Origin of the sequence: Rhodanobacter ginsengisoli, assembly GCF_042657065.1 — a bacterium.
Lineage (GTDB): Bacteria > Pseudomonadota > Gammaproteobacteria > Xanthomonadales > Rhodanobacteraceae > Rhodanobacter > Rhodanobacter ginsengisoli.
Map to the genome: position 1 here is coordinate 114638 of NZ_JBHSNF010000003.1, position 54210 is coordinate 168847.

Here is a 54210-nt window from a genome sequence, read left to right on the forward strand (position 1 = left end):
GATGCGCTGCATGCCTATCTGAAGCATGTCGAGGACGGGACACCATGACCCTTACGCAGATCGTGATCGTCGTGGCGGGGCTGTTCCTGGGTTATCGCCTGGTCAGTTACATGCTTTCGCCCGGCACGGGTGACGAGGGCAAGACGTCCGGTTCATCGGCCGATGCCCGCCCGGGCGCAGGCAGGACGCAGACGCGCGGGCGCGAATGGAACTGGAACGATGCAGTCGCACCCTCCGTACCTGGGACGAACCTCATGTGGTACCAGACACTGGGCGTCGCCGAGTCCGCCAGTCTCGCGGAGATCGACCACGCGTACCGCGTGCAGATCAGCCAGTATCATCCCGACAAGGTGGCCAGGCTCGGTGCGGATATCCGCCGGCTTGCCGAAGCACGCTCAAAGGAAATCAATGCGGCCTACGACATGGCGATTCGCCTTCGGCAGCGGTAGGCAACTTTCAGAACCGGTTGCCGATGACGGCAGCCGTCGCACCGGGAAAGCTCCCGTGATTTCGCCTTCGGTCGTTGGAATCCGCATGTCAAAGCCGAAACATCCATTGCCCGTTGCGTCGAAAGCCGCCGATCGGAAATGCCGCCGTTCCTGCGCATGCGTCGAGCCGGGTGCGGGCTGTCGAACGACATGGAATCGTCTTCGACGGCTCGCTGCTGTCATGGTTGCGGGCACTTCCGGGCTCGGACGCAGTACCTGTCCGGTGAGCAGCCCTCGTTGCCCGAGTCCTGGCATCGGCGACCGGCGGATGACCGCCGTGTCGGGCAGAGTGACGGGTCGCTGCAGGTCGCATCGTGACCGAACGCTGCCGCACAGCGGATCGCATCGCACATGACGCCGTGCCAGATGCATGACAAGAACGCCATGAATCGCCTTCCCGGCCTGGATCTGTTGCGCGCCATCGCCATCGTCTGGGTGATGCTGTTCCATTCGTTCATCGTCGGCGGACTGGGGCCCGATTTCAGCTGGCTCTCGCGCTTCGGCTGGGCGGGCGTGGATATCTTCTTCGTGCTGAGCGGCTTCCTGATCGGCAGTCAGGTGCTGCGGCCGTTGCAGCGCGGTGAAGCGATGGCGTTCGGCGCCTTCTACGCGCGGCGCGCCTGGCGCATCCTGCCCGCGTTCGCGGTGGTGCTGTTGCTGTACGTGTGTTTCCCGATGCTGCGGGAGGCACCGGGGCTGGCGCCGTGGTGGCAGTTCGTCACGTTCAGCTTGAACCTGCTGATCGACTACGGACACGACCAGGCTTTCTCGCATGCCTGGTCGCTGTGCGTCGAAGAGCATTTCTACCTGGTCTTTCCGCTGCTGGCCTGGTGGCTGGCACGGCGGCCCTCGACGCTGAAGTTCGTCGGCGTCTGCGCGGGCGTGCTGCTGTTCGGCATCGTGCTGCGCGGTGCGGTATGGCTGCACGATGCCGCGATCGATCCGCCGCGCAACTGGTTCATCGAGGACATCTATTACCCGAGCTGGATGCGCCTGGACGGACTGCTGATGGGCGTCATGCTGGCGGCATGGCGGATCTTTCGGCCACAGGCCTGGGCGCGGACGCAACGGCGTTCGAACACGCTGCTGCTTGCCGGTTTCGTGGTGTCGGCGCTCGCGTTCGGGCTGTTCCGCGATCGCACCGGCCTGCTGGCCAACGTGCTGGGCTGGCCGCTGCTGTCGTTCGGCTTCGGATTGCTGGTGTTTGCCGGTGCCGATAGCAGCAGCTTCCTCGGCCGCCGGCGGTTGCCGGGTGCGGGCTGGATGGCGGCGATCTCCTACAGTCTCTACCTCAGTCACAAGATCGCCCTGCACCTGGTGCAGACCACGCTTGGCACGTCGTTGCAGGGGCATGGCGCGCTGGCCTTCGCCGTGTATGCGGCGGCGGTGTTGTCGCTCGGCGCGGCCTTGCACTACCTCGTCGAGCGCCCGTGCCTGCGGCTGCGCGAACGCCGGGCGATGGCGAAAGCCGTGGCGGTCGCCGCTGCCGTAAATCTGCCGCACGGCAGCTCGCTGCCACAGACCGCGTGGGTGGATGGACCACTGCCCATGCAGAATTTCCAGGGTCCGTCAATCAGACAGGGGGAATCATCGTGAATACATCGAATCCATACGAGGCACCCAAGGCCGACGTGGCCATGCCGGTAGCGGACGAGCCGCAGACCGAGCTGGTGGCCAGTGCGCAGAAGTTGATCATCTACGCGATCCTGGCGTACTTCGCCGCCGCGGTCGTGCGTATGTTGCTGGGCCCGGTCGGTCTGCTGGTCGGCGTGACTGCGGTGCTGATGGGCCTGGTCGGCGCGTATCGGCTTTGCACGGGGCTGGGATACCCGATGGCGGTCCGGGTGCTGCTGATGGTGCTGATGTGCGTGCCGCTGGTGAGCCTGATCGTGCTGCTGGTGCTGAACGGCAAGGCCACACGTCGACTGCGCGACGCCGGCTACCGGGTCGGCTTGCTGGGAGCGTCACGCTGAGTCGACGGGTAGGCGTCGGCTCCGGATGTGCTGCGGACGACGGTGGCGCATGCTTCGTCAGAAGGCGGCAGGCGCCTTGCCCGCGCCGAGGATCTCGCCGCCGTTCGCGAGCTGGACCAGCGCCGCGGTCGACAGGCCGTCCAGCGTCGAGGGCGGAACAGTGAACGCACGCGGGCTGCCATCCCAGCGGCCCAGGTGGACCAGTTCGCGCACCACGTTGCGGTGCGGAAGGGTGCGCCCGCCATTCTCGCCGGCACCGATGGCGACCTGGATCGTGCGCGGGTCGTAGCGCACCAGCCAGACGTCGCAGGTGCCGGCAGGCTTGCCCGCGCCCACGATCAGCTGGCCGTGCTGCCAGGACAGCGTGGGTCCCTGCATGCCGGCGCGGGCGATCGCCTGATCGAGTTGCCCCCGGTCCACGCCGACCAGATCGGCATGGCCGTCCACATAGACCTGCGGGGTCCACACATCGCTGCGTCCGCGGTGCCTGGCGTAGGCCCATTGCCGGTCAGTGAACGCGGGGCTGGCGAACGTGTCCTTCCAGCCCAGGCTGTCCCAGTAGGTGACGCCCCAGGACAGCGCGAGGATGTCGGGCCGTCCCGCGATCGCGTTGAGATTGGCCTCGGCCGGCGGGCACGAGGAGCAGCCCTGGCTCTGGAACAGCTCGACCACGACCAGGCGTGTCGGCGTGGTGGTTCGTGCCTGGGCGTGGGCGATCCCGACGCCGGCCAGCAGCGACAGGGCGCCGAGCAGCAGTCGGGCGGGCAGGTGGGTCGGCATTCCGGTCATGGCGCACTCCGTCGACACGCCGGCAAGGAGGATGCACGGATCGGTGTCGTCATTCCCTTCCTTCGCCGCGGCGTGGGGAAAGTTACCTGGCGCCGATGCGCCGGCCAGGTCCCAAACGCCTGGGCCAGCCCGGCGACATTGCCGACGTGGTGGCATTCCTTGCCGGCGCGGACGGTGGCTGGATCAACGGCCAGGTGCTGCGCGCCAACGGCGGAATCATCTGATGAATCCCCGGTCGCGCCGCGTCCGCGGCGCGCCGAGGGGCGAGGGCTGATCGAGATCAGGGCGCAGGCGGGGCGAGGCCGGCATGATCGCGGTCCGCCGGGGCATGTCGCCCCGGCGCCGATCCTGCCTGGAGAATGCGCGATGCTGTTTCAAGTGAAGAACCTTGCCGAGGGCGCCACCGCCATCGCCGCGGCCCTGCGTGCGCTGGACGGGCAGGCCAGGGTCAACAGCGATCTGGCCGCGGGGCAGATCGATGTCACCGCGCAACTGACCTCCGAGCAGGTCATCGCGGCCCTGCGTGGAGCCGGTCATGAGGCGCAACGCGTGTCCGAGCCGCGCCAGATCCATGTCAGCGGCGGCAGCGACTGCTGCGGAAGCTGCAGCTGAGGCTTGCGTGGAGGTTGTGCAGCGGACCGGGCTGGCCATCGCCCGGTCGCGGCCGTCCCCGGGCCGGTGAAACGGGCGATGCGGTTTCCGTCACACGGTCCAGACATGCAGGACAGGCACCATCGCGGCATGGCTTGACCACCGTGGCGCCATAACCACCCCGAGGACCTGTGCATGTTGATGACCATCCTGATTATTGTCCTGATACTGGCGCTTGTCGGCGGCCTGCCGACCTGGCCGCACTCCCGTTCATGGGGTTACGGGCCCAGCGGCATCCTCGGGGTGATCGTGGTGATCGTGCTGGTGTTGTGGCTGCTCGGAAGGCTGTAAGGCCAGCGACGGCGTTAGCGTAGGCATCGCGTCGCCATCCGCTTTGCCCGTTCGTGACCGGTGCCCCGGTTTCCCGGTCGCATTCGACCCTGCCCGTGTCCACCGTGTGCGCGGACTGCTAGGGTATCGGCGATGAAGTCGATGACACCTGCCGGGGGTATTTCCTGCCATGCCCGCTGCCGCCACGCCTGCTGACGAAGCCCAGCGTCTGGCCAGGTTGCGGGCGCTGGCCGTGCTGGATACGGATGCCGAGCCGCTGTTCGATGCGTTGACCCGCGCGGCGGCTGCGCTGACGGGTCGGCCGATTGCGCTGATCAGCCTGATCGATGCGGATCGCCAGTGGTTCAAGTCCAATGTCGGCCTTGCCGGGGTCAGCGAGACCCCGCGCGACAGCGCGTTCTGCGCGCACACCATCCTTGGCGCCGAATTGATGGAGGTGGCAGACGCGCGGTGCGATCCACGCTTTGCCGACAATCCGCTGGTCACCGGCAAGCCGGATATCCGTTTCTATGCGGGCGCTCCGATCACGCTGAGCGACGGGCTGCGCATGGGTTCGCTGTGCGTGATCGACCGCGAACCGGGTGCGCTCGATGAGCGTCAGCGCCAGACCCTGAAGGTGCTGGCCAGCGCGGCCGCAGAGGCGCTGGAGCTGCGCCGGTACGCGCAGGAGAAGAGTGCAGCATTGGAGCACGAGGCCGAGGCGCTGCGGCAGGAGGTGGACTCGCGACGGCTGCTTGAGCAGGAGCTGCTCAGCAGGAGGGCGTTTCTCAAGCGCACTGGCCGGCTCGCCGGGGTCGGCGGCTGGGAGCTGGATCTGGCCACCCAACAGATCACCTGGTCCGACGAGACTTGCCGCATTCATGATCTTCCGGCGGGTTATCGGCCCAGTCTGGACGAGGCGCTCGATTTCTATGCACCGGAGGCCCGGCCGCTCATTCAGGCGGCGGTGGAGAAGGCGATCGCCGACGGCGAAGGCTGGGATCTGCAACTGCCGCTGATCACCGCGACCGGGCGAAATATCTGGGTGCGCGCGATCGGCACGGTCGAGTATGCCGAGGACGGTCAACCGCGTTGCCTGGCCGGGGCGTTCCAGGACGTTACCCTGCGCAAGCGGGCGGTCGCGGCGCTGGAGGCCAGCGACCGGCGCTTCCGCAAACTGTTCCAGTACAGCCTGGGCCTGATCTGCACGCACGATCACGAGGGCCTGTTGCTGTCGGTCAATCCGGCGGCTGCGAAATCCCTGGGCTATTCGATCGGCGAGATGATCGGTCGCCCGTTGACGGACTTCATGCGGCCCCAGCTGCATCCGGCCTTCCGCGACTACCTGTTGCGGGTCATTACCAACGACAGCGATGCCGGCACGCTGGAGCTGATCGCCAAGGACGGCAGCCTGCATATCTGGCAATACCACAACGTGCTCGATGACGAGGGCGAGGATCCTTACGTGCTGGGGCACGCACAGGATGTCACCGAGCTCCAGCAGCAGCAGATCAAGTTGCGCGAGTGGTCGATTCGCGACACGCTAACCGGCTGCTTCAACCGGCGCTATCTGGCCGAGCTGATCGCGACTCACCAGAAGGAGCGGCTGGGCTGCATCGTGATCGACCTCGATCACTTCAAGCAGATCAACGACACCTGGGGTCATCAACGTGGCGACGAGGTGCTGATCGGCATGGCGGCCTTCCTTACCCATCACGTGCGTGCGCAGGACGCCGTGGTCCGGCTCGGCGGCGACGAGTTCCTGGTGCTGTTGCGCGAGGCCGGGGACGGTCTCACCGAGACCATCGTGGGACGCATCGATGCGGATCGGGCGGCGGCCCCGATCGCCTTCACGCTGGGCTCGACGACGCTCGATGAGGGCGTGTCGCTGGAAACCGGTCTGGCCGAGGCCGATCGGCTGCTGTACCAGGCGCGGGCGGGGCGTCCACGACGGGCGCGTTAGTTTTTTCGCGGGCGTGGACGCGCGGATCAGCCGATCGGCGAGGAGCGTGGCTTGCGTGGGCCCGGCGCGGAATGCCGCCCCTGTGCGGCGTCGATCTGGTCGATCCAGCCCGCCCGCGAACCGGGAAACGCGTCGGCATACGGCACGTACGGCTTGATGTCGAGGATCGGCGTACCGTCCAGCAGATCGATCCCGCGCACGCGCAGGACCTGTTCACCGACCTCGACCAGCTCGACTGCCGACAGGCCGATCGCGTTCGGCCGGTGCGGCGAGCGGGTGGCCAGCACGCTGCGCTTGCCGCCGCCCCGCGGTGGCCGGACCTCGGCCTTCCAGCCCTCGCTGCGATGGAACACGAACACCAGCCAGATCCGCTGGAAGCCGGCGAGGTCGCGAAACGCGGCGGGAGGAAAGCCCGCCACGAACTCGATGCTGGCCTCGACCGCCGCCTGCGTTTCGGTGCCCGCCACGATCGTGGACTGGTGCGGTGCATCAATCCGTTGCGTGTACGGGGAGCGCACGATGGCGATGGACTGGCAGGAAAGCGTGTGGGAAAAATCGTGCATGACGGTCATGGCGGGGGAGTTTGCGGCATTATCCTCTCTGATTCTCCTCCCGCGGTTCCTTGAGCCGCTTCCCCTGTCGAGGACCCCATGAAATATCTTGTGATGATCTACTGCGACGACGCCTTGCTGGACGCGCTGCCGGCGGGTGAGTTCGACACCTTGATGCACGGCTGCTTCATGCATGCCGATGCCTTGCGCGCGCAAGGGCAGCTGCATGATTCGCAGCAACTGGAAGCACCATCCACCGCCCGCACGCTGCGCATGCGCAATGGCCAGGTCAGCGTGGTCGACGGCCCGTTTGCCGAGACCAAGGAATACCTGGGCGGGTTCAACCTGATCGAGGCCGAGAACATGGACGAGGCAGTGCGGATCGCCTCGGCGTTTCCGTGGTCGCGCACCGGCGCGATCGAGATCCGGCCGCTGCGCGAGCTGAGCGTCGTGCGGCAACGGGTGGGCGCATGAGCGACTACGACGAGGAGTTCGACGCCGAGCGCGAATTCGACGACGTCGAGGAGGACTCGGTCGAGGCGAAGGTCTGGCAGCTGCTGCTGCTGATCAATCCGGGCGACGAGGAGACCGCGCTGCAGCAGTTCGCCGATTACCGCGAGGCCAGTGCCGAACTCGAACCCGATGAGCTGGTGCCGATCGAGCTGATCGGCCGGGTGATCGACTGGCGCTCCGGCTTCATCGTCGACGAGCATGACCTGCGTTCGCTGATCCAGGCGATCGACGAGCTGGCCTCGCGCTTCAGCCTGTCGGTCGACTGGAACGGCGATCCGGACGACGACGAATTCTTCGATGACATGGACGCGGCGGAACTGTTCTCGATTGCCTACGACCGGCTGGCCGAATTCGGCTACACGCTGTGGGCGTGGGAGACCGATGGCGATGGCGTGGCTGGCTGGATGACGCTGACCCGCGACGTCGAGCCGCTGCGCGAACTGGCCTCCGCGCTGCACATCAACCTGCGCCTGGGCAGCCAGGTCAGCTGAGCGAACGACAATGGACAGGCGCCGGCAAAAAACATTTCGAGCGGACGAGAGACGAGGTCCCATGCTGCAACTGATCGGATTCGACGGCGACGACACGCTGTGGCACAGCGAGGGCTATTACCAGCACGCCAGTACCGAGTTTGCCGCGATCGTCGGCAGTTACGTCGACCTCGGCGACGTGCATGACAGCATGCTGGCGACCGAACGGCGCAACCTGAAACTGTTCGGTTACGGCGCCAAGGGGATGACGCTGTCGATGGTGGAGACCGCCATCGAGGTCACCGACGGGCGCATCCGCGCCACGGATATCCACCGACTGGTGGAACTGGGCAAGAGCCTGCTGCAGCATCCGGTGGAGTTGCTGCCCGGCATCCGCGCAGCGGTCGAGGCGGTGGCCGAACATCACCAGATCGTGCTGATCACCAAGGGTGATCTGTTCCATCAGGAGCAGAAGGTCGCCCGGTCGGGACTGGCCAGCCTGTTCCGGCGGATCGAGATCGTGTCGGAGAAGGACGCGGTCACCTATCGGCGCGTGCTGGACGAATTCGACCTGCAGCCGGCCCAGTTCGTGATGGTCGGCAACTCACTGCGCTCGGACATCGAACCGGTGGTGCGGCTCGGCGGCTGGGCCATCCACCTGCCCTACCACGTGACCTGGGCGCACGAGATGGAGCATGGCCTGGTCGGGGACGATCCGCACGTGGTCAAGATAGACGCGCCCAGGGACATTCCCGGTGCGCTGGCCCAGCTGCATGAGCGCGCATCGGCTTGAATCGCGCGTGCGCCGGGCCCATGGTGGTGTGTTGCCATCGAGCCCGGAGTCACCCGTCATGCATGCCCTGATCTTCCATCGCTTCGGTGCTCCCGAGGTATTGCACTGGGCCGAACGGCCCGACCCGGTGCCGGAGCCCGGCCAGGCGCTGGTGCGGATGCGCAGCGTCGGGCTGAATTTCGCCGACGTCTATCGGCGCAACGGCAACTATCACCTCAGCGGCACCGCGCCGTGGCTGCTCGGCTACGAGGGCGCCGGGGTGATCGAGCAGGCCGCGGCGGGCGACACCTCCTTCCCGGTCGGCATGCGTGTCGGCTTTGCCGACATGCCGTACGCGAACGCGGAGCTGGTCGCGGTGGATCTGGACAAGCTGATCCCGCTGCCGGACGACATCACGTTCGACACCGCGGCTGCCACCCTGCTGCAGGGCCTGACCGCGCAGTACCTGGTGACCGACAGTTATCCGGTGCAGCGTGGCGAGGTGGCCGTGGTGCATGCGGCGGCCGGCGGCGTCGGCCTCTTGCTGGTGCAGATGCTGAAGGCGCGGGGTGCGCGCGTATTGGGCATCGCCTCCAGCGAGGCCAAACGCGCGGCGGTGCGGGCGGTCGGCGCGGACGCCGTTGCCGGCTACGACGACTGGGTCGCCGAGGCGCGCACGCTCAGCGGTGGGCGTGGCGCCGACGTGGTGTACGACTCGGTCGGGCGCACGCTCGACGACAGCCTCGGGGTGGCCCGCATCGGCGGCACCGTGGTGTTCTACGGCATGGCGGCGGGCGATCCCGAGCCGGTCGATCCGCGGCGGCTGATGGATCGCTCGCTCACCCTCACCGGTGGCGACCTGTGGAATGTATTGACCAATGCCGCGATCCGCCGGGAACGGGCCGCTGCCCTGTTCGCCCAGATTCGCGCCGGCACCGTTCGGCCGACCATCGCCGCGCGCTACCCGCTCAGCGAGGGCGCGCAGGCACATGCCTGGCTGGAGAGTCGCGCGGCCATCGGCAAGGTCCTGCTGACGCTGTGAGATCCGTCGCCGGCGGGCGGCACTCAGGCTTCGCCGGCGGGCTCGTCGTCGAAGCCGGTGTAGCCCTCGGGAAAGATCGGGGTGCCGTCATCCTCCAGTCCGGACATCTCGGCCAGCGCCTTGGCGGCGGCGGCCTCGGCGATGTCCCGGGCGCGGAAGCTGCGGTTCTCGCAGATCGCGAAGTACATCGGAAAACCGTGGCCGCGCGGAGTGATCGCCAGGTACGCGGTGTAGCGCGAGCCTTCCAGGGTGGCGCCGGAGCGGGCCAGGTAATTGTCGAACTCGCGCTCGGCCATGGGATATATCCGCAACAGTGGACGCCCAGTGTATCGCTTCGCGAACTCCGGATCGCCGCGTCATGCGTCCAGCGGCACCACGTCGTGGAACACGCTGTAGTCGATGATGTTGACGCCGTTGCCATCGTCGTGGACGAGGTCGACGTAGCGGTGGTTCCAGCGCAGGTCGCCATGGCTCCAGCGCTGGCGCGCCAGCATGGACTGCGAGGTCGTCTCGTCGATGCCCTCGAGACTCAGCAGGAAAGCCGTCTGGGTCGCTTCCATTGTTTCCGGCGTCTCGCCGTGGAGCGGGCTGTCTTCATCGATGACATGCATCAGGTTCCACGTGAGCATGAAGATCGGATGACGATCGCGGACCAGCTTCAGGTCGTGGATCTTGATCAGCCGGAAGCCCTCCGACGACACTTCCAGGCGCAGCAGATGCAGCTGCGCCGAGGCCTCGGCTATCACGTTGTGGCGGGTATTGGCCACACGCACCATCAGGGTCTGCTGGCCGTTGATGGGACGCACGATCGGGTGGTCGGCGAAGATGATCTTGGCGCGCGGTCGCGAGAAGCGCGCGAAGATCAGCCCGGTGACCACGGCGATGCAGGCCATGCCGGTGAAGATCTCCACCGTGGCCACGACATGCGCATACATGGTGTGCGGATGCATGTCGCCGTAGCCGACCGTCGACAGCGTCTCCACGCTGAAGAAGAACGCGCCGAGGAAACCCTGCGGAGCCTGGTTGGCGATCGACTGCGTGCCGAGCAGGTAGAGCGCGGCAAAGAGCGCATTGAGCAACAGGAAGACCGCCGCGGCCAGGCCGAAGAATACCGGCCAGCGGATGGTCAGTGCGCGATGGTAGATGTCGTCCCAGACGCGGCGTGACAGGCCCAGGCTGACGAAGGGTCGTCCGCCGAGGCTGATCGTGCGGGGGCGATTCAGGAGCTGCAGTATCTGCCTGGGATTCATCGCGGGAGCTTGACCGGGAAAAGGGATGCCGTGCATGGCGGGCCCGCACGGTCTGCATGGATTGTAGCCCGCGCGATGCGGGTATCAGCGCCGCCGATCTGTGGCAAGCTGGGCCGCTCCTGCCCGGTACGCCACCATGCTCACGCCCGTCGACATCTCATGCCCTTACTGCGGTGAACCGCTCGAGATCCTGGTCGATGCCTCGGCCGGCGACCAGTACTACATCGAGGACTGCCAGGTCTGCTGCCGGCCGATCCAGCTGGGCATCCGCATCGATGCGGACGGTGAGCCGCAGGTGAGCGCAAGCTCCGAGAACGATGCCTGAGCACGGCCGTTCTGCGCGGGTGGCCGCGATGAGCGCCGGGCCGCCGCCGCGCATCGTGCTGGATACCAATGTGTGCCTGGATCTGTTCGTGTTCCGCGACCCGCTGTGTTCGCACCTGCTGACGGCGCTGGCGAGCGGCGCGGTGCAGGCGGTGACCCGTGACGACTGTCGCGACGAATGGCTGCGGGTGCTGCACTACCCGCAGCTGCCGATCGACGATCGCACGCGACCGGCGTTCGCGGCGGCCTTCGATGCGCTGATCGTGCATCTGCCGGCGACGGCGCTGGCCGTGCGCGAGGACGTGCAGTTGCCGCGCTGCGCCGATGCCGACGATCAGAAATTCATGGAGCTGGCACTGGCGGCAGGCGCCGGCTGGCTGCTCAGCAAGGACAAGGAGCTGCTTCGGCTGGACCGGCGCACGCGCGGCACGGGACTGTTCACGATCTGCCTGCCGCAAGCGTGGTCGATCGCCGCCGTCCGCGCTGGCTGAGCGGGACAACGCCAGTGTTCCGCCTCGGCGTGGCCGCTATTCGCCCGCCTCGACGATCGCGATGCCCTGCGCCAGCAAGCGGGCACGGGTAGCCACGTCCGTGTCCGGTGTCACCGGGCGGCACAGGTCCCACAGCACACTGGCGCGCAAGCCGAGCTCGCGCGCGTCCTGCGCCGTCCACAGCACGCAGACGTCGCGGGCGAGGCCGCAGACGAACACCTCGGTCACGCCGCGCTCGCGCAGCCAGCCGCCCAGTCCGGTCCGGGGCCGCGCGCCGTCCGGACCGTGGTTTTCGCGAAAACCGCTGTAGGAGTCGATCGCCGGATCGCTGCCCTTGCGGATCACCGCATCCAGCGCCGACCAGTCGATGGCCGGATGCAGCTCGGCCCCGGGCGTGCCCTGCACACAATGATCCGGCCAAAGCGTCTGCGGCTGGCCGTACAACGCGATCTGTTCGAACGGGGCCCGGCCCGGATGCGAGCTGGCGAACGAGATGTGTCCGCGCGGATGCCAGTCCCGGGTCGCGACGACGTGTCGAAAACGGCGCTGGCGCAACAGCTGGTCGATGCCCGTCACGATCGCGTCCCCCTGGTGACAGGCCAGTGCGCCGCCGGGCATGAAGTCCGGTTGCACGTCGACCAGGATCAGCGCGGCATCGGGGGAGAAAGGCTGGCTCATGGCAGAGGATGGATCGCGGGGATGATCGGCTGAAGTCTAGCGCGACCCGCCGGGGTACCGATGGCACATAATGCTGGCAGCGGTGATCACCGAAGCAGGGGCGGGCGATGCAATACGACCAGTCGTGGATGGGCAAGGGCATCGTCGGCGGGGTCGAGGCCGGCCTGGTCTCCGTCGTGGTGGCGTTGCTGCTGTTCCTGCTGTTCCACTGGCTGGGGCGACGCAACGGCTGGAGCTACGGCCCGCAGATCGGCTGGTCGTTCCTGCTGGCGACCGTGCTGACCGCTGGCGGCGACCTGTGGGACATGTTCTATTTCAACTACGCGCATCTGCAGTCGCTGCCCCTGCTGCGGGCCGAGCTGGCGCTGGTGCACGATCCGGAAAACCTGGGCGTGCGCGTGCTGTGCGAGTTGCTGGGGGTGGCGCTGGGAATCTATGTCGGCTGGATGCTGAGTCGCGGCCGCCGGAACCCCGGCGAAGGGCACCGGTAGCTGCAGTCGCGCAAACCCGGCCGATGACGTGCCACCGGCGGACGGGGTGGCGTCAATGCGCGCCCTGTGGCTTGCCGAGTCGGTGCGCGAACATCCATGGCCACAGCTCCGTGGTCGCGTAGGCCATCGGCCAGGCGCCGTGACCGACGCCCGGAAATTCGGTGTAGCGGACGTCGTCGCCGCGGGCCTGCAGGGCAGCATGCATGCGGTGCGATTCCTGCGGCGGCACCACGTCGTCGATGGCGCCGTTGAATATCCACACCGGCAGGCGGCCGATGTGCGCGGCGACCCAGGCATAAGGATCGCCGGCATCGGCGGGGATCCCTTCCACGAACAGCGAGTCGTCGTCGTTGGGATGACGGATACCGCCGCAGATGATCGCGGCCGCGGCAAACCTGCCGGGGTGGTCCAGCGCGATCTGCCAGGCGCCGTAGCCGCCCATCGACAGGCCGGTGAGGTACAGCCGCCGGCGGTCGCCGTGCCAGGCATCGATGCTGCGATCCAGCACCAGCAGCGCCATCTGCTCGATCTCGCCGTTCCACGCGGTGCCGTCCGGGGCCTGTGGTATCACCACCACGGCCGGGAAGTCCTTGCCGTGTTGCTCGAGCCACGGCGGCAGGCCCTGGCTGAGCTGGGCCTGGTTGTCGCTGCCGCGCTCGCCGCTGCCGTGCAGGAACAGCACCACCGGCCAACGGCGTCTGGCCGTCCAGCCGTCCGGCACGAAGACCTGGTAGCGATAGGTCACTCCGTGCAGTTCCAGCGAGCGTCGCACGAAGTGGTTGGACTCGCCGGCATGGCCGGCGAGGCTGATGGTCATCAGGGCGAGCAGGAATACGAGCTGGCGCATGTCGGCACGATCGGGGCGGGTCTTGCAGTTCATGATGCCCGCGCGCGGCCGGCAAGCTGCAGTGCAACACGCCGGCCTCCTATAGCAGGGGATCGAACAGCCGCGCCACGTGCATCGCCACCCGCCGCAGGTAGGGTGCGTCGCGGTATTCCGCTTCGGTGACGGCCAGCGACCGGGAAAAATCCTCGCCCAGCATGGTCTCCACCGCGCCGGCAAAGGCCGTGTCGACGACCAGGGCGGTGACCTCGAAATTCAGCCGGAACGAGCGGCTGTCCAGGTTCATGCTGCCGATCGCCGCGCTGTCGCGGTCGATCAGCAGGGCCTTCTGGTGCAGGAAGCCGGGCTGGTAGCGGAACACGCGGATGCCGGCGCGCACGGCATGATGGGCATGCAGGGTGGAGGCGAGAAACACGGTACGGTGATCCGGGCGCGCGGGAATCAGCACGCGCACGTCGACCCCGCGCAGCACGGCCAGTTGCAGGGCCGAGCGCACCGCGTTGTCGGGGACGAAATACGGCGTGCTCAGCCATACGCGCTCGCGTGCCGCGTGGATCGCGGCGGTGAAGAACAGCGAGCCGGTCTCCAGCGGGTCGGCCGGTCCGCTGGCGACCACCAGGGCACTGGCATCGCCGTCGGCTGGCGAGGGCAGCAAGGGTGGCAACTCGCCGGTGATCCAGCGCCAGTCGTCGGCAAACAACTGCTGCAGATCGGCCACTGCCGGGCCGCGCAATTCCAGTTGGGTATCGCGCCACGGTGCCAGCGGCGGTTTCAGGCCCAGGTATTCGTCGCCCACGTTGAGTCCGCCGATGAAGGCGCGCTTGCCGTCGACCACCACGATCTTGCGATGATTGCGGAAATTCAGCTGGAAGCGATTGCGCCAGCGATGGGTGGCGAACCGGTGGATGGCCACGCCGCCGGCGCGCAGCGTGTCGATGTAGTGCTGCGGCAGCGCATGGCTGCCGACACCGTCGAACAGCACGCAGACGCGTACCCCGGCGGCCGCGCGCTGCAGCAGCACCTGTTGCAGGCGGCGCCCCAGCACGTCGTCGTGGATGATGAAGAACTGCACCAGCAGGCAATGCTCGGCCGCCGCCATCGCCGCCAGCATGACCCGGAACGCCGCCTCGCCATCGATCAGCAGGCGCAGTCGGTGACCGCTGCGAAACGGCCGGCCCTGCAGTGCGCCGATCGCACTGAAGCGGGCGCAGGCCGGGGCGATCGGCGCCGCGCCCGGTGATACCTCCGGCTGGGCCCGGGGTGGAGCCACCGCGTGCCCGGGGTGATAGCCGAGAAAACGGCTGGAGCCCAGGTACAGGTACGGCAGCAAGGTCACGTAGGGCAGCAGCAGCAAGCCGAGCGCCCAGCCGATCGCCCCCTGTGGCGTGCGTGTATGGGTGACCGCATGCATGGCGGCGAACATGCCGAGCAGATGCAGCAGGGCGATGCCGGCGGTGAGCACGCTGGTGTTCATCGCGGCCGGAAGCTCAATCGCTCAGCATCCGATCAGCCAGCTGGCGAGCGTGGCGGCGAATCTCGGGTATCGCGGTGGACTCCCACAGGGTGCCGCGCAACAGGCTGCCGATCGCGAACAGGTGCGGCCAGTGCCCGCCGTCATGTTGCAGGCGACCGTCCGGGCTGGCCAGCACGCCCAGGCCGAGCGGGTCCGGCGCGATGTGCGCGTTGGTGAGCAGTTGGCGCACCAGTCGATGGCTGGTGCGTTGCACGTCGGTATCCAGCCCCACCGTCTGGATCACCAGATCCGCATTCAGCACCTCGCGGGTGCCCGCATGGCTGAGACTCAGCTGCAGCGCGTCGCCGGCGACATCCACGGCTTGCACGCGTCCGCGTCGCCGCTGCAGCCGGCCGTCCCGCTCCAGGGTGGCGATGGCCTCGCCGACTTGCGGTGGCATGCGATGGCGTGCGCGTTGCCACGCCCAGTTCGCATGGCGCAGGAAGCGCCCGCGTTGTTCCAGCGACAGCTCCCGCCACAGGCCGGGCGAATGTGGTCGCAGGCTGTCGATGATGGTGCGCCAGTCGCCGCCTTGCGCGATCGCCTCGCGCAGCAACTGCAGCCAGTGGCGCACGTCCGGTGCGTCACGCATGGATTCGATCAGCTCGGCGCTGTCGTCGTCGGGTGCGCCGGCGGCGCGCAGATGCGCCTCGGGCAGCAGGCCGTGGCGCGAGACGGCGATGAACTCGGCCTGCGGCCATTGCGCGGAAAGGTCCAGCAGTACGTCGACCGCGGTCAGGCCCAGTCCGATCAGCACCACCTTGCGCGGCGCAGGCTGGATCTGCCCGGCGCGTTCCAGCAGGCGCCAGGGATCCACCGCATAGCGGGTGCTGGCCAGCGCGGCCTCGCTGACGCCCGCCAGCGGGCGCGGCGGCAGTGCGCCCAGCGCCAGCACTGCCGCATCCGCCTGGTGGCTTTCCTCGCCGTGAATCACGGTGACGCCGCCGTGCTCGGGGACCACGGCATCGACGGCGAACGGGATGACGTGCACGTCATGGCCATGCACCTTGCCCAGTTGCAGCGTGCGCGTGACTTCCGCCTCGAGATAATCGCCGTAACGGCTGCGCGGCAGGAAATCGGTGCCGGCGATCGCGGGATCGTCGCGCTGCACGAACTCCAGGAAGCCGCGTGGCCTGCCACCGAACAGGCTCATCGAGGCCGCCCGCACGTTCAGCAGATGGCGCGCCGAGGGGGTGCTGTAGGCCACCCCGCGGGGCGGCGTCCCACCGCCGGTATACCAGTCCAGGTGCAGCGATTGCGGCGGCTGGCGCTCGAGCAGCTCGCCGAGCAGGGTGGCGGCGGCGGCACCGCCGCCGATGATGGCGACCCGTCGAAACATGGAAGGCCCTGTGCGGATGGTGGGGTGGCTGTCAGTACGTCAGGCGGCCGGCAACGGCGCTGCGTCGCGGCCTCGCCATCCACGGTCCGGCCGGTGCGACCTGCTCGTAGGCGAAGTACTCCGCCAGCTCGCCGCCGTAGACGTGCAGGGTCAGGGCAGTCGCCTGCTTCGACAGGTTGCGGCAGCGGTGCACGTGATTCTGCTCGCCCTCGAACCAGGTGCCATCGCCCGGGCCCAGCCAGTCGCGGCCGTGCATGCGCAGGTCGCCGGATATCGGGTCCCGGGCAAAGGATTCCACTTCCAGCGCGCCGACCAGGGTCATTTCCAGACCCCACAGCCCGGCGTGGTCATGCACCGGGGTGCGGTGGCTCGCCGGCCATGCCATCACCAGCACATTGATCGCCGGCTTGCTGCGCTCGGCCAGCAACCAGCGCCGCAGACCCTGTTGGGGGCCGCTGAGCCGTGCCAGTCCGGTCGCCAGTGCGGAGGCGTCCCGGTGCACCACGCGACCCAGTTCAAGCGCCATCGAGGCGAGGTCGGGCTGCCCGGCGGTGCCGTGTTCGAGCGCGATCGCGCGCAAGGTCTTCAGGGGGTGCGAATGCTTGCCCATGGATGAAACCCCGCGGGGTGAATGAATCCCAGTGGAGCATGCATATCGTTAAAGCGGCGTAAGCCGAAGGCAGGCCCCGGCTCCGTGCGCAGCGCCTCGGCGGGATACCCGCCGCCATGCCCGATCAGCAACCGCCGATCGGGCATGGCGCCCGGCGGAGGGTCATCCGCGCAGGTCGAAATTCACCGGGACCCTGGCCCATGCGCGGACCGCCTGCCCACGCACCATCGCCGGCTGGAAACGCCATCCCGCCAGTACCTGTTGCCGTGCGCTGCGGTCGAGCAGTGCATACCCGCTGCCGCGTTCCACGATGACCTGCAGCGGTTTGCCGGTTTCGTCCACCAGTACCCGCAGCAGCACCGTGCCGTGCATGCGCTCGCGCAGCGCCTGGACCGGAAATTGCAGTGGGGCCAGGCGATAGGCGAGGCTGGCCTCGACCGGCGCGCCCACCGTCGCGGGGTCGGTCATGGCGTCAGCGGGCGGCAGGCTCGGGGCGCTGATCGGTGGTGCGGCTATCCGGCCATCCGTGACGGGCACGACCGCCGGCGGACTGCTCGGCAGCGGCCGCGGATGAGCCTGTGGCGGGGTGGCCGGATGGGGCAGCGGCAGCAGTTCCACCGGCGGTGGAACGTCCGGCACGGCGGGTGGTTCGATCAGACGGACCACCGGCACCGGGACGAGCCGGTGGGTCACCGTCAGCCGCGTGGGGCTGAGCGGTCGTGTCGCGATGAGGATGACGGTGAGGTTGAGTGCAATCGCGGCGCTCATGGACGCGATGCGTGCAAGGTCGGGCCGGGTACGATGAGCGACGATCAGGCTTGCGGACGACATGGCGACCTCCTGACATCAGTGGGGATGTTGCGGCGGTCACGCTGCCTGGGCAGGGGGATCGTGTCGCCGCGACTGCAGCGTATGCCTGTTCGACGGGATCGCGCAAGCAGACGGCTGGATGGCCATATCTCCCGCGCCGAAGCGCGTGCCGGTGCCGAGCGATCGACCCGGGCGCAGGTGCTGGTCATGGCAATGTCTCGCTGGCGCCCGATGCCAAAGGCACCGGCTGGAATCCCCGGATGGCCTTCAGTGCCTTCATCATCGAATAGTGTGCGGCAGTGTGCGCACGCGGGCATGTCTTGCAGTAGGCAAGCACGGGCCCGCCCGCTAAGGTAGGTCGAGGCGCAGCCAGCCGTCTTTCGTCCCGCCAGGAGTCCACCATGTCCGCTACATCGAGCGTGCTGATCCCGCGCTACAGTTTCGGTGACGAGCTGGCCAGCAGCGTCATCCACGGCATCGGCATCGTGCTCAGCATCGCCGGTCTGGCCGTGCTGGTGGCCTTCGCGGCACTGCACGGCAACGCGCTGACCGTAGTCGCCTGCGCGGTGTTCGGCACCTCGCTGGTGCTGCTGTATACCGCTTCGACCCTGTATCACTCGATTTCCGTTGCCGCCGCCAAGCCGGTCCTGCGTGCGCTCGACCACATCGCGATCTACGTGTTGATCGCCGGGACCTATACCCCGTTCACCCTGATCGCCTTGCCGGGTGCCTGGGGCTGGAGCCTGTTCGTGGCCGTGTGGACATTGGCGCTGGTCGGCAGTGCGCTGGAACTGGGCCTGCTCAGGCGCTATCACCGGCTGGCGGTGCTGCTGTACGTGGGCATGGGCTGGATCGGCATGATCGCGTTCGAGCCGCTCAGCAAGCATCTGCAGGCCGGCGGCATCACGCTGCTGATCGGCGGTGGCCTGGCCTATACGCTGGGCGTGCCGTTCTACCTGTGGCGCAAGCTGCCGTATCACCACGCGCTCTGGCATGTGTTCGTGCTGACCGGCAGCGTGCTGCATTTCCTCGCCGTGCTGCTGTACGTGATACCCGCGCCGACGGCATGAGTCCGCCGCCGACGCTGGCGGACTTGCGCCGCGATCTGGAGGATGCGGCGGCGCATCTGGGCAAGCCGCACGACCTGCGGTTCAAGCCGATGTTCGGCGGCCTGATGGCGTATCTCGACGAAAAGCCATGCGCGTGGCTGGTGCACGGCAAGCTGGCGTTGAAGCTGGCGCCGGTCGACCAGCCCGCGCTGTTGCAGCTGAAAGGGGCGTCGCGACTGATCGCCAGGCCGGGTGCGGCGCCGAGCCGGCACTACATCGTGCTGCCTGCCACGCTAGTCCGCGATACCGTTCAGTTTGCCGGCTGGCTGGCCCGGAGTGCCGCCGGTGCGGGACAGCGGCGGCGCTGATCCATGCCGTGGCCGTCCGCACGCCGAGTTGCCGCGTCAACCGAAAAGCATCGCCAGTCCGAACAGCCCGACCATGACGAAAGAGAGCACCAACTTGATCAGGGTGCCGAACAGCAGGCCGAGCCAGGTGCCGACGCCGACATGCGCCGACCGCAGCACGCTGGTGCCGGACGCCAGTTCGCCGGCGAGCGCGCCCAGGAAGGGTCCGAACAGCAGGCCCGGAACGCCGAGGAACATCCCGATCAGGGTGCCCAGGCTGGCGCCCCACAGGGCCAGTTTGCTGGCGCCGACGCGCCTGGCGCCCAGCGTGCCCGCGATGAAATCGACGACCACGCCGAGACTGCCCAGGGCGCCGATGAGCAGCAGCCACCACCACCCGAGATGCTGGTAATGGTCCACCGCCGCGACCAGCCAGATGCCGCCGAAGATCATCGGGATGCCGGGCAAGGCCGGCAGCACGGAACCCGCCAGTCCGCCGACGATCAGCAGGGCGGCGAGCACGTACAGCGCAATATCCATCAGGCGGATGTCCTCATGCGGTCAAGCCGGCATTGGAGCAGAAACGAGTGAAGAGGAGCGAGAAACGGGAGGGCGCATGAATGCATTGCCTTGCACTCGTTCCCCACTCCTCTCCACTCACTCCCCACCCGGCTACTTCTCCACGAATGCCCGCTCGATCACGTAATCGCCCGGCTCGCGCGTACGCGGCGATGCACGAAAACCGCGTCCGTCGAGCAGGGTGGACAAGTCCTCCAGCATCGCCGGGCTGCCACACAGCATCACCCGGTCGGTCGCGGGATTCAGTGGCGGCAGGCCGGTGGCCTCACTCATCACGCCATCGGCGATGGCATCGGTGATGCGGCCGCGATGACGGAAGGGTTCGCGCGTCACGGTGGGGTAGTAGATCAGTTTTTCGCGCACCAGCTCGCCGAGGTATTCGTGCTGCGGCAGCTCGCGCTCGAGGTAATCGGCATAGGCCAGGTCGCTGATGTGGCGCACGCCGTGGGCCAGCACGATCCGCTCGAAGCAGTCGTAGGTCTGCGGGTCGCGGATGATGCTCAGGAACGGCGCCAGCCCGGTGCCGGTGCCCAGCAGGTAGAGGTTGCGGCCGGGCTTGAGGTCGTTCAGCACGAGGGTGCCGGTGGGCTTGCGCGTGACGATGATCGGGTCGCCGGGCTTGAGGTGCTGCAGGCGCGAGGTGAGCGGCCCGTTCGCGACCTTGATCGAGAAGAATTCCAGGTGCTCTTCCCAGCTGGCGCTGGCAATCGAATACGCACGCATCAGCGGACGCCCTTCGGTTTCCAGGCCGATCATCACGAACTGGCCGCTGTCGAAGCGAAAGCCCGGATCGCGCGTGGTGCGGAAGCTGAAAAGCGTGTCGTTCCAGTGCTGCACGTCGATCACGTGCTCGGTTGCCATTGCCACCATGGTGGGTTGTCTCGTGTAATTGCCGGGTTGCGCCCGAAGAATCGGCATGCTCGACGGCCCGGCGGGGCCGGAGGCGAAGACTCGCGGACTGGGCGGCGTTGCCGTGGGGCCTTGCGAGCGCCGGGATGATCGCGGCGACAGCGGCACAGGATACGCGAGTGGGCATGAACGCGCCTGTGCCCGGCAGACGATGGGGGGCGGTTGCGCGCGATCTGCGACATCACGCCGCGCCGGGCCCCTCGCCGGACGGCGAGTCGGCGCATCCCCGAACCGACCTCGCCGCGGGAAGCGTCCGGCGTCGTGGATGGCCGGGCGGCATGCCACCGGAACGATTCATCGGTTCTGTGACCGATCGCGGTTTCTGCGGCCTGCAGTCGATGTACTACATCGCTGCGGGCTCAGGTACTACAGCGGCAGATTCCGATACATCACCTCCGGGGCGTTGTTGAACTACAGCGCCGATAATGCGCATACTGCATCGTTGCTCCGATTTGATGCGTTGCGGTCAGATCGGGAGGGATGCCAGGGGGATTCGTTGCACGTCATCAATGATGACGTGGCAGGTTTCTTGATGGTGACTTCGGGGATAGACGATGCCGATCATGCTCGGCCAATCCCAGGCAATCCAGGCAGTGCGTGCGCAACTGCAGCGCTACGCCGATTGCGATGTGCAACTTCTGATCGAGGGTGAGACCGGGACCGGCAAGGAACTCGCGGCACGGGAGATCCACTATGCCAGCGCCCGGCGCAAGCATCCGTTCGTGCCGGTCAATTGCGGCGCGATTCCCGACAGCCTCATCGAGAACGAACTGTTCGGGCATGACCGCGGTGCCTTCACCGACGCCAAGGCCGCGCAGCCGGGGCTGATCGATCATGCGCGTGGCGGCACGTTGTTTCTCGACGAAGTGGATGCGCTTTCCGGCAAGGGTCAGGTCACCCTGCTGCGATTTCTGCAGGACAACGAATACCGTCCCGTCGGCGGTGGCGCAACGCGGATCTCCGACGCGCGCATCATTGCCGCCACCAACATGAATCTGGAATCGCAGGTCGCCGCGGGGCATTTCCGTCGTGACCTGCAGTACCGGCTCAATGCGCTCTACATCAGGTTGCCGCCCCTGCGCGAGCGTGAAGGGGACGTGGCCCTGCTGGCGGAGCATTTCCTGCAGGCCGCCGCGCTCAAGCTGCGTGGGCCGCCCAAGCGCTGGGGCGAGGACGCCATGCGTGCACTCATCGCCCATGCGTGGCCGGGCAATGTCCGCGAACTGGACAACATCGCGCTGCGTGCCTACATGTCGGCCGAGTCCGCGGTCATCGGCATCGACGAGCTGTCGGTGGCTGAGCCGGCGTTTGCGGGTTTGGAGCCGGACTCCCGACATCGCACGAATGAGCCGGATGTCGGCTTCAGTGCGGCAAAGACCCACGCCATCCGGAAGTTCGAGCAGGATTACCTGTCCCGGCTGATGCAACGGGCCAGCGGCAATATCAGCGCGGCCGCCCGCTTGTCCGGCACCGAGCGCCGGCAGCTGGGCAAGCTGCTTGCCAAGCACGGCATCGAAACGAAGCAGTACCGCCCGCGCTGATCCGTCCCGGTTGCGCCAGTCCCGGGAAGATGTTGCGGTCCGGGTGCGCGCGCTCCCACCGCGTCGGGCAATCGGGTCATCGCTGACCCGATCGCCTCGCTTCGACGCCCGCCCGGGCGCCATTTCCTCACGCCGCCGATTGGCACGCATGTTGCCTCGGTGCGATACCACAACAGACGTGCGCGCAGACGGGTGCCATGACCAAGCATCGTGCCAACGACACGACGGGCGAGAGCGAAATGGAAATCGAGTATTCGGTGCTCGAGTACCTGTATCGCCATCCGCAAGCCGCGGACACGCTGCGCGGCATCGTCGACTGGTGGCTGCCGCAGCAGCGCTACGAGAGCGACAGCCTGCGCATCGAGCACGTGCTGGGCAGGCTGGTGGCGCAGGGACGGCTGCACTGCGACCGGCTCCCCGGCGGTGAAGTGCTGTACGCACTGGACGAACACACGAGGTCGCCGCAGCCGCATTGACTGCGACGGGGTTTTCACGAGGGAGGACAGGCTCATGCCATCTGCGCTCACCTATCCGGGCGTCTATATCGAGGAAATCCCCAGTGGTGTCCGCACCATCACCGGGGTGGCGACGTCGATCGCCGCGTTCATCGGCCGCGCGGCCTCCGGGCCGACCGACAGCGACGCGGAAAGCCCGGTGATCATCAACGGCTACGGCGATTTCGAACGCAATTTCGGCACGCTCGACCCGGCTTGCCCGATGGGTTATGCGGTGCGCGACTTCTATCTCAACGGCGGCGCCCAGGCCGCGATCGTGCGGCTGTACAAGGCGAACGGCGGCAAGCCGGCCAAGGCGGTGATCAAGATCGCGAATCTGCCGCTGGAAGCGGCGTCGGCCGGCAGCTGGGGCAACCAGCTGCGCGCCCGCGTCGACAGCAACGTGTCGGCCGAGATCGCCACCCGCTACGGCCTGGCGAATACCGATCTGTTCAACCTCACCGTGCGCGACATGAACAGCGGCAGGCAGGAGAGCTTCAACAACCTCACCGTGAAGGAGAGCCCCTCGCGCGTCGATCGCGTGTTGAAGGCGCGCTCGTCACTGGTCCGCGTGGCCGCCTCGCTGACGCTGCCGGCAACCACCGTGCCCGCGGCGCATCTGGACCCGGATGCGGGCAAGACCGCGTGGGAGCAGGACAAATCCTCCACCGGCGTCGCCTCGGCCGATCAGGCGGCCGACAGCGCGGCGCTGGACGATGCGGCCTACCTGGGCGACCCGGATGCGAAGACCGGCATCTACGCGTTGAAGAAGACCGACCTGTTCAACCTGCTGTGCATCCCGCCGGACCTGCGCGACGGCAACACCTCCGCCACGGTGTACCAGACCGCGATGGCGTTCTGCGTCGATCGGCGTGCGCTGCTGATCGTCGATCCGCCCGCCGAGTGGAGCGCTGCGGGCACGATCACCCAGTCCGGCAACGCGGCGCTGACCGCCCTCGGGCTCAACGGCGACGCTGCCCGCAACGCCGCTCTGTATTTCCCGCGGGTGATCGAAGCCGACCCGAAGCGCCAGGGACAGCTCGATACCTTCGTGCCCTGCGGCATCGTCGCCGGCGTGATGGCGCGCACCGATGCGCAACGCGGGGTGTGGAAGGCGCCGGCGGGACTCGATGCGGCGCTCAATGGCGTGCAGGGCCTGGCGACCACGCTCACCGATGCCGAGAACGGCATGCTCAATCCGTTGGGCGTCAACTGCCTGCGCAGCTTCCCGCTGGTGGGGCCGGTGGTGTGGGGCTCGCGCACCCTGCGCGGGGCCGACCTGCTGGCGGACGAATACAAGTACGTCCCGGTGCGCCGGCTCGCGCTGTACCTCGAGGAAAGCCTGTTCCGCGGCACCCAGTGGGTGGTGTTCGAGCCGAACGACGAGCCGCTGTGGGCGCAGATCCGCCTCAACGTCGGCGCCTTCATGCAGAACCTGTTCCGCCAGGGGGCGTTCCAGGGCAAGACGCCGCAGGACGCCTACTTCGTGAAGTGCGACAAGGAGACCACCACGCAGAACGACATCAACCTCGGCATCGTCAACATCGTGGTCGGCTTCGCGCCGCTCAAGCCCGCCGAATTCGTGGTCATCCAGCTGCAGCAGATGGCCGGCCAGATCTCGACCTGAGGACAATGTCATGGCTCAGTTCAGCGTCAATGCGCAGCGTTTCGATCCCTACAAGAATTTCAAGTTCCGGTTGAAATGGGATGGCCGTTATGTCGCCGGCATCAGCAAGGTGTCCGGCCTCAAGCGCACCACCGAAGTGGTCAAGCACCGCGAGGGCGGCGACCCCAGCAGCACGCGCAAGTCGCCGGGGCGGACCGAGTACGAGGCGATCACGGTCGAGCGCGGCGTCACCCACGACGTCGCGTTCGAGCAGTGGGCGAACAAGGTGTGGAACTTCGGTGCCGGCCTCGGCGCCGAGGTCTCGCTGAAGGATTTCCGCAAGGACCTGATCCTGGAGATCTACAACGAGGCTGGTCAGCTGGCGCTGGCCTACAAGCTCTACCGCTGCTGGGTCTCCGAGTTCCAGGCGATACCCGACCTCGACGCCAACGCGAACGCGGTCGCGATCCAGCACCTGAAGCTGGAGAACGAGGGTTGGGAGCGCGACACCGGCGTGCCGGAACCGGCCGAACCCAGCTTCACCGTGCCCGCCGTCGGCTGAGCGCCATGCATACACCCACGCCGGCACAGCTGCTGCAGGTCTGGGAACGCGGGGGCGAGCAATCCGCCGCGGCAAGCGCCCTGTTGCTGCTCGGCAGCTGTTGCGAAGACCATTCCGCCGAGGCCCTGGCGGCGCTGCCGCTGGGTCGGCGCGACGCCTTGCTGCTGCAGCTGCGCGCGCGCCTGTTCGGCGAGGACATCGACACGCTGGCGAGTTGTCCGCAATGCGCCGCGGTGGTCGAGGCGAGCTTCCGCTGTGACGACCTGCTGCTGCCGGCGTCGGGGGCGGAAGCTGCCACGCCGGTGTTGGAGCATGTATCGGATGCGCATGGCGTGCGCGTGCCATTTCGCCTGCCCGACAGCAACGACCTGCTGGCGCTGGAGCATTGCACCGACGCCGGCCAGGCGCGCCAGCTGCTGCTCGCACGCTGCGTGCTGGCGGCGGATACCGGCGCCGGATGCGACGTGCATGCGTTGCCGCCGCCGCTGCAGTCGGAGATCGCGCAGGCGATGGCGCAGGCCGATCCGCAGGCGGACCTGCAACTGGCCTTCCGCTGCCCGGATTGCGGTCATCGCTGGCAACCGATGTTCGATATCGCACGTTTCCTGTGGCAGGAACTGCACGCCTGGGCGCTGCACATGCTGCGCGAGGTGGACACGCTGGCGCAGGCCTATCACTGGCCCGAAGCGGACATCCTGGGCCTGAGCCCGCGTCGCCGCCAGGCCTATCTCGAGCTGTGCGCGCCATGAGCGATTTCCTCGACCGGCTGGCGTCCAAGGCCATCGGCAGCGAGACCGCGCTGGTGCCGCGGTTGCCGTCGCTGTTCGAACCGTCGCGGAGGGCCCCGATTCTGCCGTTGGGCGACGAGGGAGACGCGCCCTCGCGGGGCCGCGAGGTGCCGGCGGCCACGAACGCGCTGCCCGCTGCGCCGCAGGTGCAGCCGACGCACGCGGCAGGCCCGGCGAAATGGCGCCGGGCACAAGCGATGCCGATCGATCCTCCGCCTGTGTCGATGCCGGAGTTGGCCGTTGCGCCTGCGCAGCGCCCGTCGTCGGCGATCGAGCCCGCATCGCGGAGCACTCCGCCGCCCGAGCGACTTGCGGCGCCATCCATAGGGGAGCATCCGGACACGACCCGTCTGCCGTCACCGGTGTCGCCGCGGCAGACGCGTCTCGCGCCGGCGCGGCAGGCACCCGCGCCGCCGTCGGCCTGCGGCAGCCTGCGACCGGCGCCGACACCGATGCCGGTGTTTGCCGCGCCGCGCGCCGGTCCGGCGCCCGCGCCATCCGGCCAGGCCGCGGCACGGCGCGCGCCCGCCGTGCCGGTGGCCAGCGCGACCGGAGCCTCGAGCGAGCCGGTGGTGCACGTCAGCATCGGCCGGCTCGAAGTACGCGCGGCGGCCGCGACCGGCGATGGACCGCGGCGTCGCGATGGACCGCGGCCCTCCAGCCTGGACGACTATCTGCGCCAGCGCGGCGACAAGGGGGCGCGATGAGCAACGTGCTGGCCATCGCCGCGGCCACGCGCACGCTGCGCAACCTGCTGCTGGCGCAGATGCCCGCGCTGGATCCCGAGCTGAGCGATCTGGAGGTCACGCTGCAGCCGCCGGACATCGCGCGCAAGGGCATCAGCAAGTCGCAACTCAACCTGTTCCTGTTCCAGGTGGTCGGCAACGCGGCGTGGAGCAACCTGGACATGCCCGGGCAGGTGCGCCCCGGCGAGAACGCGTCGCCGGCACTGGCCCTGAACCTGCATTACCTGATCACCGCCTGGGGTCGCGGCGAAAGCGACAGCGACGCGCTCAGCCACCGCGTGCTCGCCGCCGCGATGAGCACCCTGCACGACCGCCGCGTGCTCGACGGAAACGACATCCGCAATGCGCTGCCGGACAACGATCTGGCCAGCCAGTTCGAGCGGGTGCGGATCACCCTGATGCCGCAGAGTGTGGAGGAGCTGTCCAAGCTGTGGACCGCGTTCCAGACCAACTACCGGGTGTCCGCGGCGTACGAGGCCGCGGTGGTGCTGATCGACAGTCAGGCCGCCACGCGCGCACCGCTGCCGGTGTTGCGGCGCGGCGCGCAGGATCGCGGCGTATTCGCCAGCGCCAGCGCCGCGCCGGTGCTCGACAGCCTCGGCTATCCGCGGGCGCAGGTAGCGCTGCGACTGGGCGAGGACATCGTGCTGGGCGGCCGCCAGCTGACCACCGAGCATGCGCTGGTCCGCTTCAGTAGCCTGCGGTTGGACGCGCCGGTCGACCTGCCGCCGCTGGCCGGCGCCGCCGGCACGCTGGGTGTGCATCTGGCCGATACCACCGAAGACGCCGATGCCGCGTCGCGCTGGGCGCCGGGCATCTACACGGTGGCGCTGCTGCTGCAGCCGCCGGGATTGCCGCCGCTGCTCAGCAACGAATTGCCGCTGGCGCTGGCGCCGCTCATCACGCTGGGTGCGCTGACTGCGGCGGCCGGCGACATCACGCTCAACCTGAGCTGCCTGCCGCGCCTTCGCGACGGCCAGCGGGTGTTCCTGCTGTTCGGCGACCGGCTGCTTCCGCCGCAGAGCATCAGCAATCCGGCGGACCTGCACCAGCCCACTGCACTGGTGTTCCAGGTGCCCGGCGTCAGCGCCGGCACCTACACCGTGCGCCTGCGGGTGGACGGTGCCGACAGCATTCCGGTCGACTTCAGCGGCAGCGTACCCGCGTTCGCCGGCAACCAGCAGGTGGTGGTGACATGAGCGACTACCAGCAATGGCTGCGCGCCAACGACCAGTATCTCGCCGACGCGCTGGCGGTCCTGCGCGCGCGATTGCAGCAGGCGGCGCAGCGGCAGGACACCCCCGCGCCGACACCCGCGCCGGCCACGGCCCTGATGACCGCGGCGCCGGTCACCGTGGCGTCGGCGACATCGAAGCCTTCCTGGTTTGGCCGTCTGTTTGGTGTTCACGCCACGCCGGTGTCGTCCGGCACCGAGCCGCGCGCCGACGACACCCCGCCGCCCGCGCCCGCGCCGATCGCCGTGGTCGTGCCTGCCGATGTGCGGGAGTCCGACGCGGGCCCCCCGCCGGCGACTGCCGCCGAGGGTGTCGCTCCGATGCCGGCCCTCTTGGTACTGGCCGAGCGGTTGGGATTGTCGCCGTTCGAGCGCGACCTGTTGCTGCTGTGCGTCGGCATGGAGCTGGATACCCGCCTGCCGGCGCTGTGCGCGCAGGCGCAGCACGATCCGGCCCGGCCCTATCCGACATTCGCGCTGGCCTTCGCCGTGCTCGACCAGCCGAGCTGGGACGCGCTGTCGCCGGAGCGGCCGCTGCGCTACTGGCGGCTGCTGGATATCCATCAGCCCGGTGCGCAGCCGCTGATCGGTGCCGCGCTGAGCGCCGACGAGCGCATCGTCAATTTCGCCAAGGGCATGAACTACGTGGACGACCGCCTGATGCCGCTGCTCACTCCGCTGGCACCGGCGGCGCTGCCGCCATCGCAGCAGGCGATCGCCGACCGCGTGCTGGACGGGCTGCAGCGGGTGCCGGCCGGCGAGGCGCTGCCTGCGGTGCAGTTGCTGGGCAGCGACAGCGTCAGCAAGCAGGGTATCGCCCGGGCGGTGGCCGCCGCGTTCGGTGCGCAGGCGTACCGGCTGTCCGCCGAGCTGTTGCCCGGCGCCGTGGCCGAGCAGGAAACGCTGATCCGGCTGTGGCAGCGCGAGAGCCAGCTGTTGCCGATCGCACTGTACATCGACGCCGCCGAACTCGAGCATGGCGACGCGGCGGCGGCCCAGGTGCGGCGCCTGATGACGCGCGCCGGCGGGCTTGTCTTCGTCGATGCGCATGAACCCTGCGCCGGGCCGGCGGCCGACACCGTCAGCGTGGATGTGACCAGGCCCACCGCGATCGAGCAACGCTCGCTGTGGCAGCGGCTGCTCGGCGAGCTGGCTGGTTCGCATCCGCAGCGGCTGGCCGGCCACTTCGATTTCAATCTCGGCAAGATCGAGCAGATCGCCCATCACGCGCTGAGCGCGGCGCAGCAGCGGCCCGAGGCGCTGGCCTCCGCGCTGTGGCAGGGCGCGCTGGCGCGCACGCGGCCGGCGCTGGACCAGCTGGCGCAGCGGATCGAACCGAAGGCCGGCTGGGCCGACCTCAAGCTGCCCGTCAGCGAGAAGGATCTGTTGCAGCAGATCGCCGACCAGGTGGCCCAGCGCAGCACGGTCTACGACGACTGGGGCTTCCGCGCACGGATGAACCGGGGCCTGTCGATCAGCGCGCTGTTCGCCGGCGAGAGCGGCACCGGCAAGACCATGGCGGCCGAAGTCATCGCGAACGAGCTGGGCCTGTCGCTCTACCGCATCGACCTGTCGGCGGTGGTCAGCAAGTACATCGGCGAGACCGAGAAAAACCTGCGCAAGCTGTTCGATGCGGCCGAGGACGGCGGCGCGATCCTGTTCTTCGACGAAGCCGACGCACTGTTCGGCAAGCGCAGTGAAGTGAAGGACAGCCACGACCGCTACGCCAACATCGAAGTGAACTACCTGCTGCAGCGGCTGGAATCGTTCCGCGGCCTGGCGATCCTGGCGACCAACCAGAAGGGGGCACTGGACAGCGCGTTCCTGCGCCGGCTGCGCTTCGTGGTCAATTTTCCGTTTCCCGGCGTGGCCGAGCGCAAGGCGATCTGGGCTTCGGCCTTTCCCGCCCAGTTGCCCATCGCGCCGCTGGACCTGGACCGGCTGGCGCGGCTGGCGCTCAGCGGCGGCAGCATCCAGGGCATCGCGCTGAACGCGGCCTTCCTGGCCGCCAAGGCCGGTGTGCAGATCAGCATGCCGTTGATTCTCGATGCCGCGCGCGCGGAGTTCCGAAAGCTCGACAAGCCGGTCAACGAGGCCGACTTCCGCTGGCTGGAAAGCGCCGGGGGCAACGCATGAGGATCGAACTGCACATCGAGCGGCTGGTGCTGGACGACGCGCTGCTCGGCGGCGAGCGCGCAACGGCGGTTCGGTCCGCCATCGAGCTCGAACTGGCCGAGCGGCTGGCCGGGCCGGAAGTGGAGTCCGCGCTGCGCGGCATCGGCAGCGTCGCCAGCCTGCCGCCCGCGGTGCTGCCGCAGGCCCGCCACCCGAAGGAACGGCTCGGTCCGCGCATCGCCACCGCCGTGGGTCAGGCCCTTGGTGTCGGCGGAACCCATTCAAGTCAGGCACATCGCCAGAGGAGGCAGCCATGGCCAGGTCAAAAGTAAATGCATGGTACGGGTGGGTGCCCGACCGGCCCGACTATCGCGACAAGCTGTATGCCGCGATTGCCGCGCCGCCGAGGAGGTTGCCGGCGAAAGTGGATCTGAGGGCGGGTTGCTCGCCGGTGGAAAACCAGGGGAGCCTGGGCAGTTGTACGGCGAACGCGCTCGTGGGCAACCTGGAATTCCTCGAGAAGAAGGTCGGTCGGCGGGTCATCAACCTCAGCCGCCTGTTCATCTACTACAACGAACGCGCGATGGAAGGCACGATCGGCGAGGATGCCGGCGCGGCGATCCGTGACGGGGTGAAGTCGCTGGTCAAGCAGGGTGTCTGCTCGGAGAGGGAGTGGCCCTACAGGATCGCGAAATTTGCCGACAAGCCTTCCGCCGCCTGTTACAGGCTGGCGGTCAACCGCGAAGTGAATTCCTACCATCGCGTGATCGGATTGCAGCAGATGCGGCAATGCCTGGCGGAAGGCTATCCGTTCGTCTTCGGCTTTTCGGTCTACGAGGCGTTCGAATCCGACGCCGTCGCCCGGACCGGCAACCTGAATCTGCCCAAGCCGGGCGAAAGGCAGGTGGGAGGCCATGCGATTTGCGCCGTCGGCTACGACGATGCGACGAAGCGATTGCTCATCCGCAATTCCTGGGGCAGGGGCTGGGGCATCAAGGGCTACTTCACGATGCCCTACGACTATGCGTCCAACAGCAATCTCGCGGACGACTTCTGGACTCTCCGCGCGTTCCACTAACGAGTAAGCCGAACGGCCGTATCTGAGCCGCCGAGGTCATGACCATGCAGCGAGCGAGCGCAACAGCGACAGCAGACCGGCGAACAGCGCACGCGGCGGTGCGAGCCTCGCTCGTGCCCCTGCGTGGCGGCCTGCTGCAGCGCAAGTGCGCGTGCGGCATGCATACCCACGGTGGCGAATGCGAAAGCTGCAGGCGTGGGCGCCTGCAACGCAAGGCGCTGGCGATCGGTCGGACCGACGACCCGCTGGAAGCGGAGGCCGATCGCATCGCGGCCGCGGTGACGAACGACAACCGGGTGCCGGCTTCATTCCTCCGCGCGCCATTGCAGCTCAGCCGTGCGGCAGCCTCGCCCGGCGACGGATCGGCACCCGCCAGCGTGCACGAGGTGCTGCGCACACCGGGGCAACCGCTGGATGCCTCGACCCGGTCCTGCTTCGAAACGCGTTTCGGCCATGATTTTTCGCAGGTGCGGGTGCACACCGATGCCCGTGCCGCCCGATCGGCGCAGGCGCTGCACGCACGGGCATACACGCTGGGGCAGGACATCGTGTTCGCGGACGGCCGGTTCGACCCGGGCAGTGGCGAAGGTCGCCACCTGCTCGCCCACGAGCTGGCGCACACGCTCCAGCAAGGCACCCGGGGCGGCAGCGTGCAGCGGCAAGTCGTGCCACCGGGACAGGACACCGGGCGCGACACGATCCTCGCCGCCGCCGGCCGACAGGCCACCCCCCTGGAGCATCGCGCCTGGGAAGTGGTGTGGCGGATGCTGACCCGATATTTCCCGGAATACGCCCGGCACGTGTCCGGCGTGCGATACGACGAAAAGGAACCGGCTGCACGTGCCAGCATCGAGCAGAAGACGTCCGGGGGGAAAACCGTCCAGTACGCGACCGTGATCGTCGGCAGGAATTTTGTCGAACATGCCACGGACGCCGAACTGCGCGCGCGCATCGCCGAACTCGGCGCAAGCCTGGCGGGACTCAGGCCCGATCCCGATCCGCAGGCCTCGCCGGGCAGCGCCGCGCTGTGGCAGCTGATCCACCAGGTCGTGCCCGCGAAGGCCGGGCGCATCTCGGGTTCCTCCTACGATGCCAATCTGCCCGATCCGCCGGGGTTGTCGACCGAGTTCGGCGGCGGCAGCGTCACCGTCGGCAAGGTCACGACGAGCTGGAGCGGGCCGAAACTGTATTTCGGCAAGGCGTTTCTTGCGCTGCCCGACGCGGAAAAGCGAAGCCGCATAAGTGCCGAGTTCGAGAGGATAGACAGTTGGTCGGTCGCCAATGCGCACCTGACCGCGGCAGACCTCGCTGATCCGGATATCGAGTTGCGTATTCGCGGCCTTTCCACCGCCGCATTGACCCGGTTGCGGGACAACGCGAAGGACCCGGCCGTGAAAGCGTATGCGGACAGCCTGATCGGAACGTCGACGCCGCTGGAAGGCGGCCTCGCCAGGCAGCCGGACGGCACCGCGACGATGAAGGTGGGGCATGTCACCGTCATCGTGAAACCCGATATCCAGGGCGCGACCGACATCAAGGGCAAGAGCGCGGCCGAGACAAAACCGACGTCGTCGGACGAGGGCGTGGCATTCGGCGGCTTCAGCTATACGGGCCCCAAGGGCGGGGCAAAGCACGTCACCACGTTCGATCCACCGCCCACCACGATCACGATCACCATCCAGACCCGCTATCGGCAAGGCGCCGCGCCCGGCGACACCTCCGGGTACGGCCGCGGCACCACGTCCACCGACCTCGCCAAGGAAGGCAAGACCCTGCGCGTGCACGAGGGCAGCCACGGCCTGGATTTCATCCGTTTCATCCAGGCCCACCCCTTCCCCACGTTCGCGGGGCGTGCCGGCATGACGGTCGACGACTTCAAGAAGGCGAGGAGCACCTACAAGACGGCGCGCGACAAGTGGTTCGCGGACATGACCCGGGCTTCCGAACTGAGTACCGATTGCGTGGGCGTGACGATCGAGGATTTCTACGCGAAGCAACATCTGCCGCCGCCGGTCCATTGCCATTGAAGCGAGGCCGTGGGCCATGCCATCGACCCCATGATCGCGCGCAATGACAGCAAGCATCAGGTGCCTTCACAGGATTGCAGGAATGATCAACGCAACTCGACAACCAGCGGCTCGCAAGCCAACGCCAGGCGTCAATCCGGGGCGCGGCCATCGCTTGCAGCGCAAGTGCGCCTGCGGTGCGCACACCCCGGACGGTGGCGAGTGCCGGGATTGCGCGAGCCAGCGGCTGCGACGCAGCAGCGCCCGGGCCGGTTCGCCAATGGTTGCGCCGCAGCTGGTGCACGACGTGATCGCTTCCCCCGGCCGACCGCTCGACGCCGCGACCCAGGTCTGGATGGGCTCCCGCTTCGGCAGCGACTTCAGCCGCGTGCGCGTGCACGACGATGGCCGCGCCGCCGAATCCGCGCGCGCGGTGGGAGCGCTGGCCTACGCCGTGGGCAGCCATGTCGTGTTCGATGCCCACCAGTACGCGCCGGGCACACCGAGCGGCCGCCGCCTGCTCGCGCACGAACTGGCGCATACGCTGCAGGATCCCGGCTCCGGCAGCCTGCATGCCTCGCTGGCGGTTGGGCGGCCCGACGATGCCTGCGAAATGGCCGCCGACCGGGCCGCCGATGCGGCGATGCGGGGCGAGCGGGTATCCGTCTCGCCCGGCGGCAGCGGATTGATGCGGCGGCAGATGCGCGGATGCGCCGCCACCGCGGGTGAGGGTCCGGACGTGCGCAAGGTACATTGCCCGGACGGCTCCGACTACCGGGTGACGATGACCACCGTCGACGGACCGAACGTGCCCGGGTTTCATGGCTCGGTCACGCCCGGCGCCAGCCTCAAGGAAATCTGGCTGGACGTCGAGCTGTGCAAGGGCGGCACCCAGGTGAACATCCGTCCCAGCGTGGATCTGCCGCCGGCGCTCGGTTCGGTCGTGGCCAACCTGGTCACCGGCGCCGACGCGCTGAAGGGCGTCGCCATCAACCCGGGCCTGAAGGTCACCTTCGTCCAGGGGTCCAGCTTCACGGTGACGCTCTCGCCGTCGGTCAAGCTGGACGACAAGGGCGTTGCCGGCGCCGGCGGATCGGTGAAGGTGCAGACCCCGGACGTCACCGTGACCGGCGGGGTGAACTGCGACCCGCGGACGAAGTCGTGCATGTTCACCATCGACATCGGCGGCGGCGCGAGGACGCGGGATGTCGACTGCCACAAGAAGGGCAAGCAGAAGCTCGTCTTCGCGTGCGAGAAGATCACCCACGTGCCTGCGGTGCCGGAGGTGCCCGGGCTGAAGCAGCAGGATGTCCAGACGCGCTACGTGTTCTTCCGCCACGCCAGGCACGAGGTTCGCAAGGATTTCCGGCTGCCGACCGATATCCAGGCATTGAACGAACAGGGCTATCGGGTCACCTCCATCAAGGGCTACACCTCGCCCGAGGGGCCGCGCGGATCCGAACACGCGCCGCAGTTCGAAGGCAATGTGGTGCTGGCCAACGAACGGGCGCAGGCGGCCCACGACTGGCTGGCGGATCCGAAGGTGTGCTCCGGCTGCGACCTGAGCCAGGCGGTGCAGAGCGGCGAAAGCGAGTTGCCGCCCGAACAGGGCAAGCAGCTGCCCGAGCCGAAGGGGCCGCAGATGGAGCACGGCGCCGTGGACGAGTTCCTCGGCAAGCAGGGCACGCCCGATCCGCTGGCGCCCGCCGATCCGGCCGAACGCACGAGGTTCGAGCGCCAGCCTTTCGGCAGGCAGCGCGAGCAGGCGTTCGAGCTGATGCGCCGGGCGGCCATCGTGCTGAAGCGCACGCGGGTGGTGCGCGAGCGCCAGCCCGGTGTGCCGGCGCGGGACGAGCCGAGCAGCGTCGAATGCAGTCCCGAGGTGCTCGAGGCCGCGCAGAAATCGTTCGGCATCCAACCGCCGGGTCCGTTCAACTTCAACGCACCGGACAAACCCTGATGGACACATCTGCGGCTTCGTGCTGTTCGCGTTCGCCCTGGCCAATGCCTGCCCGAAGCTCGGCGAGCCGGGCAAGGCACGGGCGAATGTCGGGCAGGCGCGCAGGCTCGATCCGCGCGTCCGGCTCAGCCCCGCGCTGCAACGCACGCTGCAACCTGCAGCACCATCGGCGCATTGAGGTGATCGAGATGGGCATGCGGCTACCGAAGGAGCAATGACGATGGATGTTCTGCGCAAGGGCGATCAGGGTTCGCAGGTGCGCCAGCTGCAACAGTTGCTGGTGCAGCGCGGCTATGCGGCGAACGTCAACGCCAGCTTCGACACGCGGACCTGGCAGGCGTTGCGCGCGTTCCAGGTGCAGAACCTGGATCAGCACGGCCAGCCGCTGGTGGTCGATGGCGTGGCGGGGCCGCTGACCTGGTGGAGCCTGCAGCACCCCAAGCCGTTCATCCAGCCGCCCTCGGCGGTCGACTACACCGTGTTGCCGGCCACCGGCGGCAGCACGCTCGGGCGCGCGGCGCTGGCGGCGGCGATCGGTGAACTCGAGGCGGGTGCCTGCGAGGTCGGCGGCAACAACTGCGGTCCGTTCGTGCGCAAGTACCTGGCGCCGGCCGGCGTGGCGGAAGGCAACTCCTGGTGCGCCTCCTTCGTCAGCTGGTGCTATCTGCAAGCCGTCGGCGGCGACAAGGCGGCGATGCCATTCGCCTATTCGCCCGGTGCCCGCAGCCTGCTGGCCGAGTTCAAGCAGAACGGCTGGTCCAGCGCACCGGGCAGTGACTACCTGCCGCTGCCGGGCGACATCGTGGTGTGGTGGCGGGTCAGCCTGCAGGGCTGGCAGGGCCACGTCGGCCTGGTGCATTCGGTGCAGGACGGCATGCTCTACACGATCGAGGGCAATCGCAGTCCCCGCGTGCAGGGCTTTTCCTATGTGCTGAGCCGGCTGGACAAGCTGCTCGGCTTCGGACACGTGCCATGAGCGGCTTCCCGGGCTCGCCGCGGATCCTCAAGAGCGGCATCGTGCTGATCGATGCCGCCAGTGGCGCCGTGCTGCGGGTGATCGCGTTGCAGTACAACCCCGATTCGCTGACCCGCTCGCTGCAGGTGCAGGCGGTCAGTGCCGATGGCGGCGACCGCTCCGAAGCGCTGCGGCTGAAGGGTCCGCCGGTGGAGACGCTGAAGCTGGAGGCGGAGATCGACGCCACCGACCAGCTGGAGTTTCCGGAACAGAACGGCATCGCCACGCAATCAGGCATCTTCGCCCAGCTGGCCGCGCTGGAGACGATGGTCTATCCGACCAGCGGGCAGCTGCGCGCGAACGATGTGCTGGCGCAGATCGGCACGCTGGAGATCGTGCCGATGGAGACGCCGCTGGCGCTGTTCGTGTGGAGCAAGTCGCGCATCCTGCCGGTGCGCGTCACCGAATTCGGCATCACCGAGGAAGCGTTCGATACGGCGCTGAACCCGATCCGGGCCAAGGTCAGCCTGGGCCTGCGCGTGCTGTCGGTGAACGACGTGCCCAGCGGCCACAAGGCGGCCAGCCTGTTCATGAACTATCTGCGCCAGAAGGAGCAACTGGCCGGCAGCAGCGCGGCCCAGCCGTTGTCCGCCTTCGGCATCACCGGAGTGCCGTGATGAATGTGATCTTTCCACCGACCAGCCGCTACGCACTGACGCCGACCGCGACGTTCGTGCGCGCCGACGGTACGCCGCTGGTCTATCTCCGGCGTCGCTTCGTGCCGCCGCCGGAAGACCTGGCCCTGCTGCAATGGCACCGGGTGGTGCAGGGCGAGCGGCTGGACAATATCGCCGCGAAGTATCTGGGCGACCCCGAACAATTCTGGCGCCTGTGCGACGCGAACCGCGCGCTGCGCCCCGCGGAGATGACCGGGACGATCGGGCGGGAACTGCGCATCACTCTGCCCGAGGGCATCCCGGGGGTGCCGCATGCTTGAGGGAATCCACCTGACCTTGCTGGTCGGCCCGGTGGTGCCGGTGCCGGTGCCGCAGGTCGTGCTCGATGCGTTGGTCCAGGTCGAGGTGAACGCACCGGACGAGGCAGCCGGCGCATTCACCCTGCAGTTCACGCTCAGCGTGCAGTCGCCGCTGCATACGCTGTTCCTGCTCAGCGGTGGCGGTGTGGTGCCGCTGCTGCGGGTGATCGTGGTGGTCACCGTGAATGGCACGCCGCAGGTGCTGATCGACGGCGTGGTGACGAGGACCGAGGTGCTGCCGGGGGCGGACCAGCGTCACACCACGCTGCAGGTGACCGGCGACGATCTCACCGCGGTGATGCAGAAGCTGGAGTATTCCGGCTTGCCGGGCCTGCCGTATCCGGCGATGCCGGCCGAGGCGATCGTGGCGCTGATCCTGGCCAAGTACGCCTTCCTCGGCATCGTGCCGCTGGTGATCCCCAGCATCGCGCTCGACGTGCCGATTCCGACCAATCGCATCCCGACCCAGCAGGGCAGCGACCTGGACTACATCCGTACGCTGGCTGAGCGCGTCGGCTACGTGTTCTATCTCGATCCCGGGCCGGCGCCGGGCAGCAGCATCGCGTACTGGGGACCGAAGGTGAAGGTCGGCGTGCCGCAGCCGGCATTGAATGCGGACATGGACGCGGCCAGCAATGTCGAGCAGCTCAGCTTCAGCTACAACGGCAACGCACGCAGCCTGCCGATCGTCTACGTCCAGGATGAGCAGACCAAGATTCCGCTGCCGATTCCGATTCCGGACGTCGGTCCGCTCAATCCGCCGCTGGGCCTGATCGATCCGCCGCCGCAGACGTTCCGCCCGCTGCCGGAGACGGCGAAATACACGCCGGTGCGCGCGATGCTGCTGGGCCTGGCCGAGGCGGCGAAATCGGCCGACACCGTGACCGGCCGCGGCAGCCTCGACGTGACCCGCTACGGCCGCGTGCTGAAGTCGCGCCAGCTGGTTGGCGTGCGCGGCGTCGGCCCGGCGTTCGACGGCCTGCACTACGTCAGCCAGGTGCGTCACACGATCAGGCGCGGCGAGTACAAGCAGAGCTTCGAGCTGTCGCGCAAGGGCCTCGTCTCCACCGTGCCGCTGGTGCCGTCATGAGCAAGTACTACGGCAAGTACCGCGGCACCGTGCTGCAGAACGTGGATCCCGAACAGCGCGGCCGCATCCAGGCGATGGTGCCGGACGTGTCCGGCCTGTTGCCGTCGAGCTGGGCGATGCCGTGCGTGCCGATCGCCGGCAAGCAGAGCGGTGTGTACGTGGTGCCGCAGATCGGCGCGGGCGTGTGGATCGAGTTCGAGCAGGGCGATCCGGACTACCCGATCTGGACCGGCGGCTTCTGGGGTAGCGCGGCCGAGGTGCCGGCACTGGCGCTGGCCGGCAATCCGGCCAGCCCGAGCCTGGTGCTGCAGTCGGGCCTGCAGAACGCGATCTCGATCAGCGACCTGCCCGGACCGACCGGCGGGATTCTTCTGAAAAGCGTGACCGGGGCCATGATCGTGGTCAACGAGATCGGCATCACGATCTCCAACGGCCAGGGCGCCACCATCGTGCTGGCGGGGCCGACGGTGACGATCAACAACGGGGCACTGGTGGTGACCTGAGGAGGTGGGCGATGCCGGGTTTCGTGATCCATGTCGGTGCCAGCGTGCTCTGTGCGCACGGCGGCCAGGCACAGGCCAGCACACCGAATCCGCGCGTCACCGTCAGCGGCCAGCCCAGCGTGACGATGCCGCCGCCCTGGCTGGTGGCCGGCTGTGCGTTGCCGCCGCCACCGGCGGCGAACGGGCCGTGCGTGACCGCGCAGTTCGTCAGCGCCGCCACCCGGGTGAGCTCGAACGGCCAGCCGTTGTTGCTGTTCGACAGCCAGGCGATCTGCGCGCCCACCGGCACGCCGCTGCTGATCGTCGCCAGCCAGACGCGCGTCACCGCGATGTGAGGACTCCATGAACGCTCATCTGAACATCGACTACCCGATGCACTTCGATCCCCGCGGCCGCACGGCCGCAACCGATGACGACGATCACGTGCGCGACATGATCGAGCAGCTGCTGTTCACCAGTCCCGGCGAACGGGTCAATCGTCCGGATTTCGGCAGCGGCCTGCTGCAGCTGGTGTTTGCGCCGAACAGCCCCGAGCTGGCGGCCGCGCTGCAGTTCACCGTGCAGGCGGCGCTGCAGCGCTGGCTCGGCGACGTGATCGACGTCGGCGCGCTGACGGTCGTGGCCAACGACTCGACCCTGCAGGTCGATCTGAGTTACACCGTGCGCGCCAGCGGCGACACGCGCAGCGACAGCTTCGTGCGGAGCCTGCCATGAATGCCGCGAACGACGGCGTCAGCCTCGGCGCGGTCGGCTGCGCGCCGCTGCCGCGGTGCAGCGTGCCGGCGCGGCGCGAGCGGCTGCATCGCGCCGGCACGCTCAACGGCATCGACTACGTCGAAGTCGGCGACGATGGCGTCAGCCTGTGCGTGCATCTGTTCGGCGCGATTCCGCCGGGGCTCGGCGTGGCCCATGTGCGGGTCAGCGGCGGCGACCGCATCACCGGCCTGCGCGCACTCAGCGTCAACGTCGAGGACGAGCCGGACCTGCACGACGAGGCCTGCCTGCGCGTGGTGCTGGACCGCGAGGGCGACCACACCGCGTATTGCCTGTGCCTCGTCGATGCCTCCTCGGGCAACGATCCGGCGAGCTGGCTGGCGTATCCGGGTTTCGACCCGCGCTATGCCTGCGCCAGCCTGCAGTTCCGCCTCGATTGCGCGAAATCGTACGACTGCGCCACGGCACCGTCGTGCGTGTCGCCCGCGCCGGCCCTGGCTGAGATCAACTACCTGGCGAGGGACTACCAGAGTTTCCGCCAGCTGCTGCTGGACCGCATCGCGCTGGACATGCCGGCCTGGCAGGAGCGGCACGTACCGGACCTGGGCATTGCCCTGATCGAGACGCTGGCGTATACCGCCGACCATCTCAGCTACTTCCAGGACGCGGTGGCCACCGAGGCGTATCTCGGCACCGCGCGTCGGCGCATTTCGGTGCGCCGGCATGCGCGGCTGGTCGATTACCGCATGCACGAGGGCTGTAACGCGCGGGCGCTGGTGACGCTGGCGTCGACGAACGACCTGAGCCTCGAGCTGGACAATCTGCTGCTGCTGGTGCCCCCACCGAATCAGCACGATGCGCAGTCCGGCGTGATCGACGCGACCCGGCTCGAGGCGGCGCGGGCACACGGCGCGCTGTTGTTCGAACCGATGCGGCTGGACGGGGTCACCCGCTTCGCCGTGGTCGCCGCGCACAGTGCGATCCGCCTGCATACCTGGGGCGACGAGATGTGCTGCCTGCCGCGCGGCAGCACGCGCACCACCCTGGTCGATGCGCCATGGCCGCCGGCGCCGACGGCAACGCCGCGGGAGACCACCGCGGCGAACGATGCCGCCGAAGAAGCCGCGCCGAGCCGGGTGCTGAAGCTGGCGGTTGGAGACCTGCTGATCTTCGAGGAAGTGCTGGGGCCGCAGACCGGCAACCCGGCCGACGCCGACCCGGCCCACCGGCACGCGGTGCGGCTGACGGACGTCCAGACGTCCGTCGATCCGCTCGATGGAACGTTGGTGCTGGAGATCGGCTGGGATGCCTGCGACGCGCTGCCGTTCGACCTGTGCCTGTCGGTGCGCACACCGTCGCCGGAGTGTGCCTGGTTGCACGATGTCAGCGTGGCCCGGGGCAATGTTCTGCTGGTCGATCACGGCGAGCATTTGCGCGGTCAATGCATGTCCACGGCCATCTGCGCGCCCGATGGTCGCGACGGCGACTATCCCGGGTTGACCGCGGCACTCGCCGCGCTGCCGGATGCCTGCCCGCGCTGCGAGGCGCTTGCCGAGGACTGCTGGCTGGTACCCGGTACCGTGCAGTACGGCTGCTGCCGCTGCGAAGGCGCCGTGCAGGACGTGGGGCGTCCGCCGACCGATACCGGTCACGTGCTGCCCGGTGCGCCGCTGACCTGGGCCGAGCCGCTGCCGCTGCACGCGCCGGTATGCGAGCTGCTCGCACGGGATCCGCGTGGCGCGCTGCCCCAGCTGAGCGTTTACGGCGGCCGGCTCGACGCGGTGCTGGTCGACGGTACGCCGGACCCGCGCTGGCAGTGGCAGGCTCGCTGCGATCTGCTGGAGAGCGGGCCGGACGATCGTCATTTCGTGGTCGAGATCGACGACGACGGCGCCGCGCACCTGCGCTTCGGTGACGGGGTGCTGGGGCAGCAGCCGCAGGCGGGGGATTTCTTCCGCGCCGCCCCGCGCATCGGCAACGGCGGTGCCGGCAACGTCGGTCGCGACAGCATCGTATGGCTGGCGCTGAAGTCCGGTTTGCTGGCGGCCGAGTTGCAACCACGCAATCCGCTGCCGGCCAGCGGCGGCACCGATCCGGAAACGCTGGCCGAAGTGAAGATGTACGCGCCCGGCGCGTTCCGGGCGACGCCGTTGCGCGCGATCGTCGCCGACGACTACGCGATGTTCGCGGCGCAGTCGCCGCAAGTGCAGGGCGCCGCCGCCGCGCTGGAGTGGAGCGGCAGCTGGTACGCGGCGGACGTGGTGCTCGATCCGCTCGCTTGCGAGAGCCTGCCGCCCGGGCTGGCGCGCACGATCAGGGCGCAACTGCAGCGCGTGCGCCGGATCGGCCATGACGTCGAGGTACGCGCCGCCTGCTACGTGCCCTTGCAGGTCGAGCTGTTCGTCTGCGTGCTGCCGGATTTCCTGCGCGCCCACGTCGAGGCGGAGCTGCTCGACCGGTTCACTGCGGGCCTGCGCCGGGACGGCCTGCCCGGCTTCTTCCATCCGGACCGGCTGCGCCTGGGCGCGCCGGTGTTCGTCAGCGCGTTGCTGGCCGAGGCGCAGGCGATCACCGGCGTGGCGCATGTCGAGGTCACCACGCTGACCCGCGTCGACGGCGGCCATTCCGGCGAGGTGCCCGACGATGGTGTGCTGCACCTGGCCGCGCGCGAGATCGCGCGGGCCGACAACGACCCGGATCATCCCGACCACGGAAGCATCGCGTTCATGCTGGGAGGTGGCCGATGAGCTGCTGTAGCGCCTGTGGCGAACACGCCTGTGCCTGCGGTTGCGGCGCCCGCGTCCGCACGCCGTTGCCGTTGAGCAACCGGCCGGGGCTGGCCAGCCTCGACTATCGCGTGGGTACCTACGCCGACTTCCGCGCCACCATGCAGGACGACCTCAGCGATGCCGCGCTGCCGGCACTGGCCGGGCTGCGCACGCGCGAGACCGACGATCCGGCGATGGCCCTGCTCGACGCCTGGGCGGTCACCGCCGACGTGCTGAGTTTCTACCAGGAGCGCATCGCCAACGAAGGTTTCCTGCGCACCGCCACCGAGCGGCGCTCGGTGCTGGAGTTGGCACGGCTGCTCGACTACCGCCTGCGTCCGGGCGTGGCGGCCAGCGTCTATCTCGCCTATACGGTGGAGAAGGATTCGCCGCCGGTGACGATTCCCGCCGGCGCTGCCGCGCAGTCGATCCCCGCCCCCGGCGAGCAGATGCAGACGTTCGAGACCGCCGAGCCGCTGGATGCTCGCTTCGAATGGAATGCGCTGCAGCCGCGGTTGACCCGACCGCAGGACATTTCGCTGGACACCATTGCCGGGCTCGACGAGCTGTGGTTCGCCGGCACCGCGACGCAGCTGAAGCTCAACGACCGGCTGCTGTTCCTGTTCGGCGACCTGGCCACCGGCACGCAGGCATTGCGCCGGGTGCAGTCGGTCGAGGTGCAGCAGGCCAGCGCGCGCAGTCGCGTCGTGCTGCAGCCGCTGGATGCGATCACGGTGAAGATCGTTGCCGCGGCGAACCAGGCGATCACCAGCCTGGCTACATCGGGCGCTGGCCCCCATCGGATGGAGTGGCTGCAGGCACTCGAATCGGTGCGGCAGACCTTGTTGCTGGGTGGCGACCATGGCGGCAGCTACGACGAACTGCTGGGGCCGCCGTTCGGACACGATCAACCGCCCAGCGGGCCGTCTGCCATCGACACCTTCAAGAACGCGGTGGAAGCGGCATTCGGGATGAGCTCGCCACCGGCGGGATCGTTCACCAGTTTTGGCGCGTTGTTCGGCGCGTTGACTCTCAACCGCACGCTGCAGCCGGCCAACAGCCTGCGCCTGCCGCGCAGTGTGGCCACCGCGCTGGGTACGGCCAGCGACACGCGTCCGCAGCTGCTGCTGAATTTCGCGCCGGCGTTGATCGGCAGCTTCTATCGCGCCTGGACCAGCGTGCCGCAGGGCCAGCCGTCGCCGGCATTGAGCGGGGTGTATGCGATGCGCGTGTCGGCCTCGCTGTTTGGCTACAACGCACCCCACATCATGGGGCTGGGCCTCAACACCGACGCCAACACCAAGGCCACCGTGCCGTACGTCTCCATGCCCGACGGCGACTGGAACACCTCGACCAGCCACAACGGCTCGGCTTCCGAACAGGATGATCGCGTGCAATTGGACAGCGCCTACGACGGCATCACGGCAGGCAGCTATCTGTTGATCCAGCAGATCGATCAGCCGGTGCCCCAGGTGGTTCAGGTGAAGAGTGCCCAGGTGCACCCGCGCAGCGACTATGGCATCAGCGGCAAGACCACTGACATCGTGGTGGTCGATCCCATGGCGAACGATGCGTTGCCGGTGTGGCCAGCGCCGACCATGGCTACCGTGCGCAGCGCCCAGGTATACGCACAGAGCGAACCGCTGCCCCTGGCCGAGCTGGCGATCACCGACACGGTCGGCGCCGTTGCAGCGAACGACAGCTCGTCCCCGATCACCGGGGACGGCGCCACCCGACTCACCCTCGACGGTGCAGTCGACGGACTGAAGGCAGGCCGCTGGGTGATCGTTTCCGGTACCCGCAGCGACGTGCCGGGCACCGATGCGGTGACGGCTGCCGAGCTGGTGATGCTGGCGGCGGTGGAGCAGGGTGTGGATGCGCAGTTGCCCGGCGACACCGTGCACAGCACCCTGGTATTCGCCAACCGGGGCCTGGCCTACAGCTACCGGCGCGACAGCGTGACGGTGTACGCCAACGTGGTGCGCGCCACCCATGGCCAGACCCGCCACGAGGTACTCGGCAGCGGCAACGGCGCCGTGCCGATGCAGGCGTTCGCGTTGAAGCAGTCGCCGCTGACGTTTGTCTCGGCGGCGACCGTCGACGGCGTGCAGAGCACGCTGAGCGTGCGCGTCAACGACGTGCAGTGGCGGGAGACGCGCAACCTCGCCTTCGCCGGCGCGGCCGAGCGCCGTTTCGTCACCGCCACCGACGACAGCGGCACGACCCGGGTGGTGTTCGGCGACGGCGATCACGGCGCGCGGCTGCCGACCGGGATCGAGAACATCACCGCGAGCTACCGCAACGGCATCGGCTCGCCAGGCAACGTCGACGCGCGGCAGATCAGCCTGCTGGCGACCCGGCCGCTGGGCGTGAAGGCGGTGATCAATCCGTTGCGCGCCTCCGGCGGTGCCGATCCCGAGACGCGCGACCAGGCACGTGCCAACGTGCCGCTGGCGGTGCTGGCGCTGGACCGGCTGGTGTCGGTGCCGGACTATGCCGACTTCGCACGCAGCTTCGGCGGGGTCGGCAAGGCGGCGGCGATCAAGCTCGGCAACCTGGTGCAGGTCACCATCGCGGGCGCCGCCGATGCGCCGATCGAGCTCGGCTCCGATCTCTATCGCAACCTGCTGCAGGCGCTGCAGCGCTATGGCGACCCGTCGCTGCCGTTGCGTCTGGCGGTGCGCGAGCTGCTGGCGTTGACCGTGAGTGCCAAGGTCGGTCTCGCCGATGGCTATGCATGGGAGCCGGTCGAGCCGCTGCTGCGTGCGGCCCTGCTCGACGCGTTCGGCTTCGAGCGGCGCGCGCTGGCGCAGGACGTCTACCTCAGCGAGATCGTCGCCTGCATGCAGGCGGTACGCGGCGTGGCCTGGGTCGACGTCGATGCATTCGGCAGCCTCGACGAGGCGACCCTGCTGGCCGGTTTCGGCGACGACGGTACCGACAGCAAGGGCCAGGGCGACGGCGCTCCGTTGCTGCTGTCGCGCCAGGCTGCGCCGGCGACCGCGTCCGCCATTCCGCCGCGGGTGCAGGTATTGCCCGCACGCTACGACAGCGACGGCAAGCTGCAGCCGGCGCAGCTCGCCTACCTGCCGCCGAACGTTCCCGACACGCTGCTGCTGCAGGAGGCCACGCCATGAGCGCACAAGCTGGAGGAGGGCGCAGCATGAGCGCGCAGGCGGATCGGCTGTACGACCTGCTGCCGGTGGTCCATCGCATGCGCGACGCCGACCAGGGTTTCCCGCTGCGCGACCTGCTGCGCGTGCTGTCGCGCCAGGCCGATGTACTGGAGCAGGACATCGCGCGGCTGTACGACAACTGGTTCATCGAGACCTGCGACGACTGGGTGGTGCCGTACATCGGCGACCTGCTCGGTTATGCCTTGCTGCCCGAGGCGGCCACCCTGGAGGCTGCCGATGCGGCCTGTGGCGCGGGCCTCGGCCATGTGCTGGCGCCGCGCGCCGATGTCGCCAACACGATCGACGCGCGGCGCCGCAAGGGCACGCTGTCCCTGCTCGAGGATCTGGCCCGCGATGCCGCCGACTGGCCCGCGCGCGCGGTCGAGTTCTACCGCCTGCTCGGCTGGATGCAGCATCTCGACCATCCGCATCCGCGCCGCGGCGGCAGCGCCGACCTGCGCGATCCGGGCCGGCTGCAGCGGATCGGCTGGGCCAACGGGGCGTTCGATCCGTTCGCGCACAGCGTCGACCTGCGCCGGATGGGCAGCCAACGCCGGCGTGGCCGCTACGGCATCGCCGATGTCGGCGTGTTCGCGTTCCGCCTGCGCAGCTATCCGGTGACGACGACACCGGCGTACTGCGAGGAGGAATTCGGTCCGCACTGCTTCAGCTTCAGCATCCTGGGCAACGACACGCCATTGTTCCATCGCCCGGTCGAGGAGACCGCGCCGACCCATATCGCCGAGGAGATCAATCTGCCGGTGCCGTTGCGGCGTTACCGCTTCGCCGAACGCGGGCCGCGGGCCGACTACGCCAGCGTGTCGGCCGCGCTCTACGGCGCAGGCAGAAGCGTGCTGATCCAGGCGCCGGACTGGCCGGCCAGGGGCCAGGGTCTGCCCGTGCCGATCGAGGCGCTGATTCCCGCCGATCTGTCCGGCTGGCATTACCAGGTGCCGCGCGGGCGCGTGGCGGTCGATCCGCAACTGGGCCGGCTGATGTTTCCGGCCAACCAGCGCCCCAGGCGTGGCGTGTGGGTGTCGTACCAGTACGGCTTCGCCGCCGATCTCGGTGGGGGCGAGTACGCGCGGTCGACGTCCGAACTGGAGAACGCCACGCGCTACATCGTGCATGCGGCGCTGCCGGGCGCCGCTCCCGCGGAGTCCTGGCCGGCGGGGCACTTCGGCGGCATCGCCGATGCGCTGGCAGCCTGGGCGCAGGCCAAGGCCGCCGCGTCGCAGCCGCTGCGCGCACTGATCATCGAGCTGGCCGAGAGCGGCGTGTACGAGGGCAGCATCGACCTGCAGCTCGACGCCGGCGAGGCGATCCAGCTGCGTGCGGCCGAGTGCACGCGACCGGTGCTGCGCCTGCTCGACGTGCGCGCCAGCCAGCCCGATGCACTGAGCATCGCCGGCCAGTCCGGCAGCCGCGTGCTGCTGGATGGGCTGCTGATCGTGGGGCGCGGCATCGAAGTGCAGGGGCCGAACGACGAAGGCGAGGGGCCGCCGCCGCCGGACGACCTGTGCGAGCTGCTGATTCGCCACTGCACCCTGGTGCCGGGTTGGGCGCTGCATTGCAATTGCGATCCCAAGCGCCCGGGCGAGCCGAGCATCACCCTCGACGGCAGCCGCGCCGCACTGCGCGTCGAGCACAGCATCCTGGGCGCGATCTCGGTGATCAGCCCGCTGCGCCGCGGCGAGCCGCCACCGCTTCGGTTGTGCGACAGCATCCTCGATGCCACCGGCGTCGAGCGGGTCGCACTGGGCGCGCCGGACGAAGCCGTGGCCTATGTGGACGCGAGTTTCAGTCGCTGCACGGTGATCGGCGAAGTGCAGGCGCACGGCGTGGCGCTGGCCGAAGACACGATTTTTTCCAGCGCACTGCGCGTGCTGCGGCGCCAGCTCGGTTGCGTGCGCTTCTGCTTCGTGCCGAACGGCTCGCGCACGCCGCGGCGGTTCCATTGCCAGCCCGACCTCGTGCTGGCCGCGCTCGCCAGCGGCGACGCGAGCCGGCGGGCGCGCGAGCTACTGCGGGTGGTGCCGCAGTTCGACACTGTCCGTTACCCGGCGCCGCATTACCTGCGACTGGCCGACGACTGTTGCGCGGAGATTCGCCGCGGCGCGTCCGACCGCTCGGCGATGGGCGTCTACCACGATCTGTACGAACCGCAGCGCGAGGCGAATCTCGCGGCGCGGCTGCAGGAATACGTTCCGGCGGGCACGGATGCCGGCATCTTGTTTTCGAACTAGGAGATCGACATGAAAGGCGACTTCGCACGCGTCACCTTCGATCCGGCCCGGCACTACAGCCAGGTATTCCAGCAGCAGGGTCGCGTCCTGCTGGAGGCGGACTGGAACGAGCAGGGGCACATCCAGCTGCACCTGCTGCGCACGCTGGTGCGCGACCTGATCGGTCCGTGCTGGGCGGCGGGCACCGGCTTCGGCCTGACCACCTCGACCACCGATGCCGATGGCGCGGTCAAGCCGTTGCCGCTCACCGACTGGCAGCTGGCGCCGGGGCATTTCTACGTGGACGGCATCCTGTGCGTGAACGAGGCCGCGTGCACGCTGGCGGCGCAGCCGTCCCGCCCGACACCCGACTACGGCGTGGCCGACGGCAAGAGCGGCTTCGAGAATCCGCCGGCCAGCTACGCGCTGTGGCTGGACGTATGGGAGCGGCATCTGTCCGCGGTGGAGGCGCCGGCGATCGACGACGTCGCGCTGAACGGCATCGACACCTGCTCGCGCGCCCAGGTCGTGTGGCAGCTGCGCCTGCTCGACCAGACGCTGGCCGACCAGCAGCTCGACGGCATCAAGGCCGCGCTCAACGTGCGTCTCAAGGCCAGCACCGATGCGACGACGCAGGCCGCGCTCAAGCAGCAGATCATCGACGTGGGCAAATTGCGCAACAGCATCGACGGCAAGGGCAACGCCAACGACAACGACAGTCCCTGCGCGGTGGTGCGCCAGCTGCTGGCCGCGCGCGCGACCTGGGCGCTGCCACGGTTGAGTGCGCAGCTGGGGCCGGTCGAGTCCGACAGCGATCCCTGCGTGATCGCCGCCGATGCGCGCTACCGCGGTTGCGAGAACCAGCTGTATCGGGTCGAGATCCATCAGGCCGGACTCGCCGCGGTCGCCGGCGCGGCCGGCGGCGCCAGCTTCAAGTGGTCACGCGAGAATGGTTCGGTGATCTTTCCGCTCGTCGGCAGCGCACTCGGCGCCCCGGCAAGCGACGGCAGTGCACAGATGACGGTGACCCTGGCGCGACTCGGTCGCGACGCGCGGCTCGGGCTGGCGGTCAACGATTGGGTCGAGCTGGTCGACGATGACTACACGCTGGCGCAGCGCGCATTTCCATTGCTGCAGGTGGTCGCGTTCGACGTGGCGGACTGCAGCGTCACCCTCGGCGTGCCGAAGAACATCACGCCATACCAGCCGTCCAGCGATCCGCGCAGGCATCCGCTGCTGCGTCGCTGGGATCAGTCGGGCGCAGTCGGCGCGCAAGGCGTCGTGGCCGTGGCGGAGGGTGTGCCGATCACGCTGGAAGACGGGATACAGATCAGCTTCACGCCGGGCGGCGTGTACGCGACCGGCGACTACTGGCTGATTCCCGCGCGGGTGGCCGGCAACGGCATGCTCGACTGGCCCGTCGCGACCGCGGCTGACGGCAGCGCGAGCGGACCCGCCGCGTTGCCTCCGCGCGGGTTGCATCACTACGCCGTGCTCGGCATCACCGGCGACAACGGCGGCTATCAGGAATGCTGCTGCCGCTTCGGCACGCTGTGCGACCTGATCCAGACCAGCCAGAACCAGCAATCCAGAGCAGCCAAAAAGGGTGCCGTGCAGGCGCAACCGGCCGCCGTGGCGCTGGCTGTGGCCGGGAAGGCTGCACCAGCGAAAGCGAGGAGCCGGAAAGCCGGCACGAAGAAGGCAACAGCACCGAACAAGCCGGTCTGATCCGGATGCGCGGATCCGGGCAGCTACGTCCATCGCCTGTGACGACGATGGGCGTGCCCTCGACTCGAGATCATGGCCAGCGACTCCTCACGGCGGGCCTGGCCGGGTTCGGCGGACCCGACGGAGGGGGACAAAGTAGGGTCGTACAGCGTCGGTGACGTACCATTTGCCCGCAAAGCACTCGGGCGCACCTGTATCCATGATTCAAAACACCCTTCTCGCGTCATCCGCCATCGGCACCGCAGCCGTGGATACGACCGGCCAGCCAGCCCACTGGCGCGTGTGCGTCGCCCCGATGATGGACTGGACGGATCGGCACTGCCGCTACTTCCATCGGCTGCTGTCGCCACGCGCGCGCCTGTATACGGAGATGGTGACCAGCGCGGCACTGGTGCGCGGCGGGCAGCTGCGGTTGCTCGAGCACAGCCAGCAGGAGCATCCGCTGGCGCTGCAGCTCGGCGGCAGCGACCCGCGGGAACTGGCGCAGGCGGCGCGACTCGGGGCGGCGGCCGGCTATGACGAGATCAATCTCAATGTGGGTTGCCCGTCGGATCGGGTGCAGTCCGGTCGCTTCGGTGCCTGCCTGATGCGTGAGCCGGCGCTGGTCGGCGACTGCGTGAAGGCCATGCGCGATGCCGTGACCGTGCCGGTGACGGTGAAGTGCCGCATCGGGGTGGACGACCAGGATGACTATGCGGGCCTGCAGCACTTCACCGAAATCATGCTGGAAGCCGGTGTCGGGGTGCTGATGGTGCATGCGCGCAAGGCCTGGCTGCAGGGACTTTCGCCAAAGGAGAATCGCGATGTGCCGCCGCTGGATTACGCGCGGGTATACCGGCTCAAGCGCGAGTTTCCGCAACTGGTCGTGGTGATCAACGGCGGCGTCACCACGGTCGAACAGGTGCAGGAGCACCTGACCCAGCTGGACGGGGTGATGCTGGGCCGCGCGGCCTACCAAGATCCGTACCTGCTGGCCCGGATCGAGGCCGCGCTGTACGGCGAGCCGCTGCCGTCGCGCGATGCCGTGTTGCATCATCTGCGACCGTATGTCGAGGCAGAGCTGGCGCGCGGCACCGCACTCAAGCACATCAGCCGTCATCTGCTGGGTCTGTACCAGGGCCAGCCGGGTGCCCGGGCCTTCCGCCGCACGATCAGCGAAGGCGCCCATTTGCCCGGGGCGGGCTGGGCGCTGCTGGAACAGGCGCTGGAATCGTGTCCCGTGGCGGCGTGACAGTCGCCGGCCATCCGGTCAGTATTCAGGCCTGATTACCTAGGCTGGGCGTCTGGGCAGGTACCGGACGAGACCAACACTTATGAGAACGCACATAAACTTCATCCCCACTCTGTTGATATCGCTGTGCATGGGTATCGCCGGGGCGGCTTCGGCACAGTCGGCAGGACCGGCGATGACGCTGGATCAGGCGGTACTCAAAGTGCAGCACGATACCGGGGGCAAGGTGTTGTCGGCCGAATCACGGGGCATCGGTCGCCGGCTCGAGTACCGCATCAAGGTACTGACCCCGGATGGGCACGTGAAGGTGATGGCGATTTCCTCCGAGGCGAGCAAGAATCCGGCATCGGCTCAGTCAACCAAGAATCCGCCCGACAAGACTTCGGGCAGCAAGGAGAGACACTGATATGCGCATCCTGTTGGTGGAGGACGAGGCGCCGTTGCGCGAGACGCTGGCGGCACGCCTGAAGCGGGACGGCTTTGCGGTCGATGCCGCGCAGGATGGTGAAGAGGGGATCTACCTCGGTCGCGAAGTGCCGTTCGACCTGGCGATCATCGATCTGGGCCTGCCCAAGATGTCCGGGATGGATCTGGTCAAGGCGCTGCGCGAAGCCGGGCAGCGCTATCCGATCCTGATCCTGACCGCGCGCGGCAGCTGGCAGGACAAGGTAGAGGGGCTGAAGCACGGCGCCGACGACTATCTGGTGAAGCCGTTCCATGTCGAGGAACTGCTGGCGCGGATCAATGCGCTGGTACGCCGTGCCAGCGGCTGGTCCAAGCCGATCCTGGCCTGCGGCATGATCAAGCTGGACACCACCGCGCAGACGGTGACGGTGGAAGGCAAGCTGGTCGACCTCACCAGCTACGAATACAAGGTGCTGGAATACCTGATGCTGCATGCCGGCGAGCTGGTCTCCAAGGCCGACCTCACCGAACACATCTACCAGCAGGACTTCGACCGCGATTCCAACGTGCTCGAAGTGTTCATCGGCCGGTTGCGGCGCAAGCTCGATCCGGAAGGCACCCTCAAACCCATCGAGACTGTACGTGGACGCGGATACCGCTTTGCCATCCCGCGCACCGACGGCGACGACGAATGAGCTGACGTCGCCGCGCCGCCCGCTTTCGCTGGCGGCGCGTGCGGCGATCGCCACCGGTTTCGTGCTGGCCGGCTTCCTCGGCCTGGTCGGCCTGACCCTGTCGCAGGCGAACAAGGAGCGCGCGTTGAGCGCGCTGCACGACCGGCTGCAGAATTTCGCGATTGCGTACATCACCGATACCGGCGTCAACCGCTACGGCAGGCTGCTGCCGCCGGACACGGCACCGGATCCGAATTTCTCGCGGCCGGGTTCCGGCTTGTATGCGGTGGCGCTGGGCGAGCACGGCTATCGCTGGGAATCATCGTCGGCGATCGGGCGCGACTTCAGTTTCGTCAAGATGCTGGAGCCGGCGCAGAGCCGGTTCGTGGGCCCGATCGACACCCGGATGGGTCGGCTGTACTACTACAGCTATGGCGTGGCGCTGGACACGGTCGACAAGAAGTCCGTGCGGCTCACCGTGATGGTGGCGCAGACCGAGGATCAGTTCGAGGGCGCGAACGCGGCATTCCGGCATGCTCTGGTGATCTGGCTGTCGATCCTCGGCGTGATGCTGATCGTGCTGCAACTGCTGCTGTTGCGCTGGAGCCTGACGCCATTGCGCAAGGTGGCCAGCGACATGAGTCGGGTGGAGCGGGGTGACAGTGAACTGCTGAACAGCCAGTACCCGCTGGAGCTGACCGGCCTGACCGAACGGATCAACGCCTTCATCACCAACGAGCGCGAGCAGCGCACGCGTTACCGGCACACCCTGGCCGATCTGGCGCACAGCCTGAAGACGCCGCTGGCGGTGATCCGCTCGCAACTGGAGTCGACCGTCGGCGATGAGCCGACACGGCGCAGCAGCATGCTCGACCAGGTGCGGCGGATGAACGAACTGGTTGCCTACCAGCTGTCGCGCGCGGCCACCTCCGGCCGGCAGACGTTCGCCAGCGCGGTGCCCATTGCCGGGCATGCGGAGGATCTGGTGCAAAGCCTGGAGAAGGTCTACGCCGCCAAGAATGTTCTCTGTGAATTCGAGATCGAGGACGGCGCGGTGTTTTACGGCGAGCAGGGCGACCTGCTGGAGTTGCTCGGCAACCTGCTGGAGAACGCATTCAAATGGGCCAGCCACCGCGTGTTGCTGGTGGTCAAGATGCAGCCACATCCTGGCCGGCAGCGGCCCGGCCTGCGCCTGAGCGTGGAGGATGACGGCCCCGGCATCGCCGAGGACAAGATCGAAAAGGTGCTGCAACGTGGCGTGCGCGGCGACGAACGGGTGCAGGGCCACGGCATCGGCCTGTCGATCGTGCAGGACATCGTGCACGCCTATCAGGGCGAGTTGGTGGTCGACCGTTCGCCGGAACTCGGCGGAGCCCGTTTCAACGTGACACTGGCGGCGAGCTGAGCGGGGGGCCGGTTCGCAGGTTCAGCGCGAGCGGCAAAAACCCGGCGGCTCGCAGCCTTCGGCCGGCGAGCGACCATAGAACGCCTCGAGCAGGGCGGCGATCGCCGGCTCCGCCTGACGCAGCAGCGACGGCTGCGAGTAGTGCAACTCGCTTACCACGGCGAAATATTCGCTGGCGCTCTCCGCTGCGTAACGGTCGATCGGGTTGTCGGGACAGTCCCTGGATGCGTTGGCCAGGCGGGCGCAGGCAAGCTGGAATTGCTCGATCCAGCGCCGTCGCGGGATATCCACCAGCGGCGGTACGCCATCGGGTGGTCCATCGAGCATGTCCAGCTTGTGCGCCATCTCGTGCACGACCACGTTGTAGCCGTCCCAGGGCTGCTCCAGGTCCAGTTGCACGTCGGCCAGCGACAGCACCAGCGGGCCACGTTCCGTGGCCTCGCCGTCGGGCGCCTCGCCACCTTCGGTGGCACCGCCGGCATGGCCGTCGTGGTGGCTGCGCCGAACCTTGAACTCGCCGGGATAGACCAGCACTTCGCGCCAGCCACGCAGGCTGGCGGTGCCTTGATGCAGCGCCGGGAGACAGGCCTGCATCGCGATCAGCAATCGCCAGTAATCATCCAGTACGGCGCCTGCCAGGGCGTGGAACTGCTTGCGCGCGAGGAACAGGGCGGCGAGTTTGCGCAGGCGTTGCTGCCGTTCCGGATCCAGTCGCCGTGCCAGCGGGCAGGCGACCAGCGCGCGCCGCCACAGCGGGTCGGCAACCGGGACGGGCTCAAGATGCGCTCGCAGCGTTTGCCACCAATGCCCCGGCATGCCGCCGAACGCTTACTGGATCGATCCAGGCAGCAGCGATTGCCAGCCCAGATGCGGCCGGCGCGTTGACGCAGGCGCGGAGGAGGCGCCGCCGGAGTGATCGTTGCCATTGCTGGACGTGTTGCCGGAACTGTCGCTGCCGCTGGTCGGCGTGCAGTCGTGGGTCGGGCCCAGCACATCGCCGCCGCTGCCGGAGCTGTCGTGTTGGCTGGAGTTGTCGATCACGGTGCGCGCGGAGCCGTCCAGCCCCTGGGCTCCCGCGCTCGTCGCAGCGGCAGTGCCGCTGCCGGCGATGCACAGGACGCAACCGATAAGCCAATGGGCAGCACGCATGGCGATCCAACTCCCCAGACCCGCAAGCTAAGACCCGGATCGTCTCAGAAACGCCCGCGCCGTGCCAGTGCTGCCGCTGCGGCGGTCGTCGGCTCGATCATGCACGCCGCATGGTGGCCAGCCGGGCTAAAATCCCTCGATGCCGATCCCCTCCATCCCTCGCCCGCCCCATCGCCATCGTCCGGCGATGGCCTGTGCGTCAGGCGCCTGCTGAGATGCAGCCCCTGCAACTGCTGGCCCTGCTTGCCCCGGGGGAGCCGCTCTCCGGCGCCGGCCTGGCCGCGCAGGCTGGCGTGACCCGTGCG

The 54210-nt window shown here is 68.3% G+C and carries 58 protein-coding genes and 2 pseudogenes (2 of these 60 only partly in view); 46 read left to right on the plus strand and 14 right to left on the minus strand.

Translation table 11 applies throughout. The annotated features are described in order from the left end of the window. From ACFPPA_RS13930 to ACFPPA_RS13945, 4 genes and pseudogenes are all read left to right on the plus strand, one after another. Positions 1 to 48 carry the end of a hypothetical protein gene (locus tag ACFPPA_RS13930; RefSeq protein WP_377320929.1) on the plus strand. The gene continues 663 nt to the left of window position 1, outside the view, so the window shows 48 of its 711 coding nt (coding positions 664–711); its start codon lies beyond the left edge, outside the window; it ends in the stop codon at positions 46 to 48. Further along, the gene (locus ACFPPA_RS13935; protein ID WP_377320931.1) at positions 45 to 449 is read left to right on the plus strand and encodes a J domain-containing protein; all 405 of its coding nucleotides are present in this window, start codon (positions 45 to 47) and stop codon (positions 447 to 449) included. The genes ACFPPA_RS13930 and ACFPPA_RS13935 overlap by 4 nt, the downstream gene beginning before the upstream one ends. Positions 450 to 872: 423 nt before the next feature. Continuing rightward, a pseudogene (locus ACFPPA_RS13940) lies at positions 873 to 1934 on the plus strand (acyltransferase family protein); the annotation flags it as partial. 146 nt (positions 1935 to 2080) lie between these two features. After that, positions 2081 to 2461 (plus strand): hypothetical protein, encoded by a 381-nt coding sequence (locus tag ACFPPA_RS13945; RefSeq protein WP_377320933.1) that lies wholly within the window; start codon positions 2081 to 2083, stop codon positions 2459 to 2461. A 57-nt stretch (positions 2462 to 2518) separates the two neighbouring features. Here ACFPPA_RS13945 and ACFPPA_RS13950 read toward each other — a convergent pair whose 3' ends face one another. Continuing rightward, the gene (locus ACFPPA_RS13950) at positions 2519 to 3250 is read right to left on the minus strand and encodes a DUF1223 domain-containing protein (RefSeq protein WP_377320935.1); all 732 of its coding nucleotides are present in this window, start codon (positions 3248 to 3250) and stop codon (positions 2519 to 2521) included. A 113-nt stretch (positions 3251 to 3363) separates the two neighbouring features. On the opposite strand from ACFPPA_RS13950, the pseudogene ACFPPA_RS13955 reads away from it, so the two are divergent. From ACFPPA_RS13955 to ACFPPA_RS13970, 4 genes and pseudogenes are all read left to right on the plus strand, one after another. Then, positions 3364 to 3474, plus strand: a pseudogene (locus ACFPPA_RS13955) (3-ketoacyl-ACP reductase); the annotation flags it as partial. 142 nt (positions 3475 to 3616) lie between these two features. Then, the gene (locus tag ACFPPA_RS13960; protein ID WP_377320937.1) at positions 3617 to 3862 is read left to right on the plus strand and encodes a hypothetical protein; all 246 of its coding nucleotides are present in this window, start codon (positions 3617 to 3619) and stop codon (positions 3860 to 3862) included. A 174-nt stretch (positions 3863 to 4036) separates the two neighbouring features. Further along, the gene (locus ACFPPA_RS13965) at positions 4037 to 4192 is read left to right on the plus strand and encodes a DUF3309 family protein (RefSeq protein WP_465269304.1); all 156 of its coding nucleotides are present in this window, start codon (positions 4037 to 4039) and stop codon (positions 4190 to 4192) included. Positions 4193 to 4361: 169 nt separating this feature from the next. Continuing rightward, positions 4362 to 6134, plus strand: coding sequence for a sensor domain-containing diguanylate cyclase (locus tag ACFPPA_RS13970; protein ID WP_377320939.1), 1773 nt, complete (start codon positions 4362 to 4364; stop codon positions 6132 to 6134). 26 nt (positions 6135 to 6160) lie between these two features. Here the strand turns inward: ACFPPA_RS13970 and tsaA are convergent, their stop codons facing one another. Then, the gene (tsaA, locus tag ACFPPA_RS13975; RefSeq protein WP_377320941.1) at positions 6161 to 6706 is read right to left on the minus strand and encodes a tRNA (N6-threonylcarbamoyladenosine(37)-N6)-methyltransferase TrmO; all 546 of its coding nucleotides are present in this window, start codon (positions 6704 to 6706) and stop codon (positions 6161 to 6163) included. Between the two features lie 78 nt (positions 6707 to 6784). Here tsaA and ACFPPA_RS13980 point away from each other — a divergent pair, with 78 nt between their 5' ends. The 4 genes from ACFPPA_RS13980 to ACFPPA_RS13995 all read left to right on the plus strand — a co-directional run bounded on the left by ACFPPA_RS13980 (position 6785) and on the right by ACFPPA_RS13995 (position 9482). Further along, complete coding sequence (locus ACFPPA_RS13980) at positions 6785 to 7159, plus strand: YciI family protein (protein ID WP_377320943.1); 375 nt, start codon at positions 6785 to 6787, stop codon at positions 7157 to 7159. Continuing rightward, positions 7156 to 7689 (plus strand): DUF6630 family protein, encoded by a 534-nt coding sequence (locus ACFPPA_RS13985; RefSeq protein ID WP_377320945.1) that lies wholly within the window; start codon positions 7156 to 7158, stop codon positions 7687 to 7689. The genes ACFPPA_RS13980 and ACFPPA_RS13985 overlap by 4 nt, the downstream gene beginning before the upstream one ends. A 61-nt stretch (positions 7690 to 7750) precedes the next feature. After that, positions 7751 to 8461 carry an HAD family hydrolase gene (locus ACFPPA_RS13990; RefSeq protein ID WP_377320947.1) on the plus strand — a complete coding sequence of 237 codons (711 nt, stop codon included), beginning with the start codon at positions 7751 to 7753 and terminating at the stop codon, positions 8459 to 8461. A gap of 58 nt (positions 8462 to 8519) precedes the next feature. Next, positions 8520 to 9482, plus strand: coding sequence for a quinone oxidoreductase family protein (locus ACFPPA_RS13995; RefSeq protein ID WP_377320949.1), 963 nt, complete (start codon positions 8520 to 8522; stop codon positions 9480 to 9482). A 23-nt stretch (positions 9483 to 9505) separates the two neighbouring features. Here the strand turns inward: ACFPPA_RS13995 and ACFPPA_RS14000 are convergent, their stop codons facing one another. Further along, on the minus strand, positions 9506 to 9778 hold the full coding sequence (locus ACFPPA_RS14000; protein ID WP_377320951.1) for a hypothetical protein: 273 nt from the start codon (positions 9776 to 9778) through the stop codon (positions 9506 to 9508). A 60-nt stretch (positions 9779 to 9838) separates the two neighbouring features. Further along, complete coding sequence (locus ACFPPA_RS14005; RefSeq protein ID WP_377320953.1) at positions 9839 to 10732, minus strand: ion channel; 894 nt, start codon at positions 10730 to 10732, stop codon at positions 9839 to 9841. 136 nt (positions 10733 to 10868) lie between these two features. Between ACFPPA_RS14005 and ACFPPA_RS14010 the strand changes: the two genes are divergently transcribed. Together ACFPPA_RS14010 and ACFPPA_RS14015 are read left to right on the plus strand one after the other, a co-directional pair. After that, positions 10869 to 11057 carry a CPXCG motif-containing cysteine-rich protein gene (locus tag ACFPPA_RS14010; protein WP_377320955.1) on the plus strand — a complete coding sequence of 63 codons (189 nt, stop codon included), beginning with the start codon at positions 10869 to 10871 and terminating at the stop codon, positions 11055 to 11057. 28 nt (positions 11058 to 11085) lie between these two features. Next, positions 11086 to 11547: a putative toxin-antitoxin system toxin component, PIN family gene (locus ACFPPA_RS14015; protein ID WP_377320956.1), complete on the plus strand. Its 462-nt coding sequence runs from the start codon at positions 11086 to 11088 to the stop codon at positions 11545 to 11547. 36 nt (positions 11548 to 11583) lie between these two features. Here the strand turns inward: ACFPPA_RS14015 and pncA are convergent, their stop codons facing one another. Beyond that, positions 11584 to 12225, minus strand: a complete 642-nt coding sequence (pncA, locus tag ACFPPA_RS14020) for a bifunctional nicotinamidase/pyrazinamidase (protein WP_377320958.1) — start codon at positions 12223 to 12225, stop codon at positions 11584 to 11586. A 107-nt stretch (positions 12226 to 12332) separates the two neighbouring features. Between pncA and ACFPPA_RS14025 the strand changes: the two genes are divergently transcribed. Continuing rightward, positions 12333 to 12716 (plus strand): hypothetical protein, encoded by a 384-nt coding sequence (locus ACFPPA_RS14025; RefSeq protein ID WP_377320960.1) that lies wholly within the window; start codon positions 12333 to 12335, stop codon positions 12714 to 12716. Between the two features lie 52 nt (positions 12717 to 12768). Here the strand turns inward: ACFPPA_RS14025 and ACFPPA_RS14030 are convergent, their stop codons facing one another. The 5 genes from ACFPPA_RS14030 to ACFPPA_RS14050 form a co-directional block, all read right to left on the minus strand. Then, the gene (locus tag ACFPPA_RS14030; protein WP_377320962.1) at positions 12769 to 13596 is read right to left on the minus strand and encodes a carboxylesterase family protein; all 828 of its coding nucleotides are present in this window, start codon (positions 13594 to 13596) and stop codon (positions 12769 to 12771) included. Positions 13597 to 13642: 46 nt separating this feature from the next. Then, positions 13643 to 15034, minus strand: coding sequence for a cardiolipin synthase (gene cls, locus ACFPPA_RS14035; protein ID WP_377320964.1), 1392 nt, complete (start codon positions 15032 to 15034; stop codon positions 13643 to 13645). Between the two features lie 13 nt (positions 15035 to 15047). Next, positions 15048 to 16412: an FAD/NAD(P)-binding protein gene (locus ACFPPA_RS14040; protein WP_377320966.1), complete on the minus strand. Its 1365-nt coding sequence runs from the start codon at positions 16410 to 16412 to the stop codon at positions 15048 to 15050. Positions 16413 to 16443: 31 nt separating this feature from the next. Then, positions 16444 to 17022, minus strand: a complete 579-nt coding sequence (locus ACFPPA_RS14045; RefSeq protein ID WP_377320968.1) for a cysteine dioxygenase — start codon at positions 17020 to 17022, stop codon at positions 16444 to 16446. Positions 17023 to 17184: 162 nt separating this feature from the next. Beyond that, positions 17185 to 17853, minus strand: a complete 669-nt coding sequence (locus ACFPPA_RS14050) for an energy transducer TonB (protein WP_377320970.1) — start codon at positions 17851 to 17853, stop codon at positions 17185 to 17187. 380 nt (positions 17854 to 18233) lie between these two features. Between ACFPPA_RS14050 and trhA the strand changes: the two genes are divergently transcribed. Then, on the plus strand, positions 18234 to 18902 hold the full coding sequence (trhA, locus tag ACFPPA_RS14055; RefSeq protein ID WP_377320972.1) for a PAQR family membrane homeostasis protein TrhA: 669 nt from the start codon (positions 18234 to 18236) through the stop codon (positions 18900 to 18902). Continuing rightward, positions 18899 to 19249 carry a TfoX/Sxy family protein gene (locus tag ACFPPA_RS14060; protein ID WP_377320974.1) on the plus strand — a complete coding sequence of 117 codons (351 nt, stop codon included), beginning with the start codon at positions 18899 to 18901 and terminating at the stop codon, positions 19247 to 19249. Before trhA ends, ACFPPA_RS14060 begins: the two co-directional genes overlap by 4 nt. Before the next feature lie 36 nt (positions 19250 to 19285). Here the strand turns inward: ACFPPA_RS14060 and ACFPPA_RS14065 are convergent, their stop codons facing one another. Both ACFPPA_RS14065 and ACFPPA_RS14070 read right to left on the minus strand, forming a co-directional pair. Further along, the gene (locus ACFPPA_RS14065) at positions 19286 to 19768 is read right to left on the minus strand and encodes a DUF456 domain-containing protein (RefSeq protein ID WP_377320976.1); all 483 of its coding nucleotides are present in this window, start codon (positions 19766 to 19768) and stop codon (positions 19286 to 19288) included. Positions 19769 to 19900: 132 nt separating this feature from the next. Next, a complete protein-coding gene (locus ACFPPA_RS14070; protein ID WP_377320978.1) occupies positions 19901 to 20677 on the minus strand; it encodes a ferredoxin--NADP reductase in 777 nt (258 codons plus the stop codon). A 602-nt stretch (positions 20678 to 21279) separates the two neighbouring features. On the opposite strand from ACFPPA_RS14070, the gene ACFPPA_RS14075 reads away from it, so the two are divergent. The 28 genes from ACFPPA_RS14075 to ACFPPA_RS14210 all read left to right on the plus strand — a co-directional run bounded on the left by ACFPPA_RS14075 (position 21280) and on the right by ACFPPA_RS14210 (position 52756). Continuing rightward, positions 21280 to 22257, plus strand: coding sequence for a sigma 54-interacting transcriptional regulator (locus tag ACFPPA_RS14075; protein ID WP_377320980.1), 978 nt, complete (start codon positions 21280 to 21282; stop codon positions 22255 to 22257). 197 nt (positions 22258 to 22454) lie between these two features. Continuing rightward, entirely contained in the window at positions 22455 to 22733 is a 279-nt protein-coding gene (locus ACFPPA_RS14080) for a hypothetical protein (RefSeq protein ID WP_377320982.1), read from the plus strand. Positions 22734 to 22767: 34 nt separating this feature from the next. After that, entirely contained in the window at positions 22768 to 24378 is a 1611-nt protein-coding gene (locus ACFPPA_RS14085) for a phage tail sheath family protein (protein ID WP_377320984.1), read from the plus strand. Between the two features lie 10 nt (positions 24379 to 24388). Then, a complete protein-coding gene (locus ACFPPA_RS14090; RefSeq protein WP_377320986.1) occupies positions 24389 to 24919 on the plus strand; it encodes a phage tail protein in 531 nt (176 codons plus the stop codon). A gap of 5 nt (positions 24920 to 24924) precedes the next feature. Continuing rightward, entirely contained in the window at positions 24925 to 25668 is a 744-nt protein-coding gene (locus ACFPPA_RS14095) for a T4 family baseplate hub assembly chaperone (protein ID WP_377320988.1), read from the plus strand. After that, positions 25665 to 26414 (plus strand): hypothetical protein, encoded by a 750-nt coding sequence (locus ACFPPA_RS14100; protein WP_377320990.1) that lies wholly within the window; start codon positions 25665 to 25667, stop codon positions 26412 to 26414. The genes ACFPPA_RS14095 and ACFPPA_RS14100 overlap by 4 nt, the downstream gene beginning before the upstream one ends. Continuing rightward, on the plus strand, positions 26411 to 27652 hold the full coding sequence (locus ACFPPA_RS14105; protein ID WP_377320992.1) for a Pvc16 family protein: 1242 nt from the start codon (positions 26411 to 26413) through the stop codon (positions 27650 to 27652). The genes ACFPPA_RS14100 and ACFPPA_RS14105 overlap by 4 nt, the downstream gene beginning before the upstream one ends. Then, on the plus strand, positions 27649 to 29823 hold the full coding sequence (locus ACFPPA_RS14110) for an AAA family ATPase (protein WP_377320994.1): 2175 nt from the start codon (positions 27649 to 27651) through the stop codon (positions 29821 to 29823). The genes ACFPPA_RS14105 and ACFPPA_RS14110 overlap by 4 nt, the downstream gene beginning before the upstream one ends. Beyond that, positions 29820 to 30134 (plus strand): hypothetical protein, encoded by a 315-nt coding sequence (locus ACFPPA_RS14115; protein ID WP_377320996.1) that lies wholly within the window; start codon positions 29820 to 29822, stop codon positions 30132 to 30134. The genes ACFPPA_RS14110 and ACFPPA_RS14115 overlap by 4 nt, the downstream gene beginning before the upstream one ends. Beyond that, positions 30116 to 30880, plus strand: a complete 765-nt coding sequence (locus tag ACFPPA_RS14120; RefSeq protein ID WP_377320998.1) for a C1 family peptidase — start codon at positions 30116 to 30118, stop codon at positions 30878 to 30880. The genes ACFPPA_RS14115 and ACFPPA_RS14120 overlap by 19 nt, the downstream gene beginning before the upstream one ends. Positions 30881 to 31038: 158 nt before the next feature. Next, positions 31039 to 32907, plus strand: a complete 1869-nt coding sequence (locus ACFPPA_RS14125) for an eCIS core domain-containing protein (RefSeq protein ID WP_377321710.1) — start codon at positions 31039 to 31041, stop codon at positions 32905 to 32907. A 259-nt stretch (positions 32908 to 33166) separates the two neighbouring features. Beyond that, entirely contained in the window at positions 33167 to 34846 is a 1680-nt protein-coding gene (locus ACFPPA_RS14130; RefSeq protein ID WP_377321000.1) for an eCIS core domain-containing protein, read from the plus strand. A gap of 19 nt (positions 34847 to 34865) precedes the next feature. Further along, positions 34866 to 35024, plus strand: a complete 159-nt coding sequence (locus ACFPPA_RS14135; RefSeq protein WP_377321002.1) for a hypothetical protein — start codon at positions 34866 to 34868, stop codon at positions 35022 to 35024. 42 nt (positions 35025 to 35066) lie between these two features. Next, positions 35067 to 35822 (plus strand): CHAP domain-containing protein, encoded by a 756-nt coding sequence (locus ACFPPA_RS14140; RefSeq protein WP_377321004.1) that lies wholly within the window; start codon positions 35067 to 35069, stop codon positions 35820 to 35822. Then, positions 35819 to 36478: a hypothetical protein gene (locus ACFPPA_RS14145; protein ID WP_377321006.1), complete on the plus strand. Its 660-nt coding sequence runs from the start codon at positions 35819 to 35821 to the stop codon at positions 36476 to 36478. The genes ACFPPA_RS14140 and ACFPPA_RS14145 overlap by 4 nt, the downstream gene beginning before the upstream one ends. After that, positions 36478 to 36798 carry a LysM peptidoglycan-binding domain-containing protein gene (locus ACFPPA_RS14150; protein WP_377321008.1) on the plus strand — a complete coding sequence of 107 codons (321 nt, stop codon included), beginning with the start codon at positions 36478 to 36480 and terminating at the stop codon, positions 36796 to 36798. The genes ACFPPA_RS14145 and ACFPPA_RS14150 overlap by 1 nt, the downstream gene beginning before the upstream one ends. Next, positions 36791 to 37927, plus strand: coding sequence for a hypothetical protein (locus ACFPPA_RS14155; RefSeq protein WP_377321010.1), 1137 nt, complete (start codon positions 36791 to 36793; stop codon positions 37925 to 37927). The genes ACFPPA_RS14150 and ACFPPA_RS14155 overlap by 8 nt, the downstream gene beginning before the upstream one ends. Continuing rightward, the gene (locus ACFPPA_RS14160) at positions 37924 to 38430 is read left to right on the plus strand and encodes a phage baseplate assembly protein V (protein WP_377321012.1); all 507 of its coding nucleotides are present in this window, start codon (positions 37924 to 37926) and stop codon (positions 38428 to 38430) included. Before ACFPPA_RS14155 ends, ACFPPA_RS14160 begins: the two co-directional genes overlap by 4 nt. Before the next feature lie 11 nt (positions 38431 to 38441). Next, on the plus strand, positions 38442 to 38765 hold the full coding sequence (locus ACFPPA_RS14165) for a hypothetical protein (RefSeq protein WP_377321014.1): 324 nt from the start codon (positions 38442 to 38444) through the stop codon (positions 38763 to 38765). A gap of 7 nt (positions 38766 to 38772) precedes the next feature. Then, positions 38773 to 39144, plus strand: a complete 372-nt coding sequence (locus ACFPPA_RS14170) for a GPW/gp25 family protein (protein ID WP_377321016.1) — start codon at positions 38773 to 38775, stop codon at positions 39142 to 39144. Next, positions 39141 to 41891 carry a putative baseplate assembly protein gene (locus ACFPPA_RS14175; RefSeq protein ID WP_377321018.1) on the plus strand — a complete coding sequence of 917 codons (2751 nt, stop codon included), beginning with the start codon at positions 39141 to 39143 and terminating at the stop codon, positions 41889 to 41891. Before ACFPPA_RS14170 ends, ACFPPA_RS14175 begins: the two co-directional genes overlap by 4 nt. Next, positions 41888 to 45049, plus strand: a complete 3162-nt coding sequence (locus ACFPPA_RS14180; RefSeq protein ID WP_377321020.1) for a putative baseplate assembly protein — start codon at positions 41888 to 41890, stop codon at positions 45047 to 45049. Before ACFPPA_RS14175 ends, ACFPPA_RS14180 begins: the two co-directional genes overlap by 4 nt. Further along, entirely contained in the window at positions 45046 to 47334 is a 2289-nt protein-coding gene (locus ACFPPA_RS14185; protein WP_377321022.1) for a hypothetical protein, read from the plus strand. Before ACFPPA_RS14180 ends, ACFPPA_RS14185 begins: the two co-directional genes overlap by 4 nt. A gap of 9 nt (positions 47335 to 47343) precedes the next feature. Beyond that, positions 47344 to 49041, plus strand: coding sequence for a DUF6519 domain-containing protein (locus ACFPPA_RS14190; RefSeq protein ID WP_377321024.1), 1698 nt, complete (start codon positions 47344 to 47346; stop codon positions 49039 to 49041). A gap of 199 nt (positions 49042 to 49240) precedes the next feature. Next, a complete protein-coding gene (dusA, locus tag ACFPPA_RS14195) occupies positions 49241 to 50272 on the plus strand; it encodes a tRNA dihydrouridine(20/20a) synthase DusA (RefSeq protein WP_377321026.1) in 1032 nt (343 codons plus the stop codon). Positions 50273 to 50354: 82 nt separating this feature from the next. Beyond that, positions 50355 to 50678, plus strand: a complete 324-nt coding sequence (locus tag ACFPPA_RS14200; protein ID WP_377321028.1) for a PepSY domain-containing protein — start codon at positions 50355 to 50357, stop codon at positions 50676 to 50678. A 1-nt stretch (position 50679) separates the two neighbouring features. After that, positions 50680 to 51372 (plus strand): response regulator transcription factor, encoded by a 693-nt coding sequence (locus ACFPPA_RS14205; protein ID WP_099654730.1) that lies wholly within the window; start codon positions 50680 to 50682, stop codon positions 51370 to 51372. Then, entirely contained in the window at positions 51338 to 52756 is a 1419-nt protein-coding gene (locus ACFPPA_RS14210) for an ATP-binding protein (protein ID WP_377321030.1), read from the plus strand. Before ACFPPA_RS14205 ends, ACFPPA_RS14210 begins: the two co-directional genes overlap by 35 nt. Before the next feature lie 21 nt (positions 52757 to 52777). On the opposite strand, the gene ACFPPA_RS14215 is transcribed toward ACFPPA_RS14210, so the two are convergent. After that, the gene (locus ACFPPA_RS14215; RefSeq protein WP_377321032.1) at positions 52778 to 53572 is read right to left on the minus strand and encodes a M90 family metallopeptidase; all 795 of its coding nucleotides are present in this window, start codon (positions 53570 to 53572) and stop codon (positions 52778 to 52780) included. Between the two features lie 12 nt (positions 53573 to 53584). Beyond that, positions 53585 to 53905: a hypothetical protein gene (locus ACFPPA_RS14220; RefSeq protein WP_377321034.1), complete on the minus strand. Its 321-nt coding sequence runs from the start codon at positions 53903 to 53905 to the stop codon at positions 53585 to 53587. A 215-nt stretch (positions 53906 to 54120) separates the two neighbouring features. On the opposite strand from ACFPPA_RS14220, the gene ACFPPA_RS14225 reads away from it, so the two are divergent. Further along, a protein-coding gene (locus ACFPPA_RS14225; protein ID WP_377321036.1) for a biotin--[acetyl-CoA-carboxylase] ligase crosses the window boundary here: on the plus strand, positions 54121 to 54210 show its 5' portion. It continues 900 nt past the right edge of the window; the window shows 90 of its 990 coding nt (coding positions 1–90); it begins with the start codon at positions 54121 to 54123; its stop codon lies off the right edge, out of view.

Bases quoted from the DNA above. Each gene is read 5' to 3' on its own strand.
- ACFPPA_RS14175 (WP_377321018.1), top strand. From the start codon at position 39,141: ATGAATGCCGCGAACGACGGCGTCAGCCTCGGCGCGGTCGGCTGCGCG.
- ACFPPA_RS14075 (WP_377320980.1), top strand. From the start codon at position 21,280: ATGCTCGGCCAATCCCAGGCAATCCAGGCAGTGCGTGCGCAACTGCAG.
- ACFPPA_RS14185 (WP_377321022.1), top strand. From the start codon at position 45,046: ATGAGCGCACAAGCTGGAGGAGGGCGCAGCATGAGCGCGCAGGCGGAT.
- ACFPPA_RS14065 (WP_377320976.1), bottom strand. From the start codon at position 19,768: ATGGATATTGCGCTGTACGTGCTCGCCGCCCTGCTGATCGTCGGCGGA.
- ACFPPA_RS14165 (WP_377321014.1), top strand. From the start codon at position 38,442: ATGCCGGGTTTCGTGATCCATGTCGGTGCCAGCGTGCTCTGTGCGCAC.
- ACFPPA_RS14125 (WP_377321710.1), top strand. From the start codon at position 31,039: ATGCATACCCACGGTGGCGAATGCGAAAGCTGCAGGCGTGGGCGCCTG.
- ACFPPA_RS14215 (WP_377321032.1), bottom strand. From the start codon at position 53,572: ATGCCGGGGCATTGGTGGCAAACGCTGCGAGCGCATCTTGAGCCCGTC.
- ACFPPA_RS13980 (WP_377320943.1), top strand. From the start codon at position 6,785: ATGAAATATCTTGTGATGATCTACTGCGACGACGCCTTGCTGGACGCG.
- trhA (WP_377320972.1), top strand. From the start codon at position 18,234: ATGTCCGCTACATCGAGCGTGCTGATCCCGCGCTACAGTTTCGGTGAC.
- ACFPPA_RS13990 (WP_377320947.1), top strand. From the start codon at position 7,751: ATGCTGCAACTGATCGGATTCGACGGCGACGACACGCTGTGGCACAGC.
- ACFPPA_RS14010 (WP_377320955.1), top strand. From the start codon at position 10,869: ATGCTCACGCCCGTCGACATCTCATGCCCTTACTGCGGTGAACCGCTC.
- tsaA (WP_377320941.1), bottom strand. From the start codon at position 6,706: ATGACCGTCATGCACGATTTTTCCCACACGCTTTCCTGCCAGTCCATC.
- ACFPPA_RS14050 (WP_377320970.1), bottom strand. From the start codon at position 17,853: ATGTCGTCCGCAAGCCTGATCGTCGCTCATCGTACCCGGCCCGACCTT.
- ACFPPA_RS14085 (WP_377320984.1), top strand. From the start codon at position 22,768: ATGCCATCTGCGCTCACCTATCCGGGCGTCTATATCGAGGAAATCCCC.
- ACFPPA_RS14110 (WP_377320994.1), top strand. From the start codon at position 27,649: ATGAGCGACTACCAGCAATGGCTGCGCGCCAACGACCAGTATCTCGCC.
- ACFPPA_RS14070 (WP_377320978.1), bottom strand. From the start codon at position 20,677: ATGGTGGCAATGGCAACCGAGCACGTGATCGACGTGCAGCACTGGAAC.
- ACFPPA_RS13960 (WP_377320937.1), top strand. From the start codon at position 3,617: ATGCTGTTTCAAGTGAAGAACCTTGCCGAGGGCGCCACCGCCATCGCC.
- ACFPPA_RS14030 (WP_377320962.1), bottom strand. From the start codon at position 13,596: ATGAACTGCAAGACCCGCCCCGATCGTGCCGACATGCGCCAGCTCGTA.
- pncA (WP_377320958.1), bottom strand. From the start codon at position 12,225: ATGAGCCAGCCTTTCTCCCCCGATGCCGCGCTGATCCTGGTCGACGTG.
- ACFPPA_RS14160 (WP_377321012.1), top strand. From the start codon at position 37,924: ATGAGCAAGTACTACGGCAAGTACCGCGGCACCGTGCTGCAGAACGTG.
- ACFPPA_RS14090 (WP_377320986.1), top strand. From the start codon at position 24,389: ATGGCTCAGTTCAGCGTCAATGCGCAGCGTTTCGATCCCTACAAGAAT.
- ACFPPA_RS14150 (WP_377321008.1), top strand. From the start codon at position 36,478: ATGAATGTGATCTTTCCACCGACCAGCCGCTACGCACTGACGCCGACC.
- ACFPPA_RS14095 (WP_377320988.1), top strand. From the start codon at position 24,925: ATGCATACACCCACGCCGGCACAGCTGCTGCAGGTCTGGGAACGCGGG.
- dusA (WP_377321026.1), top strand. From the start codon at position 49,241: ATGATTCAAAACACCCTTCTCGCGTCATCCGCCATCGGCACCGCAGCC.
- ACFPPA_RS13970 (WP_377320939.1), top strand. From the start codon at position 4,362: ATGCCCGCTGCCGCCACGCCTGCTGACGAAGCCCAGCGTCTGGCCAGG.
- ACFPPA_RS14145 (WP_377321006.1), top strand. From the start codon at position 35,819: ATGAGCGGCTTCCCGGGCTCGCCGCGGATCCTCAAGAGCGGCATCGTG.
- ACFPPA_RS14100 (WP_377320990.1), top strand. From the start codon at position 25,665: ATGAGCGATTTCCTCGACCGGCTGGCGTCCAAGGCCATCGGCAGCGAG.
- ACFPPA_RS14220 (WP_377321034.1), bottom strand. From the start codon at position 53,905: ATGCGTGCTGCCCATTGGCTTATCGGTTGCGTCCTGTGCATCGCCGGC.
- ACFPPA_RS14080 (WP_377320982.1), top strand. From the start codon at position 22,455: ATGACCAAGCATCGTGCCAACGACACGACGGGCGAGAGCGAAATGGAA.
- ACFPPA_RS14040 (WP_377320966.1), bottom strand. From the start codon at position 16,412: ATGTTTCGACGGGTCGCCATCATCGGCGGCGGTGCCGCCGCCGCCACC.
- ACFPPA_RS14025 (WP_377320960.1), top strand. From the start codon at position 12,333: ATGCAATACGACCAGTCGTGGATGGGCAAGGGCATCGTCGGCGGGGTC.
- ACFPPA_RS14105 (WP_377320992.1), top strand. From the start codon at position 26,411: ATGAGCAACGTGCTGGCCATCGCCGCGGCCACGCGCACGCTGCGCAAC.
- ACFPPA_RS13965 (WP_465269304.1), top strand. From the start codon at position 4,037: ATGTTGATGACCATCCTGATTATTGTCCTGATACTGGCGCTTGTCGGC.
- ACFPPA_RS14015 (WP_377320956.1), top strand. From the start codon at position 11,086: ATGAGCGCCGGGCCGCCGCCGCGCATCGTGCTGGATACCAATGTGTGC.
- ACFPPA_RS13995 (WP_377320949.1), top strand. From the start codon at position 8,520: ATGCATGCCCTGATCTTCCATCGCTTCGGTGCTCCCGAGGTATTGCAC.
- ACFPPA_RS13935 (WP_377320931.1), top strand. From the start codon at position 45: ATGACCCTTACGCAGATCGTGATCGTCGTGGCGGGGCTGTTCCTGGGT.
- ACFPPA_RS14045 (WP_377320968.1), bottom strand. From the start codon at position 17,022: ATGGGCAAGCATTCGCACCCCCTGAAGACCTTGCGCGCGATCGCGCTC.
- ACFPPA_RS14190 (WP_377321024.1), top strand. From the start codon at position 47,344: ATGAAAGGCGACTTCGCACGCGTCACCTTCGATCCGGCCCGGCACTAC.
- ACFPPA_RS13950 (WP_377320935.1), bottom strand. From the start codon at position 3,250: ATGACCGGAATGCCGACCCACCTGCCCGCCCGACTGCTGCTCGGCGCC.
- ACFPPA_RS14200 (WP_377321028.1), top strand. From the start codon at position 50,355: ATGAGAACGCACATAAACTTCATCCCCACTCTGTTGATATCGCTGTGC.
- ACFPPA_RS14205 (WP_099654730.1), top strand. From the start codon at position 50,680: ATGCGCATCCTGTTGGTGGAGGACGAGGCGCCGTTGCGCGAGACGCTG.
- cls (WP_377320964.1), bottom strand. From the start codon at position 15,034: ATGAACACCAGCGTGCTCACCGCCGGCATCGCCCTGCTGCATCTGCTC.
- ACFPPA_RS14060 (WP_377320974.1), top strand. From the start codon at position 18,899: ATGAGTCCGCCGCCGACGCTGGCGGACTTGCGCCGCGATCTGGAGGAT.
- ACFPPA_RS14155 (WP_377321010.1), top strand. From the start codon at position 36,791: ATGCTTGAGGGAATCCACCTGACCTTGCTGGTCGGCCCGGTGGTGCCG.
- ACFPPA_RS14005 (WP_377320953.1), bottom strand. From the start codon at position 10,732: ATGAATCCCAGGCAGATACTGCAGCTCCTGAATCGCCCCCGCACGATC.
- ACFPPA_RS13985 (WP_377320945.1), top strand. From the start codon at position 7,156: ATGAGCGACTACGACGAGGAGTTCGACGCCGAGCGCGAATTCGACGAC.
- ACFPPA_RS14115 (WP_377320996.1), top strand. From the start codon at position 29,820: ATGAGGATCGAACTGCACATCGAGCGGCTGGTGCTGGACGACGCGCTG.
- ACFPPA_RS14000 (WP_377320951.1), bottom strand. From the start codon at position 9,778: ATGGCCGAGCGCGAGTTCGACAATTACCTGGCCCGCTCCGGCGCCACC.
- ACFPPA_RS14170 (WP_377321016.1), top strand. From the start codon at position 38,773: ATGAACGCTCATCTGAACATCGACTACCCGATGCACTTCGATCCCCGC.
- ACFPPA_RS14140 (WP_377321004.1), top strand. From the start codon at position 35,067: ATGGATGTTCTGCGCAAGGGCGATCAGGGTTCGCAGGTGCGCCAGCTG.
- ACFPPA_RS14180 (WP_377321020.1), top strand. From the start codon at position 41,888: ATGAGCTGCTGTAGCGCCTGTGGCGAACACGCCTGTGCCTGCGGTTGC.
- ACFPPA_RS14120 (WP_377320998.1), top strand. From the start codon at position 30,116: ATGGCCAGGTCAAAAGTAAATGCATGGTACGGGTGGGTGCCCGACCGG.
- ACFPPA_RS14130 (WP_377321000.1), top strand. From the start codon at position 33,167: ATGGTTGCGCCGCAGCTGGTGCACGACGTGATCGCTTCCCCCGGCCGA.